The sequence below is a fragment of the Yoonia sp. genome, assembly GCF_036007805.1.
Lineage (GTDB): Bacteria > Pseudomonadota > Alphaproteobacteria > Rhodobacterales > Rhodobacteraceae > Yoonia.
Window position 1 is genome coordinate 1 of the sequence record NZ_DASYOK010000160.1, and the last position, 56,760, is coordinate 56,760.

The window sequence follows — 56,760 nt, forward strand, 5'->3', positions numbered from 1 at the left end:
AGGTTCATGGTCCGACCATGATTTGACGTCATCCTGCGTGAAACCGATGATATCCATCAGGCGGCGGAAACGGTATTGCGGGTGATCCTCGGCGGTCATGTCATCGTCCATCGCGTCCCAGACATGGGCGGGCAGATCGAAATCAAAACCGGGCAGGATGATCGCGCCTTGTGGCAGTTTCGCGACGGCCTGCATGAACAGCGCCGTCGCGCCGCGCGATCCGGTCGAGCCCGCGATGATGACCGGATGATCGGGTGGCGTGTCTTGCCAGCGGGCGGCCAGCGTTTCGATGACCATGCGTTGGCGTGCCTCTTTGTCGGGCGCTTGGTCCTGGTCGTCAAAATAGCGGGTGATGATTTTGACGAATTTGAGGGCGCGTTCCCAATGGCCGGATTCGTCGGCGACTTCGAGATTGGCGATCGTGTCGGGGTTGACGCCCTCGCCCTGCATTTCGTCCATCAGTTTCGCAAGGCTGTCGGAAAGATCGTAGAGCGCTGCCCGCGGTGCAAGATCGGGCTGTTGTTCCAGCAATTTGGCCACGAATTGGGACAATTCCAACCGCCTGTGCAGCGGTGATACCGCTGGCGGCAAGGCAAGCGAAACCGGATCATTGGCAAGGTCTGTGATCAGCCTGATGCGGGGAAGCAACCTTGCGGGGCCTGCGTCAAAGACGGCCCTGATCCGGCGCTGCATCCGTGTTGTGTTGACGTAGATTTCGACTCTTGCCAGATCATTGGGCGCCATCCCAGCTGTGCGGTTCAAGAGTCCTGCAACCAACCCGTCAGCGAAATCCACGCCGGGGGGACTTGCAAAGATGCGAGGGGTTTTGCCGGGGTCAAACATGCAGCATATCCTCGGCCAGCGGGATGCTTTCAGGCTGGCCGACATCGCACCATTTGCCTAGAAAACGTGTGCCAAAAAGCCCGCCGCGTGCTGCAATTCTATCCCATGCGGCGTTCATGGAAAACGCGGTGTCCGTGATCTCGCCCAGCACATCGGTCCGGATAATCTGGAGACCCGTGTAGATATCTTCCGGCGCGCGTTTCAGCCGTCCGTCCTTGTCGATCTCGAAATCACCTTTGCCCAGATGGCCCGCCACATCTTTCTTTTCGACCAGCAGCATCAGCGCCTCCATCTCGGGGCGCCAAGCATTGAGGATATGTGTGATCGGGTTTGGCCCCTGCCACACCGCATCTGTGTTCATCGTCAGGACCGGACTGGCGTCCAACAGTGGCAAGGCTTTCTTGAGGCCGCCGCCTGTTTCCAGAAGCTGTGCGCTCTCGTCAGAAAAGGTGATTTCCTGGCCTGCCAGATGCTGCCTGATCATGTCACCATGGTAGTGCAGGTTCACGACTTTTCGACCGACGGTGGCCGCGTTTGCGATATCCAGCGCGTAGTCGATCAGTGCTTTGCCAGCCACGTTGATCAGGGGTTTTGGCCGGTCTTTGGTCAGCGCGCCCATGCGTGTGCCACGCCCAGCGGCGAAAAAGAGGATGGGCAGTGTCATGTCGCGCGCCCCGCAAGCCGTGTTGCGGTGGGTTCGGGCACCTGATCCATCACCGCCTGTCGCAGTGTTGCCAGCGCGGGATCTTGCAAGTCTGCCGTGATGTGTGCCCATACGCGGGGCATGAAAGCGGCGTAGCGTGGTTTGTTGAGCGTGCTAACCAAGCGGGCGAAAACGCCCAAAATGCGCAGGTTACGCTGCACACCAAGGCAGGCAAGCGATGTGCGGAATGGTGTTGTTGCTTTGGTATGTGCCCCGAAATAAGTGATCATCTCCTCAACGACCGAAGGGCTGACATCGCGCCGCGCGTCCCGCAAAAGCGACGCAAGATCATAGCCGGGCGGGGCGACGAAAGCGTCCTGAAAATCAAGCAAACCGACCTGAGCTATGCCCGTTTTCTCTGCCCGCCAGATCAGGTTCTCGGCGTGATAGTCGCGCAAGGCCAGCACCGTTGGTTCGGGTGCGAACTCTTCGAGCGATTTTTTGACCTCGGAACAAAGGTCTGTAACAGGTGTGTGGGTATAATGAGTGCCGACAATCTCGATCATCTGTGCACCAACGGGAGGGGTGAGATGTGTGAGGTGCGGCGGTGGGGTGAGCTCTTCCAGCTTCAGCAGCACAGTCGTGGCGGATTGATAAAGCGTCCCCTCATCTGTCGGGGTTTGGCGCAACCATTGCGCATAGTCGGTCGTCCCAAGGTCACTCAGCAAGAGCAGGCCATTTTTTGCATCATGCAGCAGCACATCAGGGGCAGCAAAGCCCGCCTTGCGCAACAGCGTTGCGATTTCGACGAAGGGGACGGTGTCTTCGCCGTTCTCGGGCGGTGCATCCATCAGGATCGCCGATTGGCCGTGTGATGATAACCGATGATAACGTCGGGCAGAGGCATCACCGGCCAAGGGCGTGCGCATCCAGTCCTGCCATGCGGTATCAGTCAGAAAATTACGGATGAGAGCGGTGCGGTCAGACATGCAGGCCCTCAAGACGTTCGGACCACGGGTCTGGTCCATTGATCGTGACGTGATGCGCATGGGTGTTTGCGACAAAGGATAGGGTGAGCGCAGAGGCAGGGGCTGCATCGCCCAGTCTGTCAGGCCATTCGATCAGACAGATGGCGGTCTCAAACGCCTCGTCCAACCCCAACTCGAGCGCTTCGTCAGGGTGGGTCAACCGGTAAAGATCACAGTGCCAGATATCGCCACTGGCGTCCTCATAGGTTTGGACCAGCGTAAAAGTGGGTGATGGCACGTCCTCCATCCGGCCAAGTCGGGCGCGGATGACGCCGCGCGCAAAAGCGGATTTTCCAGCCCCGATCTCACCCTCCAGCAAAAGCGTATCGCCAGGCAAAAGCCGTGCTGCAATTTGCGAGGCCAATGCGCCGGTTGCGCCTTCATCGGCGAGGGAAAACTCAAACAGGGTGCGGGCCATGCACCGACATTATGGGGTTGCGCGGTGCCTGCAAGCAGAAATCAGCGCTTCATCAACTGTATCGCAGGATCAGCAGCCATCAGCTTTGTAAACTCGGGCCGTTTCGGGCGTGCGACCGAGAAACGCAGCATCGTCATGCCGCCTGCGATCGGGGTGGCGTGGCAGGACAGTTGCCGCCCATCATCCAGTAATACATCATCGTCCCACGGTTGCCGCGCACCAAGCTGCTGAATGAAATCACGCAGATTGTTCCAAATGGGCGATGGAATGCACTGGTTTTTCCAGATGCGCATTTCAGACTGCAGAACACGGTGTTCGAGAATGTGGTCTGTGTTGCTGGCCCAGAGATCGGCATAGGCCTGATTGGACATCACCAAAGTACCCGCCGAAGAAAACACCGCAATCGCGTCTGTAAGCGTATCAAGTACCGCTTGCCCTGTTTCGATATCCAACCGGAACCGCCGCGTTAGCGAGACCTCGGCGCTGATATCTTCGAACAGAAGTGCAAAAGCGCCATCAGGATAGGGCCGTCCGGTTACGCGGTATGTCTGCCCGTCGGGAAGAGACCAGTTCTTGCTGTAGGTGCCTTCCTTGGCGGCCGTTTCGACGGCCGTGAATTGTTCACGCCACGACACATAGTTTTTGGGTTCGGGCATCATGCGCATTTCGCGCAATCGGTCGAGTACCGTGTCGATTGTCGGGCTCACGCTGAGAAAATCAACCGGAAGGTTCGTCATGTCGAGCAGTGCCGGGTTGAACATGGTCAACTGCCTGTTGTTATCAAAGATGGCGATGCCGATGGACAATTCCGCAAAGGTTTTGCCAAGCGTTTTGACGAATTCGGTGCGTGCCGTGTCGGCCCGCACGACAGGGGTAGCGTCATTGGCAAAGTGCAGATAGCCGTCCGCGTGCTTGGCAGTGGAAATATCAAACCAGCGCTCTCTGCGGTCACCGGTCAGTTTGACGGCTACCCTGCGATCATGGGTTTCGACACCGCCTTTTTCTGGCTGAAACAGCGACATCTGCGTATGGCGTTTCAGCAGGTTTGCATAAGCATTATTCGCCCAAAGCAAATGCCCCTTGCTGTCTTCTTGCCAGATCAGTTGCGGTGAATTGGTAGCGATGCATTGCATCAGCGCGGCCTGTTTGTCGCGCGCCACATGGTGGAGCCGGTCGGTGGCTGCCTCATACGCGGGGGTTTCATCACCCTGGAGCGAGACACGCAGTTGTTGCTTGATGCGCCGGATCGCCACAAAAACAGACCGATCGCTTTCGCTACGGATTTGGAATTGCACTGCATTCAAGTCTGACAGCCGTTCCCTGAGCGTAGGAAACTCGACCTCTAGTACCAAAAGCATCGCATCCATATCGGTCAGGTTTCGGGGGCTATTATTGATCAGCGCCCAAGCCTGTGTTGTTGCATCGACGAGCTCGGTATCGTGAAAAAGAAAAACAGCGCCCTCGTCAGGGTGGGACTGGATATTGGAGCGCGGTGCTGTTCTGATTGCCCCGCTGGCCCGCAAAAGATACATGATCGCCATAGCGCCAACGACAGCCGCAGCCACGATGGCGCTAAACTCGACCAGGTTGATTACCATTTTTCGTCCGATCCTGCTCTACTCGGTGAAAGCATCCGTCAGGAAAGTTAATGTCGTGTTAATTATGGAAACAATGTCATGGCCAACTCGGGATTGGTTGGTTTTTGCCCAAGGGGGTGTCATTGGCCTGTCCGCGCAACAGCAGCGCATCGCTGGGCCAGCTGACCTCGACCACCGCGCCGCCTGTGGGGTGGCCTGTCCAACTCGCGTGACCGGGGCGGCGGCTGTTGGAAAATGAAAGCGTGGCGCCCGACCGTTCCAGCAGCGTTTTGGCGATAAACAGTCCCAGGCCCATCCCTTCATAGCCGGGTCTGCGTGCGCCATCTTCGGAAAAACGCCGCCGCCGGACGTAAGGGTCGCCGATACGCCCGATGACTGACTGTGGAAATCCACGGCCATCGTCAGAGATCTTGATATTGATCAGTGCTTCCGACCACGTCACATCGATCGTGACTTGAGTTTCTGAAAAATCGACAGCGTTCTGGATCAGGTTGCGCAAACCATGGATGATTTCAGGGCGCCTTTGGATATTGGGTTGTGTCAGGTTCGCGCCATCAAGCGGGAAGATATTGAATTCAACGTCTTTCCCGCGGTTCCGGTGCGGTTCGGCGGCTTCTCTGACAACAATTTCGATGGGTGCATTGCGCAGATGTAGATCGTCTTTTCCGACCCGCCCCATTGAGCGCAGAATATCGCGGCACCGGTCGGCCTGAGAGCTGATAAGTTCGGCATCATCCAGCAAATCAGGCCGGTCGGCCAGTTCTTCTTTCAACTCGCTGCTGACAAGTTTGATTGTCGCAAGCGGGGTACCCAATTCATGTGCGGTTGCCGCGACAACACCGCCAAGGTCGGTGAGCTTTTGTTCGCGCGACAAGGCCAGTTGGGTTGCGAGCAAGGCCTCGTTCATCGCGTTCATTTCGGATGTGACCTGCCGTGCATAGAAGGCCAAAAACACCAGACTGATCAGAAGTGCGACCCAAAATCCGAACTGGAACAGGACAGGAAGCACCAAAACCACGCCATCTGAGGTGATTAGCGGAAGATTATAGCTACTAATGACCGTGATGATCGTGATTGCAGCCAGCCCCAAGAAGATCGTGCTGCGCAGGTGAAGCACGGTGGCGGAAATCGTCACAGGCGCCAGCACAAGCATAGCAAAAGGGTTGTTCAAGCCACCCGTCAGATAGAGCAAAAGGCTCAATTGGATCAGGTCGAAGATAAGCCAGAGCGTTGCCTCAAAATCTGAAAGGCGCTTGTTTGAGGGGTAGGCGAACAACGAGACGAGGTTCGCAATGACTGCTGCGGTAACGACGAGGGCCGCCTGACCGACGGCGATTTCGATATTGTAAATGCGCACGGCCACAAGAATTGCGATGGCTTGTCCCACAACGGCAAACCAGCGCAGGGTCACAAGCGTCCGAAGGCGCACCCAGTCGGTGCGCTCTTGTCCTGTGATCAGCAAATTCCCTGTGGCCGACATAATCTGAGATCCAGTTCTACAATAACATGGTGAGGATAAGCCGTTTGCACACAGCTTCAATGTGCTCTGCGTTGTCGCCTGTGATTTGTCTTTGCAGGCTCTTGCGCAATTAACGCACAGGATAATCGCCAGCAATTTGACGACGGTCTGTTCTAGCCTATCTCACTTACAGAACTATGCATAGGGAAGCGCATGAACACCGTGGCCTTGGATTTGGGTGAAGACAAAAGCCTGCTGTTGGTAGATGACGACGAAGCATTTCTGCGTCGTCTTGCCAAAGCAATGGAAAAACGTGGTTTTAATGTCGAGATGGCAGGTTCTGTTGCGGCAGGAAAGGCGATATCGACAGCGCGGCCGCCAGCCTATGCAGTTGTTGATTTGCGGTTGGAAGATGGCAACGGTCTTGATGTGGTAGAGACATTGCGCGCCCGCCGTCCGGACGCACGGATTGTGGTTTTGACAGGGTACGGTGCAATTGCGACAGCGGTCGCTGCGGTCAAGATCGGGGCGACGGACTATCTTTCAAAGCCTGCGGATGCGACTGACGTGACAAATGCTTTGCTTGCTTTGAAGGATGAGTTGCCGCCACCGCCAGAAAACCCGATGAGCGCAGATCGTGTGCGGTGGGAGCATATTCAGCGGGTTTATGAGCTGTGTGATCGCAATGTTTCCGAAACCGCGCGTCGTTTGTCGATGCACCGGCGGACGCTGCAACGTATTCTGGCCAAGCGCAGCCCGCGCTAGTCTTCGGCTTCGCCGTCGCGGCTAAGTAGGCCGAATTTGCGTAATTTCACGTAAAGTGACTGGCGCGAAAGACCCAGCATCTCGGCGGCGGCGACGCGGTTGTTCATCGTCAACTCAACCGCTGTTTCGATACACATTTTTTCCACGACATTGGTTGTTTCCGACACAATGTCTTTCAGTGTCGCACTGCCAACAAGTTCGGCCACGGAGCGCATGCTTTCGTCGCTGCTGGGGTGCGGGCGCGATTGTGTTGTGTCACTGCGGCTTGCATCGCGCAGCACAAAGGCAAAAATCGTCTGCTGACCGGCCAGTAACCGCGTTACAGAAATATCCATCGCACGCGGGCTGCCATATTCGCCGGCAAGCTTTGTCGCATAGTTCCGCATCCGCCCGGCGCGCTGTGCGTTCTCAGCCATCACTTTGAAATCAACGCTGCCACGTTGCAGATAATCGGCAAGGCTCCTGCCACGCACGTTGATATCATGGGCCACATCAATGAGATCGAGGAATGCGTCATTGGCAGACAGCACGTCACCGTTTTCGGCGGTAAAGACGATCGCCTCGGGTCCGTCCGCATAGAGTGCGTGGAGATTATGGTTCAAATCATCGGCGAGCGCGCTGCCCTCACCTTCTGGGACGAGGCGGCAGAGCAGAATGCGTTCACCTGCGGCGCGGAAGAGCGTTGGAAAAACTTGTACCGACGATCCGTTACCGCGCAAATCGGCAAGAAAGACATTCTTCACACCCGAGATTGCCTGCGACGCCAGAGTATCAACCATATCACCGCGTTTGCGTCCCTCAAAACAACCCGAAAGCTGGTTACCGATGAGGTTTTCAAGCGGGCGGTCAAGTAATGCCACTGCTGCCGAGTTTGCTTCGGTGATTTCGCCGGTGGAAACGGATACAAAAACAATCGCTTCCGAGGTGCTCTCCATCAGAACGCGAAAGCGGGTGTCATATTCGCGCTGGGTTTCGTAGTCGCGCTCGAGCGAAAGCTGTGCTTCGACCAATTGCTGCTGCATTTCCGCGATCGGGCGCAAATCGCGACCCAAAAGCAGGATTGCGCCATCAGGCCCGATGCGATGGAAACTGTATTTGACGGGTGATTCCCACCGTTTATTACTATCGGTATGGTTCAGCTCGACTGGCCGAACCCGTGTCTTGCCATCCAGAAACTCTGACAAACGGCTGTCGAATTTCGAGACGCTTTCGATTGTCAGTGTTGTGCGAATGTCTTTGTTTTCCCAATTTTCCAATTGGCGGAAGACATCATTGGAAGGGTTTACAAGAACAGAAAGGATGGTGCCGTTTCCCGAAATGACTACGCCCACATCTGCCACTTCGGCGATGATGTCGCCAAGTATCTCGGGGGCAATCAAAGGGATTGCGCCGCTGTTCCAGTATTTGGTTCCGCGGGACGTCATTGATGACGCCTGTAACTGAGGACCTTCTTCATGGCTTAGGTCCCGCCCTTGGCGTGCGCTTTGTTCTGCTCGGTTTGTTGTAGGCCGCAAAGTCTTAGGGCCTCATCTGGTCTTTTTGTGGCATAGTTAGCCCCTGTCAGCGCCGTTACGTCATCAGTCTTCTCAACATCAAGAATGGAGCCGCCGACCACAATAGGACAAGGATCCTTGTACGAAGTTCTAATAACATCAATGATATGGCGCAACGATTCAAGCGTTTCGCCAGCGGATGAAGATATAAATACAGCGTCAAACTTAGTATGTGACAGCCGATTGGCAATATCTTCCGGTTTGCCGCCTAAAACAAGCTTCACAGAAAAACCCTTGCGCCGCAGCTGGCTGCTTAGGACGATCGCGCCAAGCGTGTGATACACCTCTTGCGGTACAATCAACAGAATTGACGCGTTCTCATTTTCCGTCGCGCTATCGCTGGCCCAATTGGGACCCAATGCACGCATCATGGCCTGCAAACGTGATACACCTATTGTCACCCCTGCAAAACCGAGCTGATCCACGCACCACATGTCACCCATATCACGCGCAAGGGCCGGGATATAAAAGTCAGCGAGGTCTTCTGGGCGTATCCCATCAGCAAGTGCCGCCTTGATCGCACGTCGGCTGGCTTCGGGGTTCTGGCTGAGTGCTGCGTCTTTCAAATCCTCAAAGAGGACGGGATCAAGATGTCGCGAAATATCTTCGGTCACTGCTTCAGCGACACGACGCCCGACAACGCCCCGTGGCACCTGAGGCACTACCGGCTCTTTCTTGACGCCAAACTTATGACGATCGGCCATTCGCTTGTCCTTTGGCTGAAGTACTGCGCGGAGGCGTTCTATACAGCAATTGCGTTATTGTCAGGTGTGATGCACTGAATGTCAAAGTAAATTGACATATTTGATAGCGACAGCGGGCAGATATTTGAAAAACTCCATATAAAATTATAACTTAAGTCTGATTTTGGCGTCAAGTTAGTGCACAGCTACATTCGGTCACAGTGTGTAAGTTAAAGTTGACACATGGGGTAAATGACACTTATTCTTGACACAAGACACTGTCAGGGAAGCTTAACATGGCCATTGCCAACACGAATACAGCAGGTGTGCAAACACTCGGCAGGCGGCTATACTCTGATGCAGAACGGGCGCGCCGCGACGCGACTAAATGGACCCTTGTTCAGGGCGTCTTGGCCCCTCTTCAGTTCCTCGTTTTTCTTGTCTCGCTCGCACTGGTGATACGCTACCTGATCACCGGGGCAGGCTATGACGTTGCGACTGTGTCGATCGTCATCAAAACCGCCGTTTTGCTATTGATCATGGTGACCGGTGCGATCTGGGAAAAAGTGGTCTTTGGACAGTACTTGTTTGCACCCGCGTTCTTCTGGGAAGATGTTTTCAGCTTTGCGGTTATCGCATTGCATTTGCTTTATATTTTTGCGCTCTATGCGAACACGCTATCGCCAAGCGGTCTGATGTATCTGGCGCTTGTGGCTTATGCGGCCTACGTCATCAACGCAGCCCAATTCGTATGGAAACTGCGCCTCGCGCGTTTGGATGCGGAGGCGCGGGCATGAACGTCCCTCTCCCCCCGACAAACGGCGGTTGCCGGACAGCGCCGATCCTCAAGGAACGTGGCCAGCGCGAGGTGTTCTGCGGGCTGACCGGGATCATCTGGTTGCATCGCAAAATGCAGGACGCGTTCTTTCTGGTTGTCGGGTCACGGACCTGCGCCCATCTGCTGCAATCGGCGGCGGGCGTGATGATTTTCGCCGAACCACGATTCGGCACAGCGATTCTCGAAGAGCAGGATCTGGCCGGTATGGCCGATGCCCATGTCGAGCTGGACCGCGAGGTCGAAAAGCTTTTGGCGCGTCGTCCTGACATCCGTCAGCTGTTTTTGGTCGGGTCTTGCCCGTCCGAAGTGATCAAGATTGATCTGGCGCGCGCGGCAGAACGTCTCAGCCAGGTGCATGCGCCTCATGTGCGGGTGCTGAATTATTCCGGCTCTGGCATCGAGACGACTTTTACTGAAGGTGAAGATGCCTGCCTCGCGTCGATGGTGCCTGTTCTGAAGGACACCAACGCGCGCGAACTGCTTGTTGTTGGTGCGCTGCCTGATGTTGTCGAAGATCAGATGGTGTCGCTCCTCACTGATATGGGTATCGGCCCGATCCGCCTGCTCCCAGCGCGCCGGATTGATGACACGACTGCGGTCGGCGAAAACACGGTGTTTGCGCTGACCCAGCCGTTCCTTGGTGATACGCATGCCGCACTTGAACGTCGTGGCGCGCGCCATCTGGCGGCGCCTTTTCCCTTTGGCGATGAAGGCACGACCGCGTGGTTGCGCACGATTGCGACAGAGTTTGGCGTCAGCGCCGAAACCTTTGAAGCCGTCACTGCCGCCCCGCGCGCCCGTGCGCGCAAAGCGATTGCGCAAGCAGCCGAGGCGCTGCGCGGCAAATCGGTGTTCTTCTTTCCCGACAGCCAGCTTGAAATCCCGCTAGCACGGTTTCTGACCCGCGAATGCGGTATGACTGCGATCGAAGTGGGCAGCCCCTATATTCACGACGCGCTGCATGGCCCCGATCTTGATCTGCTGCCAGCAGGCCCGCAGATTTCCGAAGGACAGGATGTGGATAAACAACTGGCCCGCGCCCGTGCTGCGCGCCCTGACCTGACGGTGTGCGGCCTTGGTCTTGCCAACCCGCTTGAGGCGGAGGGGCTGTCGACCAAATGGGCGATCGAACTGGTCTTTACACCTGTGCATTTCTACGAACAGGCGGGTGATTTGGCTGGTCTCTTCTCGCGTCCGTTGCGGCGCAAAGCCGTTCTCCAAATGGAGGCCGCCGAATGAAACTGACCGTCTGGACATACGAAGGCCCGCCCCACGTAGGTGCAATGCGCGTCGCCACGGCGATGAAAGGCCTGCACTATGTGCTGCATGCCCCGCAGGGCGATACCTATGCCGATCTGTTGTTCACGATGATCGAGCGGCGCAATCATCGCCCGCCGGTCAGCTATACCACATTCCAGGCACGTGATCTGGGTGCCGATACCGCGACCTTGTTCAAAGCATCCTGTCAGGATGCCGTTGATAGGTTCCAGCCCGAGGCGATTATCGTGGGTGCGTCCTGCACTGCGGAATTGATTCAGGATGATCCGGCGGGTCTGGCCGAAACAATGGGTCTGTCGATCCCCGTCATTCCGCTGGAATTGCCAAGCTATAGTCGCAAGGAAAACTTTGGCGCGGATGAGACGTTTTACCAGATCGTCAAAGCACTGGCCCAACCACAAGAGCGTACGGCGCGTGTGACCTGCAACATTTTGGGACCAACAGCGCTGGGCTTTCGTGCCCGCGATGATGTGGAAGAACTCACCGGGCTTTTGTCTGAAATGGGGATCAACGTGAATGTCGTTGCCCCTTTGAACGCAACACCTTCTGATATTGCACGCCTCCCTGCTGCGCATTTCAATGTGTTGTTGTCGCCCGAAACCGGTGAGGCGGCGGCGCGGTTCTTGGAAAAGAACCATGACCAGCCGTTCACCAAGGTTGTACCGATTGGTGTTGGCGCGACACGCGACTTTATCAAGGAAGTGGTTGCAATCACTGGCAAAACCGTTGCAGTCGACGAAAGCCGCCTGCGGATGCCGTGGTGGTCGCGCTCGGTCGATAGTACCTATCTGACTGGCAAGCGCGTCTTTATCTTCGGGGATGGTACCCACGTGGCCGCCCATGCGCGGATCGCCCGCGACGAGATGGGTTTCGAAGTTGTTGGCATGGGTTGTTACAACCGCGAAATGGCGCGTCCTATTCGGGCGCTGGCCAAGGAATACGGCGTCGACGCCCTCATTACTGATGACTATCTGGAAGTCGAAGCCGCGATTGAAGCGCTCAGCCCTGAAATGATCCTTGGCACCCAGATGGAGCGCCATATCGGCAAGCGTCTGGGCATTCCCTGTGCTGTCATTTCCGCGCCCGTCCATGTGCAGGATTTCCCCGCCCGCTATTCCCCGCAGGTGGGTTTCGAAGGCGCGAATGTGATCTTTGATACGCTGATCCATCCGCTGGTGATGGGTCTGGAAGAGCATCTTTTGACAATGTTCCGCGATGATTTTGAATTCCACGATGACGCCGGCGCAAGCCACCACGGCGGCAAGGCGAAAGCCAAGGTCGAAGAAACCGTGGATGCGCCGACAGTGCCGCAGGGCGACAACGTAATCTGGCTGTCGGATGCGGAACGCGAACTGAAGAAGATCCCGTTCTTTGTGCGCGGCAAGGCACGCCGCAACACCGAAACCTTCGCTTTGGAAAAGGGCCTTCACGAAATCAGCCTTGATACGCTCTATGAGGCAAAGGCACATTATGCGCGATGAAGTGATGCATAAGCCCTACCGCGTGGTGATTGTCACGCTGGATGCCCACGCAGCGGGACCGGCCTTGCGTGTGTCCGCGCGTTTGGCACCGGATTTCCCGGGGCTGGATGTGCAGGTGTTTTCAGCCGCCGAGTGGTCTGAATCACCAGATGCACTGACCCGCGCACGCGAAGCTGTCGCGCAAGGCGATATCATCATCGCGAACCTTCTGTTTCTCGAAGAACACGTGCAGGCCATTTTGCCCGCGATGCAGGCCCGTCGCGCGGATTGCGATGCGTTGCTGGGTGTCATTGCTGATGGCGAGATCGTCAAACTGACCCGTATGGGTGACTTGGACATGTCCAAGCCTGCCAGCGGTGCCATGGCGCTCTTGAAGAAGTTACGCGGCGCGTCCAAGCCGACCGCCGATAGCGGTGCCAAGCAGATGAAGACGCTGCGCCGCCTGCCGAAGATACTGAAACTGATCCCCGGCAAGGCGCAGGATCTCCGCGCTTGGTTCCTGGCGATGCAGTATTGGCTTGGTGGCTCTGACGATAATGTCGAGCAGATGATCCGCTTCCTGATTGGCCGCTATGCGAACCGTGCCGACTGGCGTGGCGCACCTGCTGCGTTGCCGATCGAGTACCCTGATGTGGGTCTCTACCACCCGGATCTGCCGGATCATAAGATTGTCACTGATCTTGCCGATTTGCCGCGGCCTGCGACCCCTGTTGCAACAGTCGGTTTGCTGATGCTGCGCTCCTACATCCTTGCCTCTGACTGCGCTCACTACGATGCCGTTATTCGCGCGTTCGAGGCCAAAGGTGTCCGTGTCATCCCTGCCTTCGCAGGTGGTCTTGACGGGCGTCCGGCGATTGAAAACTATTTTCAGGGCAACATTGACGCGCTGGTGTCACTCACCGGTTTCTCGCTGATTGGTGGGCCTGCCTATAACGACAGTGACACAGCCGTTGCTGTGCTGGGTGCGTTGAACGTGCCCTATATTGCCGCCCAACCGCTGGAATTCCAGACGCTTGGGCAGTGGGCGCAAAGCGGTCAGGGTCTTGGCCCGATTGAAACGACAATGCTGGTCGCCCTGCCCGAGATTGACGGCGCGACAAACCCGACTGTTTTTGCCGGTCGTCATGGTGTCGGTGGCTGTAACGGATGTTCGGTCAACTGTGCCGTGCAATCAGATTGCAAGGCAATGGCGCCCTGCCACGAGCGGATTGCAAGCCTTGTTGAAAAGACGCGGCGCCTGGCGGTCCTGCGGCGCAAGGAAAATGCCGACAAGAAAGTTGGCATTGTTATTTTTGGTTTCCCGCCGAATGCCGGTGCCGTTGGCACGGCGGCCTATCTGGGCGTGTTTGAAAGCCTGTTCAACACGCTGAACAAGATGAAAACTGACGGCTATCGCGTTGATGTGCCCGCCACGGTTGACGATCTGCGCGCCATGATTTTGCAGGGCAATAGCGCCCAATACGGCCAGCAGGCCAATGTTGCCGCCCATATTGATGCCGACACAATCGTGCGCACCAGCCCGCATCTGGCCGAGGTTGAGACGGTCTGGGGTCCGGCACCGGGGAAAATCCAGTCCGACGGACGCGGCGTTTATGTGCTGGGCCATCATTTCGGGAATGTTTTTGTCGGCGTGCAGCCTGCCTTCGGGTATGAGGGCGATCCCATGCGCCTGCTCTTTGAGCGTGGCTTTGCCCCGACGCACGCTTTTGTCACCTTCTATCTGTGGCTGCGCAATACGTTCAAAGCCGATGCCTTGCTGCATTTCGGGATGCATGGCGCGCTTGAATTCATGCCGGGCAAGCAGGCGGGTCTGGGGGCTGATGACTGGCCGGACCGTTTGATCGGCGAGATGCCGAATATCTACCTTTATGCCGCCAATAACCCGTCAGAGGCGACACTGGCCAAGCGCCGGTCCAATGCGATTATTGTCACGCATTTGACACCACCTTTGACCACGGCGGGTTTGTACAAAGGCCTGGCTGATCTCAAGGACAGCCTGACCCGTTGGCGTGAAATGCCAGCCGAGGACCACCAGCGCGCCGATCTGGAACAACTGATCCGTGATCAGGCCCATGCCGTTGATATGAAGGCAGGCGATATTGATGGTCTGTGGCTCAAGCTCTTGGAAACCGAAGGGTCGCTGATTACCGAAGGCCTGCATGTTGTGGGCAAGCCGTTGTCCGATGCCGCGCGCGCCGAAATGGTCGCGATGATGCCCGCGGGTGAGGCGGCAGATCGTGCGGCGGAACTGCTGAAAGAAGATCACGAACTGCCTGCGCTGATGCGCGCACTCTCGGGCCATTTTATTGCGCCTGTGCCCGGTGGTGATCTGATCCGTTCGCCCCAGATTGTGCCCACCGGCCGGAATATCCATGCATTCGATCCGTTCCGCATGCCCACCGCATTCGCGATGGCCGAGGGTGCCAAGCAGGCCGATTTACTTCTCGCAACCCATGCCAGCGTGCCCGGAACCGTTGCTTTGGTGCTTTGGGGCTCGGATAACATCAAATCCGATGGCGGACCGATTGCGCAGGCGTTGTCGCTGATGGGTGCTGTGCCACGGTTTGACAATTTTGGCCGTCTTGCCGGCGCCGATCTGATCCCGCTCGCCACCTTGGGACGTCCGCGCATTGACGTGGTGATGACGCTCTCGGGCATCTTCCGCGATCTGCTACCTTTGCAGACCAAGATGCTGGCCGAAGCGGCACTGAAATGCGCCCAAGCCGATGAACCGCTGGCACAGAATTTCATTCGCGCCCATGCGCTCGCTTATGCCGAAGAGATGGGATCCGATCTTGAAACCGCGGCTTTGCGTGTCTTCAGCAATGCAGAAGGCGCCTATGGGTCCAACGTGAACCAGTTGGTGGACAGCTCTGCCTTTGGGGATGAGGATGAATTGGCCGATGCTTATGAGGCGCGCAAATCCTTTGCCTATGGCGTGAACGGCAAGGCCGCCCAGAACCCCGCTTTGCTGCAAAAAGCGCTGAAAGACGTGGATCTGGCCTATCAGAACCTTGAATCGGTCGAACTGGGTGTCACCACCGTTGACCATTATTTCGACACGCTGGGCGGCATTTCCCGTGCCGTGAAACGCGCCAAAGGTGGGCAAAGCGCCCCTGTCTATATCGGCGATCAGACCAAAGGTGCCGCCAAGGTACGGACCTTGCAGGATCAGGTAGCCCTTGAAACACGCAGCCGCAGCTTGAACCCCAAATTCTATGAGGCCCTGCTGAACCACGGCCATGAGGGTGTTCGCCAGATCGAGGCGCATGTGACCAACACGATGGGCTGGTCCGCGACCACAGGCGAGGTTGAGCCTTGGGTGTACCAGCGCCTTTCCGAGACGTTCGTTCTGGACGAAGCCATGCGCAACCGTTTGGCGGCGCTGAACCCGCAAGCCTCGATGCGGATGGCAAACCGCCTGCTTGAGGCATCCGACCGCGCCTATTGGTCACCCGACGAAGACACATTGGCCGCCCTGCAGGATGCAGCGGACGCCCTTGAAGATCGCATGGAAGGGGTCGCAGCAGAATGACCGCTTTCACAATGAATAAAATGGAAAGGACTCTGATATGAGCCCGAGAGATGAAGTACCAAACCTGCGCGGCCAAGATGGCGAAGGGTCCGTTCAAGTGCATCAGCCTGAAGATGCCAAGATCGAAGGCGCAAAAGTGTTTGCGGTCTACGGCAAGGGCGGGATCGGTAAATCGACCACCTCTTCCAACCTGTCGGCGGCGTTTTCCATGCATGGCAAGCGCGTGTTGCAGATTGGCTGTGATCCCAAGCATGACAGTACGTTCACGCTGACAGGGACGCTTGTCCCGACGGTGATTGACATCCTCAAGGACGTCGATTTCCATTCTGAGGAACTGCGCCCCGAGGATTTCATCTTTGAGGGTTTCAACGGCGTCAAATGCGTCGAGGCCGGTGGCCCCCCTGCAGGGACAGGCTGTGGTGGTTATGTTGTTGGCCAGACCGTGAAATTGCTGAAGCAACACCACCTGCTGGAAGATACCGATGTCGTGATTTTTGACGTGTTGGGCGACGTGGTGTGTGGTGGCTTTGCCGCCCCGCTGCAACACGCCGATCGTGCCTTGATCGTGACCGCGAACGACTTTGACAGCATCTATGCAATGAACCGGATTATCGCGGCGGTGCAGGCGAAATCATCCAACTACAAGGTCCGTCTGGCGGGTTGCGTCGCAAACCGCAGCAAGGACACCGATGAGGTGGACCGCTATTGCAAGACCGTTGGGTTTAACCGCCTTGCGCATATGCCCGATCTTGATGCGATCCGTCGCAGCCGTCTGAAGAAGAAGACCCTGTTCGAGATGCCCGACGACGAAGACGTCGTGCAGGTGCGCAAGGAATATATGCGGCTTGCCGAAACGCTGTGGAACGGGACGTTGCCGATGGCACCTGAATGCCTGCCTGATCGTGAAATCTTTGAATTGTTGGGTTTTGACTAATGGCCAATTACGCCACCACACGTGACAGGGTCGAACACTATTTCGACCGCACGGCCACCAAGGTCTGGGAGCAGCTGACATCAGATGCGCCCGTATCCGGTGTGCGTGCGACCGTGCGTGCGGGGCGTGACCAGATGCGTGCCCTGATGCTGGCGCAACTGCCTGAAGACCTGCGCGGTGCGCGGGTTCTGGATGCAGGGTGTGGCACGGGTACGATGGCGGTCGAGCTGGCCCAGCGGGGCGCAGATGTTGTGGCCGTTGATATCTCGCCTGCTTTGGTGGGGATCGCGGAACAGCGGATGCCGGCCAGTCTGGGTGGCAATATTACCTGGGTTGCTGGCGACATGCTCGACAGCACGACGGGCGTGTTTGACTACATCCTCGCGATGGATTCGATGATCTACTACAGCGCGCCGGACATCGCCGGACTGCTTGCCAAGGCCAGCCCGCGTCTGGAGGGCAGGTTTGTCTTTACCATCGCCCCGCGCACCCCGGCCCTGATGGCCATGTGGCGTGTCGGCAAGATGTTCCCGCGCGCGGACCGCAGCCCTGTGATGGTGCCGCAAACCGTGATCGGCGTTGCAGATGCCTTGCGCACATCCGGCGTAAAGGGGCGCCTGAAAGAGATCGAGCGGGTCAAATCAGGCTTCTATATTTCAATGGCATTGTCATTCGAGGGTCCAAAGTCATGATCTTCAAGGCATCATCCCTCAAGAAGATCTCGGTTGATCTTTTGCCGTTCAGCGATGCGGTGAGCGATGATCTGCCGCTGGGCCAGTTGCTGCGCCTGTCTTTGTTCCAGGTGTCGGTCGGTATGGCGGCGGTGATGCTTTTGGGCACGTTGAACCGTGTGATGATTGTGGAACTGGGGATTGGCGCAACGCTGGTGGCCGCAATGATCGCGATCCCTGTGCTGGTGGCGCCGTTCCGTGCGCTCGTTGGGCATAAATCGGATAACTATAAATCCGCCATCGGGTGGAAGCGTATTCCCTATCTGTGGTTCGGCACGATGTGGCAGTTCGGTGGTCTTGCGATCATGCCGATGGCCTTGCTTGTGCTGTCCGGCGACCGCACGCTTGATTTCCCGATTGCGGGCTATGTGGGTGCAGGTCTGGCGTTCTTGTTGACCGGCATCGGGATGCATATGACGCAGACCGCCGGTCTGGCGCTGGCCGCTGACCGCGCGACGGAAGAAACGCGGCCCAAGGTCGTTGCGCTGCTTTATGTGATGAACCTGCTGGGCATGGCGTTTTCTGCCATTCTGATTGGTGCGCTATTGCGCGATTATTCCGCGCTGCGCTTGGTGCAGGTGGTGCAGGGCACAGCGGTTCTGACCCTGCTGTTGAACCTGATTGCCCTGTGGAGGCAGGAAAAGGTCAAGCCGATGACCAGAGCACAGCGCGAAGAGGCAAGCCCGACATTCCGCGATGCGTGGAATGATCTGGCCGCCGGTGGTGATGCGGGCCGTCTGCTTGCAGTCGTCTTTATTGGGACGATGGCCTTTAACATGCAGGACGTGCTGCTTGAGCCTTATGGCGGTGAGATCCTCGGGCTGTCCGTGTCCGCCACAACCTTGCTGACAGCCGTGTGGGCGCTGGGCGCGCTGGTCGGTTTCGGGTTTGCTGCGCGCTGGCTGGCAAAGGGTGTTGACCCTTACCGGATGTGCGCGCGTGGTATCCTTGCGGGTATTGTGGCGTTTTGCGCTGTTATCTTTTCGGCCCCTATCGGGTCGCCTGTCCTGTTTTATCTCGGCGCGGCCCTGATCGGGTTCGGAGGCGGCCTTTTCGGCGTCTCGACCCTGACCGCTGCCATGACAATGCCCGCGATCGGCAAAGCCGGTCGTGGTTTGGCCCTTGGCGCATGGGGGGCTGCACAAGCCACCGGCGCGGGGCTGTCCATCTTTATCGGGGGCACTATGCGTGACCTTGTGAACCATGCCGCTGGGAACGGCACCTTGGGAGAGGCGCTCGCCACGCCTGCCACCGGCTATTCGGTCGTTTATCACACCGAAATTGGCCTCTTATTCCTAACCCTGATTGTGCTGGGGCCGCTTGTGCGGTTGCGGCCCATAACCACCGGGGGGTCTGCCAAGCTGGGATTGGCAGATTTCCCGACCTAACCACCGAAAGGAAAAACCAATGGTTGGTGTAGAATTTTTTGGAAACTTCGATCTGGCGAGCGCAGCAATATGGCTCTTCTGGATCTTCTTTGCGGGGCTTGTCTATTACCTGCAAACTGAAAACATGCGTGAAGGCTATCCTTTGCGCGACGACGCCGATGGCGTGCCTGCCAACGAGAGCCTGTTTCCTTTGCCAAAGGAAAAGACCTTCAAACTGCGCGATGGCCGCGGTGAACTGACAGTGCCTTCGCGCGCATTCGAAGACAGCAAAATGCGGACTGATCTTGCCCTGGTGCAGTCGTCTGCTTCGACAGGTTCGCCGTGGATTCCAACCGGTGATCCGATGGTTGATGGTGTTGGTCCTGCTGCCTGGGCGCCGCGCCGCGATGCGCCGGAACTGGACGCGCATGGCCACATCAAGATCAAGCCGATGTCGATGCTGCCGGACTTCAAGGTCTCTGCCGGTCGTGATCCGCGTGGCAAGGTTGTTGTCGGTGGAGATGGTGAAGTTGTCGGGCGTGTCACCGACATGTGGGTCGACGTGCCCGAGCAGTTGGTCCGCTTTCTGACGGTTGATCTGAACCCCGAAGGCACAGGCAAAACACGCCTGATCCCCATGAACCTTGCCAAGATTGGAACTGACCGTGTGACGGTCAAATCCCTTTACGCAAGCAACTGGGACAATGTGCCAGCGACCAAAAGCATGGAGCAGGTCACCCTGCTCGAGGAAGACAAGATCATGGCGTATTACGCCGGCGGCACGATGTACGCCTCCTGATCCGGTCTGATGAAAACACGTTGCGTTCCCGGTTCGCCACCGGGGCCGCCCTGGCTACGAAAGGGAACCTACCATGAGCCACGACGACTTTAACTTTGAACCCATCAGGGGCCTGCCAGAGCAGCTGCCCGAAGGGGAACATATCTTGTGGCAGGGTGCCCCTGATCCGCGGCTCTTGGCGCGCGAAGCGCTGGGTGTGCGCTGGGTTGCAGCCTATTTTGCATTGCTTGCCTTTTGGCGGGTGGGTGTTTCAGCAGCGGACGTGCCGTTCGGAATTGCACTTATGCACGGTGTACCCTTTGTAATTTCGGGTTTGATCGCCTGCGGTATCCTTTACGGGATTGCCTATGTGCAGGCGCGTTCCACAGTTTACACGCTGACGAACAAGCGCGTAGCGATGCGGATTGGCGCGGCTCTGACGATGACGCTGAACCTGCCCTACACATGGATCGGGACCGCCAAGCTGGACCTGAAACCATCGGGCCACGGCACATTGGCGTTTGAGTTGATTGGCGAGACCCGCATTTCCTATCTGATGTCATGGCCGCACGTCCGCCCTTGGCGGATGGCGCGCACGCAACCTGCGCTGCGCTGCATCCCTGACGCGCAGAATGTCGCCCGGATCTTTGCCGAAGCGGCCGAGACCCGGATTTCCGAGCCACGCATCGAACGCGTGTCAAAACAAGACGGCAGCGCCGTCGCAGCGGAGTAAGTCATATGTCACAACTTGAACAACAAATGCGCCACCGCGACCGTGATATGGTTCCACGTTTTCTGGTGCAGGCCATGTTTGGTCTGATGGCGGCAGCCCTTGCCTTGGTGGCCTATGCGCAATGGTTTGACGTGCCGAACCGTGGTGTGCTGATAGAGGCACCCGTCGTCCAGTCGCTTGAGATTGTGATGGAGGGCAACCGTAGCGGGGTTTACGAAGTCAGAACGCCAGAGGGTGAATTGCTCGCCTCTTCTTCTGATCACAAAGGCGGTTTTCTGGGTGTGATTGGCCGCGTCGTGGAACGGTCGCGCTATGTGAATAACGCCTCGCAAACTGCGCCAATCACCGTCGTGCGCCGCGAAAACGGCAATATCGCCATCATTGATGATACCACCGACCTGCGGGTCGAGTTGATTGGTTATGGTAAAGATAACGTAGCAGCCTTCGCAAGACTGCTGGACTGAAACCAAACGCAGGTTAGCCCCCTGCGTTGAATGTGAAAGGGAACTCACATGGGACTATTTACAAGAGAGAAAGAGACTGCGCCCTGCACGGTCACGATCTCGCACCGGTTCGAGGAACTGTCGGCGCATGTGCGTCTGGATAATGGCGCCGTCATCTATCCGGGTGACACGGTGCAGGTGCAGGGACCAGAGATTATGGCCGCCTTTGGCGAGATGATCGAGGAAAAGCGCACTGCGGTCATTACCCGCGCCAGCAAACTCGAACAGCTTTGGACCCGCGCCACCGGCGATTTCGAGTTCATGGAGCTTTGCGAATTTTCCTTTAGCGAAGAGGTGATGTCATGAACATGCACTCATCCACAGCCGCCACCGCCGAAGAGGCGATTGCCGCACAAGAGGCCTTGCCGCCGCTGACCAATGAAGAAGCGACAAAGGTGGCGATGTCCAACACGCTGCTGACGCCGCGTTTCTACACCACCGATTTTGACGAGATGGATGCGATTGATGTGTCCTCGGTCCGCGAAGATTGGGACGTGTTGATTGGCCAGATGAAGGCTGACCCCAACAAGGGCCACTTCAAGAAGAACGAAGACTGGGACCATGTGGATTGGGACGGCATGGAGCCGAAACTGAAGGCCGAGTTCATCGACTTCCTGATCTCGTCCTGCACGGCCGAATTCTCGGGCTGTGTCCTGTATAAAGAAATGAAGCGCCGTGGTTCGAACCCCGATATCACCGAGTTGTTCCAACTCATGGCCCGCGATGAGGCCCGCCATGCCGGTTTCATCAATGATGCGTTGCGCGAAGCAGGGATTGCCGTGAACCTCGGGTTCCTGACGCAGGCCAAGAAGTACACGTACTTCCGCCCCAAGTTCATCTACTATGCGACTTATCTTTCCGAAAAGATCGGTTATGCGCGCTACATCACGATCTTCCGTCACCTTGAGGCGCACCCCGAGCACCGCTTCCACCCCATTTTCAAATGGTTCCGTGAATGGTGCAACGACGAGTTCTCCCATGGTGAGGCCTTTGCCCTGCTGCTGAAAACCGACCCCAAGCTGACGCAAAGCTGGGCGAACCGCATGTGGATCAAATTCTTCCTGACGGCTGTCTTCTCGACGATGTGGGTCCGCGACCACCAGCGCCCTGAATTCCACAAGGCGCTGGGCGTTGATCCCAAATGGTACGGCCAAGAGGTGTTCCGCAAGACCTCTGAAATCTCGACACAGGTCTTCCCGATGACCTTGGACATCGACCACCCCCGTTGGGAACCCACCCTGAACCGGATGCAGGATGCCAATGTGCAGATCGCTGCAGGCCGCAAGCAAGGCGGGATCGGCGGCTGGGTCAAGCGGATGGCCGGATCGGCCAAGGCCGGTTACGCCTTCGTCAGCCTGCTGACAATTCCGGTTCACAAGAACGCTGTCCCTGACAGCCCACGACTGGAGCCGGCATACTGATGACATCGCCCTGGATCGCATCGCTGATCGCTATTTTCGCCTGGTGGTTCGCCACCGGTGCGATTTTGGTGGCGGTGCGGCGGGCGGACCGTTTGGATCGCCATGGCATGACCACTTTTATGGGCTTGCCGTTGCTGGCGGTCGGTATCTGGGCCGTGGCGGTGTCTTTGCATGATGCCAGCGTCGTTGGAGTCTACATCGGCTTTGCAGGGGCCTTGGCAATCTGGGGCTGGATCGAACTTGCGTTTCTTGCGGGTGTGATCACTGGTCCCATGCGCGATGATTGCCCCCCCGGTCTTGCCGGGCGGGATAGGTTCTTTCGTGCATTCTCAACTGTGGCTTACCACGAACTGGCGCTGACACTTGGCCTTTGGGGTCTGGTGATCGCATCAGAAGGTGCCCCGAACCGGATCGCACTCGCAATCTATCTGGTGCTGTTCATTGCGCGTATTCTGGCAAAGCTGAACCTTTATTACGGTGTGCCGCGGATCAACACGGAATTCGTGCCGCTTAGGCTGAACCATCTGAAATCCTATTTCCGGCGCGGTCCGGTGACACTCGCGTTCCCAGCCGCGATCACCATTCTGACCGCGCTGCTGGCCATCTGTGCCGAGCGGCTCTGGTCCGCCGGATCAGAGGTGACTGTCGCAGGTTATGCCCTGCTTACTGCAATGGCAGGCCTCGCTCTGCTTGAACACTGGCTGATGGTGATTCCACTGCCTGATGCAAAACTCTGGCGCTGGATGCTTCCGGCGCAAAAAACGATGTCCAAAGAAGAAAGATAAGACCGATGGATTTTGACGCACTTTTCAATGCACAGCTGTCCCAACTCAAACAGGACGGCAACTATCGGTACTTTGCCGAACTTGAACGCCAATGCGGAAAATTTCCGCGTGCGGCCAACCACGATGAAGACGGCGTGCGTGATGTGACCGTCTGGTGTTCCAACGACTATCTGGGCATGGGTCAACACCCCAAGGTCATCAGCGCGATGTGTGAAGCGGTTGAGCGTACCGGCACCGGTGCAGGCGGGACGCGCAATATCTCGGGCACGAACCATGACCACCTTTTGCTGGAACGTGAGCTGGCCGATCTGCATGGCAAAGAGGCGGCACTGCTTTTCACCTCTGGCTACGTGTCGAACTGGGCCGCGCTGAGTACGTTGGGCAGCCGCTTGCAGGACTGCGTGATCCTGTCGGATGCGGGCAACCATGCGTCGATGATCGAAGGTATCCGCCATTCCCGCGCCAATAAGGTGATCTGGAAACACAACGACGTGCATGATCTGGAAATGAAGCTGCGCTGTCTGCCAGCCGATGTGCCCAAGATTGTTGCCTTTGAAAGCGTCTATTCCATGGATGGCGATATCGCCCCGATCAAGGAGATCGTCGAAGTCGCCGAAAAATACGGCGCGATGACCTATCTGGATGAGGTCCATGCCGTTGGCATGTACGGTCCGCGCGGTGGCGGTGTCAGCGAACGCGAAGGGCTTGCCGACCGGATCACCCTGATCGAAGGGACATTGGGCAAAGCCTACGGTGTTGTCGGTGGCTACATCACCGGCTCTGCGGCACTGTGCGATTTTATCCGTAGCTTTGCGTCGGGGTTCATCTTTACCACAGCGCTGCCGCCTGCGGTGGCTGCTGCTGCGCGTACTTCGATCGCGTATCTCAAGGAATCCGAGATTGAACGCGCCCAACAACGCCGCCAAGTGGCGCGTCTGCGTGCGGCGCTTGATCGTGAGGGGATCCCGCATATGCCAAACGACAGCCATATCGTGCCGGTGATGATCGGTGATCCTGTCAAGACGCGCATGTTGGCCGATTATCTGATGCGCGAATGGGATGTTTATGTGCAGCCGATCAACTATCCGACAGTTCCCAAAGGGACTGAGCGGCTCCGGTTCACGCCATCACCGCTGCATACGGATGCAGATATTGATCACCTTATCAATGCTTTACGGGTATTGTGGCGCCAATGCGCGCTCGCGCATGCGGTGGCATAACGCGTATCACGGATTCTTTTGCATGCAGGGGTGGACCCTTTGGTTTCCCGCGTTACATTAAGCGCCGACTGGGGCGAACGGTCACAGAACTAGATCGAAGAGGAATACGATCATGAAACGTTTTACTATCGCAGCAGCATTTGCTGTTCTTTCCGCACCCGCCTTTGCTGACGGCCACGCCGCGACGATCGGTGACGTTGCAGCTGGCGAAGAGCAATTTAACCGTCAGTGCGTTGCCTGCCACGTAGTTGCAGACGCATCCGGCGAGGTTCTTGCAGGGCGCAACGCGCGTACAGGCCCAAACCTTTATGGTATTGCTGGTCGCGCAATCGGAGCAGATGAAGACTTCCGCTACAGTGATGGGCTGATCGAACTGGGCGAAGCTGGATCGCTTTGGACAGAAGAAGCATTCGTCGGCTACGTTCAGGACCCGACAGGCTGGCTGCGTGAAACACTCGACAACCGTCGTGCACGCGGCAAGATGGCCTATCAGGTGCGCGACGAAGGTCAGGCATATGACCTTTACGCTTACCTCGCGACATTTGCGGCTGAAGAATAAGAGTCACAACGGGCAACCGTTCTTCTGAATGAAAAAAGGCTGTCGGGGAAACCCGGCAGCCTTTTACATGTCGGTAATCAAATTCGCGATTGTTGCGGGGTCTTCCTCATGTGCGAGGTGCCCAAGTCCGGGAACTTCGGTCAGCCTGCCCTGCGGAAGCCGCTTTACCGCGTCACGGCTGACATCGGGCGGTACGGCCTTATCGGCAAGCCCAGCGATAAGATGGACCGGCACGTCAATCTTGCCGAGCCTTGCCATCAGCCCATCCAAGGACCATTGCGCCATCATCGAAAGCGTTGCATCGACGTGGCCCTTGTCCGTGGCCAGCCGATAATAAAGATCAACACCCCTCTCATCGAGCGCCGAGCCGGTGCCTGCGATCAGTTGATGGACACTCCTTCGGGTCGTCGTTTTGCTAAAGAGGCTTGCCGCAAAAGGCGAAACAGCCAAGGCCTTGGCCATTACGGGAAAAAGCCAGCCAGCAACCCCTTTGAAGTTTCCAAGTGCGGCATTGATCCCCACAATCCCAGTGGCGGGCTGCAATCCCAGTTCCCACATACGCAGCGCAATGGCCGCACCAGCGGAATGGCCAACAACGATATCAGGCGCCCAGCCCTGATTGCGTACCAGTGCCAGCAGGTCTGTGGCCATCTGATCTAGCCCGCAGCGCTGTTGCGCGCCCATCTGCGTGAACCCCTGACCGGGCAAATCAACCGCCACGACATGGTGTGTGCGCGCAAGGATGGGAAACAGGCCACGGAAACTCTGCGTCGCCCCCCCTGCGCCATGGATCAGTAAAATCGTTGGCCCGACCCCATGTTCCTGAATATGCCAACGGTGCGGACGGTGCAGAACCTGCCGTGAATATGCTGTCAGAGGCCAGCCTTGGGCGTCCTCGGGCCAGCGCATCAATCGCCCAACACAGTGGCGACGGATTTCGACAGGCGCTGGGCATCTGCACGCGGCAACGGCAGATAGGCCGCATTCAGGGTTTGGGCAAGATTGCGCAACGCAGGTTCGGGCCTGTTGCCGGTGTCGATCACAATCGCATCAACGCCATTTGCGCGCAAAACGCGGGCGATTTGCTGGGCATCAATTGCTGCCTGTTTGCGGTCAGCGCGCCCATCAAGCGCGATATTTGCGCGCCCGTCGGTCAGGATCGCAATTGTAGGCGTCATGCCGCGGCGGGTGGCTTGGACGGCTTGTTCAAAAGCGGTGACCATACCTGCGGCAAGCGGCGTGCCGCCACCGCCAGGCAAGGCCGCCAGGCGCCGTTTGGTTTGCACCAGTGAACGGGTGGGTGGCAGCAAAAGCTCGGCTTCGGTGCCGCGAAAGGCGACAAGTGCGACGTGATCGCGCCGCGCATAGGCTTGGGCCAGCAGCAGTTCGACGGCACCCTTCGCCTCGGCCAGACGGGTAAGCGCGGAGGACCCAGAGGCATCAACCGTAAAGATCAACAGGCGGTCTGATTTTTCCTCGAATCGTTTGATCCGGATATCGGCGGGGCGGATGTGCAGACCGTCGCGGCCCGTCGCGTTCCGGCGGATCGTTTGCCAAGGGGCAGCGGCGCGCAACGTGCCGATAATATCAATCCGTGCGCCGTCACTGATATGCCCTGCCCGCGACGGCAAGGGGCGTCCGCGCCGGTTGCCTTTGCGTGCAGCACCAGTGCCATTGCCCCGCCCTGCGCGTGCCTTTTGCGCGGCGAGCTGTTCCAGCAGGTTATCGGGCAGCATGGCACGGACGGCCTCAAGCAAAAGCTCATCCGGCAGATCAAGGCTGTCTTCGGGGCCTTGGTTTTCGTTGTTCTGGTCGGGCGGCGGTGCAGGTGGCTCTTCCTCTTGCGTTTCAGGTTCCGGCACGCGTGTGGCACGATGGGCCAAGGTTAACGCGCAAGCGATTTCAACATCCTCGGACGTGATCTGTGCCCGCCCCATCAGGGCGGCATTGGCACGGGTGGCGCGCAGGGCGAAAAGTGGCGCACGCATGCTGTCGATCCCAAGGTCGCAGGCGATGCGCGTGACTTGCTCGCGCAAGTCGGTGGGCATGCTGACGTCACGCAACGCGATTGGCGTCGCGGGCGATGCGGCGATGATATCTTGCAGGGCGCAATCGGACAGATCGACATGAAAAGCCAGCCGCTCGGCCAGTTTGGGGTTCAGGCATTCGTCAGGTTCTGCGCCTTCATCCAGTGCAATAAGGGTGTGATCGGTGTTGCGATCCAGCGCCACTGCGAGCCGCGCCGCCAGCCCTGTTGTGGCGCGTTCAGCCATTGCAAGCACCAAGATGCACGGCGTTTCAAGCAGCCCTTTTTCGCGGATCATCTGGCCACTGGCCAAAGTCGCAGACAGGTCCAACCCGCCAAAGAGCGCCTCATCAGATATGGCGGGATGCAGGCGGCGGGCGTCAGGGGAAATCATTTCCATCAGGCGCGCACGAACGGGGCCAGAGCGCGCACGGATACAGATCCCTCCAAGGCCTGGATCAAGCGCGAGCAGTTGCAACGCGCGCGTTGCGTGATGCCAGCTTTCCTTAGCCAAGGACTTCTTCCACGGTGCGGGCGACGCGTGTGCCGCTGCCTGCTTCGTCCAGTGGGTCGCGGCGCAGGCGGTGGCGCAGGGCCATGGGCGCGACAGCCTTCACATGCGCGCGGGTCAATGCGGTGTCATCGCGCCACGCCGCATAAGCGCGGGCGGCCTTGAGCAGGGTCAACTCGCCGCGCAGACCGTCAGAGCCCAGCGCGAGGCAAAGTTCGGCCACGTCGACCAGCGTTTTCTCTGGCGTTTTGAGCTTCGCCAGCGCTTTGCGCGCGGTCAGGATACGTTCGCGGATCGCCGCGTCTTCGGCCTGCCAGCGCAGCATGAATGCGGCATTGTCGTTCTCGAATGCATCGCGCCGCTTGATGACATCAACGCGGGTGGCAACATCTTTGGGTGATGCGACCTCGACCGACAATCCGAACCGGTCCAAAAGCTGTGGACGCAATTCGCCCTCTTCGGGGTTGCCGGACCCGACCAGCACAAAGCGGGCAGGGTGGCGGATTGACAGGCCCTCGCGTTCGACAACGTTTTCACCTGATTGAGCGACGTCGAGCAGTAGATCGACGATATGATCCTCAAGCAGGTTCACCTCATCAATATAGAGATAGCCTCGGTTGGCGCGGGCCAGCAGGCCGGGTTGAAAGGCTTTTTCGCCTTTGGTCAGGGCCTTTTCGATATCAAGCGCACCGGTCACGCGGTCTTCTGTCGCGCCAAGCGGCAGGTCCACCACCGGCGTTGGCATTTCATGGGCGCGCTTTGTTTTCAGGCCGGCCCAGTCGGGCACGTCCTTGGCCGTGGCTGCATTGATCGGACAGCCCTTGATCGCCTTGATCGGCGGCAGCAGGGCGGCCAAGGCACGCACGGCGGTAGATTTACCTGTGCCACGATCACCAAAGACCAGCACCCCGCCAATGCTTGCATCAATCGCGGTCAGGATCATCGCCTGTTTCATCTCGTCCTGGCCGACGATGGCGGAAAAGGGGAATGGTTGCATTATGCGGCCTCGAGTTTGGCTAAAGGAGAGGTACCGTTCCATGTGCCGCGATCCGAATGGACGGCAAAACGGGCGTAGAGTTCTTCGCGAAACCAGCCTTCTTCGCGCACGGCGCGGATGGCGTCGGCGTGCGGGCCAGTACGGGCAAAGCCGGCCATCGCTTTTTCCGAAGGCCAGATCGAAAAGGTGACCTGGTGCAGCATCGGCACTTCGCCGATGCCGATCTTGAAGGCGACGTTGGGGTCTTTGCCGATCATTTCCGAAATATTCGGCACGCGGCCCCAAAATCTGGTCAGGATACTGGGTTTGATGGTTGCGCGCGTGAGTGCGGCAAGCGGGCCAGTGGTTTGTGCCATCGTCGGTTCAAAAGGTGATTGCCCCGCCCATGCGCCGCGCGATGTCTGCGTTTGCAGGAAGACGGTCCAATCCTCGGCGGCACGTTTCTGGTAAGTCGCGAAAATCCCTGACTGCGTGCGTGCCCGCGCAGTTTCCGCATCGGGCCAAGTGGCGAGTATTGCATAAACAGCGGTATTGGGGACGGGGGTAAACCCCTCGCCGGTGCCTGATCCGCAAAGCTTCCAGAAACCGATGTCAGGTGTGCGTGCCAGAGGAAGTCTTGCACCGCCCATCATTGTCAACGCCCAAGCGCGGGCAACGGGCCCACTGAAGCGGAAGAAGGACAGGCTAACGGTTTGCGTCACGGTGAAGACCTCTGATCGTGTCAACTAATCCTGACATATGTGGTCCGTTTTGGGAAGATGTTGACATAATAATTGTCAACTTGCGTTTACACTACTAGAGTTGAGCCATGATGATAGACCAACAGAGCGATTCAAACGCAGCAATTGTGATCGGCGCGGGCCTTGGTGGCCTTGCAGCGGCTATGCGCCTTGGGGCCAAAGGTTATGCAGTGACCGTGCTGGACCGGCTGGATAAGCCCGGCGGGCGGGGGTCGTCTGTTACGCAAGACGGGCACCGATTCGACCTTGGACCGACGATTATTACCGTACCGCAGGTGTATGAGGCGCTTTGGGCCGCCTGTGGGCGTGATTTTCACAAGGATGTGGACCTGCGACCGATGGACCCGTTTTACGAGGTGCGCTGGCAGGATGGTTCGACCTTTACTGCCCGTCAGGACACTGACGCGATGCTGGCCGAGGTCGCACGGCTCAGCCCACGTGACGTAAAAGGCTACAAGCGGTTCTTGAAGGATAGCGAGGCTTGCTACAAAGTGGGCTTTGAGGGGATGGTCGCCAAGCCGATGCACAGGCTTTGGGAAACCATCAAAGTGTTGCCGCTCTTTGCGGTACTGCGCGCAGACCGGTCGATCCTTGGACTGGCCAAAGCGCGCGTGAAAGACCCGCGTTTACGCATGGCCTTGTCGTTTCATCCGCTGTTTATCGGGGGTGATCCGCGTCATGTGACGTCGATGTATGCGCTGGTGGCCTATCTCGAAAAGGAATTCGGCGTGCATTACGCCATGGGCGGCGTGCAGGCGATTGCGCAGGCCATGGTCGGCGTGATCCGGTCGCAAGGCGGGCAAGTCCGCCAAGGGGCCGAAGTGGATGAAATCCTGATCAAAGACGGTGCCGCCAAAGGTGTGCGTTTGTCAGACGGTCAGGAAATCGCAGCCGATCTGGTAATCAGCAACGCCGATGCAGGCCACACCTATCAGCGCCTGATGCGCAACGCGCCGCGCAAACGCTGGACTGATCAGAAACTGAAATCGCGGCGCTGGTCTATGGGGCTTTTTGTTTGGTATTTCGGCACCAAAGGCACGGCAAAGATGTGGCCCGATGTGGGCCATCACACCATCACTAACGCTCCGCGTTATGAGGGGCTGCTGAAGGATATCTTTATCAAGGGCAAACTCGCCGACGATATGAGCCTGTATATCCACCGCCCGTCCAAGACCGACCCCAGCGTCGCCCCTGTGGGGGATGACACGTTTTATGTCCTCTCGCCCGTGCCGCATCTGGGCTTTGATGATCCTGTTGATTGGGCCAAAGAGGCCGAGATTTACAAAGCAAAGGTCATGGCCGAGGTGGAAAAAGCAATCCCCGGATTTGCAGATCACATCACCACCGAAATGGTGCTCACGCCCGAGGATTTCCGCGACCGCTATCTGTCGCCCAACGGGTCGGGTTTTTCCATTGAGCCGCGCATTTTACAGTCCGCGTGGTTCCGCCCCCATAACATCAGCGAAGAGGCCAAGGGCCTGTTCCTTGTCGGTGCAGGGACCCATCCGGGTGCTGGTGTGCCCGGCGTGATTTCCAGCGCCGAGGTGCTGGCGAAACTGGTGCCTGATGCGCCGGTTGTGCCCGAACTCAAGGTTGCTGCCGAATGATCCGCCCAGATGATCTTGAACATTGCCGCGAGGCAATCCGGCACGGATCACTGTCGTTTCATGCCGCGAGCAAGCTTTTACCGGCAAAGGTGCGTGACCCTGCGCTGGCACTTTATGCCTTTTGCCGTCTGGCCGATGATGAGGTGGACGAGGGCGACTATCAGGCGGGTGCCGTGTTCCGCCTTCAGGACCGTCTGGATGCGGCCTATGCCGGCAAACCCCACAATGCGCCCGAGGACCGCGCCTTTGCCGCGATTATCGAAGATTTCGAGATGCCGCGTGCTCTGCCCGAGGCCCTGTTGGAGGGTCTCGCATGGGACGCAGCCGAACGGCGCTATGACACCCTAAGCGGTGTGCGCGATTATTCGGCCCGCGTGGCCAGCGCCGTGGGTGCCATGATGTGCGTGCTGATGCGCGTGCGCGATCCCGATGCGCTGGCGCGGGCCTGTGATCTGGGCGTTGCGATGCAGCTGACGAATATTGCCCGCGATGTCGGCGAAGACGCGCGGATGGGGCGGATTTATCTGCCGCTTGACTGGCTGGCCAAGGCGGGCATTGATCCTGTGAACTTTACCCGCGAAACCCTGCCTACAAATGACGTGCGGCGTATGGTCAAACGTCTTCTAGCCGAGGCCGACAGGCTTTATCTGCGGTCCGAAGCGGGGATTGATGTGCTGCCTTTGCAGGCACGTACCGGTATCTGGGCGGCGCGACTGATTTACGCAGGCATTGGCAGGCAACTGCGCAGGCAGGGTTTTGACAGTATCTCGATGCGCGCAAGAACCTCGGGCGCGCAAAAGCTGGGGTGGCTGATGCAAGCCGGTGCGCGGACGAGCATTTCGCTGATCATGCCGAAATCGGCAGTGATCTATGCGAAACCCCTGCCGGAAGTGGCGTTTCTGGTTGATGCCGCCAGCCGCGCCAAGCCCGATCAAAAGCGGGCATCATCGGTGCTCGATATTTTGGCCGAGCTGAAAGCGCGCGAAGCAGGCATTGGAACTGACCGTCCGATGGCCTAAGTGTGTCGGGTACCTTGAAAGGGCCCCGTAATGGACATTCTGCTTTTTTGCCTCTTTTTGGCGGCGACCTTCGGCGCAGGCGCGACCGGCGCACTGTTCCCAACCGGTGAGTGGTACAAAAGCCTGAACAAACCGTCATGGACACCGCCCAACTGGGCCTTTCCGGTGATGTGGACCTCGATCTATTTGTTGATCGCTTTTGCTGGCGCGCGGGTGGCGGTGCTGGATGGCAATGCCTATGCGATGGCATTCTGGGCGATACAGATCGCGTTCAACGCGCTTTGGACACCGGTGTTTTTCGGGGCGCGGAACCTGAAGGGCTCTCTCCCGATTATGGTCTGTCTCTGGATCGCTGTTCTGGGGGCCACGATTACCCATATGCAGCTTGATTTCTGGGCGGGGCTGGCCTTTGTGCCGTATCTGGCGTGGGTCACTGTGGCGGCAGCGCTGAATATCGCGATGGTCCGCCTGAACCCAGATCAAAAACCGCTTCCGCTTCAGAACCTCTGATCCCTCTTGAACGTCCCCGAAATCGGTGAAACCATTGGGGATGGAAACGCATTTCAAATCATGGGCCGAGGTTGCCCCCCGTCTGGTGGCCGTCGCAGCAGGCCGCGATAAGGCCGATCTGGTCATTCGCGGTGGCAAGCTGGTCAATGTCCAAACCCGCGAAATTCTTGATGGCTGGCAGGTTGCTGTGGCTGAGGGGCGCTTTGCCTATGTCGGCCCCGATGCGTCGCATTGCATTGGTCCTGACACCCGCGTGATCGAGGCGGAAGGCCGTTATCTGATTCCCGGCCTCTGTGACGGACATATGCATATCGAAAGCGGGATGCTGACGCCGGCCGAATTTGCTGCGGCTGTCATCCCCCACGGCACGACGACCATGTTCACCGATCCCCATGAGATCGCCAATGTGCTGGGCCTGCGCGGTGTGCGCATGATGCACGACGAGGCGCTGATGCAGCCCGTAAATATCTACACCCAGATGCCGTCGTGCGCGCCTTCGGCACCGGGGCTGGAAACAACTGGTTTTGAGATTTCCGCCGCTGATGTGGCCGAGGCCATGGCTTGGCCCGGTATCATTGGCTTGGGCGAGATGATGAATTTCCCCGGTGTGATCAATGGTGACAGCCAGATGCTGGCGGAAATGGCGGCGACAATGAATGCGGGCAAGACTGTCGGCGGGCATTACGCCAGCCCTGACAAGGGGGTGGCGTTTTCCGCCTATGTTGCAGGTGGTGCCGCCGATGATCACGAAGGCACGGCCGAGGCTGACGCAATCGCCCGCGCGCGTAACGGGATGCGGTCGATGATGCGGCTGGGGTCGGCGTGGTATGATGTGGAAAGCCAGATTACCGCCGTCACCGAAAAGGGCCTTGATCCGCGGAACTTTATTCTCTGCACGGACGATTGCCACTCTGGCACGCTGGTGAATGACGGCCATATGAACCGTGTGGTGTGCCATGCCATTGCCTGTGGATGCGATCCGGTGATTGCGCTGCAAATGGCGACGATCAACACAGCCACTCACTTCGGGCTGGAACGCGAGCTTGGCTCGATCGCCCCCGGACGGCGGGCTGACATGATCCTGACCTCTGATCTGGTGACATTGCCGATTGAAGAGGTGATCGCGCGGGGCCAGACCGTTGCCAAAGACGGCAAGATTACCGTGACCTGTCCGCATTACGCTTGGCCGGAAGATGCACGCAAGACCGTGCATATGGGCAAAGTGCTTGAGGATGCAGACTTTGCCATCCATGCGCCTGAGGGCAAGAACAAGGTCAAAGCCAAGGTCATCGGCGTGGTGGAAAACCAGGCACCGACACAAGCATTGACCGCTGAACTGCCCGTTGTTGACGGGTTGGTTGAGGGTGAAGGCGACACCTATCAGATCGCCTTGGTCGAACGGCACCAAGGCACCGGAAAGGTCGTGAACGGCTTTGTGTCAGGGTTCGGGTACACGGGCAAAATGGCCATGGCCTCGACCGTGGCACATGACAGTCACCATATGATTGTTGTGGGCACGGACCGCGCGATGATGGCCGCTGCGGCAAACCGGCTGGGCGCAGTCGGCGGCGGTGTAACCGTCTGGAAAGATGGTGAGGAGTTGGCGCTGGTGGAACTGCCGATCGCAGGCCTGATGTCTGACAGCCCCGCTGCCGAAGTTGCCGCCAAGGCCGACCGGATGGTCGCTGCGATGGCCGCTTGTGGATGCACATTGAACAACGCCTATATGCAGCATTCGCTGCTGGCGCTTGTTGTCATTCCGTCGTTACGGATCTCTGATCTGGGTCTGGTGGATGTCGATAAGTTTGAAATTACAGATATATTTGAGGAAAACGCATGAACGTTGCACAAGAGGTGTCAATCCGGACACCTGAAGTCCCCGCGCCCGAGGCATTTACCGATCCGAAACTTGCCGTTGTCAGGCTGCAAGAGCTTTATGACACGGCGGTGAAATTCCTGTCCGAGAATTTCGCAACCGCTTTGTTGCATGGCCAGCCTGACACGCGGGTGCGGGCTTACTACCCTGAAATCCGCCTGACGACGACAACCCACGCCAAGATGGATTCGCGCCTGTCCTTCGGGCACGTGGCCGAACCGGGGGTTTACGCCACGACGGTCACCCGCCCTGACCTCTTTGCATCATATCTGGAACAACAAATCGGGCTTTTGCTGGCCAGTCACGGTGTGCCTGTGATTATCGGCGCATCCGGCACTGAAATGCCGGTGCATTTCGCTGCGGCAAACGATCCGGGACTGACGGTGCCCCATGACGGGTCGATGGAATTCAATCTGCGCGATGCGTTTGATGTACCGGACCTGAGCACCACGCATGATAGCATCGTGAACGGCTCGGGTTTTCAGTACCCTGACGGGGCGCACCCTTTGGCGCCATTCACGGCGCAGCGCGTTGATTACTCACTGGCGCGTCTGGCGCATTACACCGCGACTGCACCCGAGCATTTCCAGAACCACGTGCTCTTTACGAACTACCAGTTCTACGTTGAGGAGTTTGAATCCTTTGCGCGCCAGATGCTGGCTGATCCCGACAGCGGTTACACCAGCTTTGTGAGCACCGGGAATGTCGAGATATTCGATGCCGATGCGCCTGTTCCTATGCCCGCGAAATTGCCGCAAATGCCGACCTATCACCTCAAGCGCAATAACGGTGCGGGGATCACATTGGTCAATATCGGTGTTGGTCCGTCGAACGCGAAAACCGCGACCGATCATATCGCCGTATTGCGCCCCCATGCATGGCTGATGGTCGGGCATTGTGCGGGTTTGCGGAATTCCCAGCGCTTGGGTGATTTTGTACTGGCCCATGCGTACCTGCGCGAAGATCACGTGCTTGATGATGATCTGCCAGTCTGGGTCCCGATCCCTGCCTTGGCGGAAATCCAGATTGCGCTGGAAACGGCTGTGGCGGATGTGACCAAGCTTGAAGGGTATGAGTTGAAGCGGATCATGCGCACCGGCACTGTGGCCACCATCGACAACCGGAACTGGGAATTGCGCGAACAGGCTGGCCCCGTGCAACGGCTTTCCCAATCACGTGCGATTGCGCTGGATATGGAAAGTGCAACGATTGCCGCCAACGGGTTCCGGTTTCGCGTCCCCTACGGCACGCTGCTTTGTGTCAGTGACAAACCGCTGCATGGTGAGTTGAAACTGCCCGGCATGGCGTCGGAGTTCTATAAAACCCAAGTTGCAGCCCATCTGATGATCGGTATTCGTGCGATGGAACGGTTGCGCGAAATGCCGCTTGAGCGCATCCACAGCCGCAAATTGCGCAGTTTTGAAGAGACAGCTTTCCTCTAAACAGCCAAAAAGTGCGGAAACCTGCTCTTTTTCACTTGTAATGGGATACTAATCATTGTGGTGTCCCACAACATACCGTTAAATGTGCGGGTAATAGGCCCCACTGCTGGGGCGAACGAGGGAGACCAGTAAAATGGCGACAAAACCAATGACAAAGGCGCAGCTGGTTGCTGCACTTGCAGAAGAAACAGGCATGGACAAAAAAGCAGCCGGTGCTGCGCTTGATGCTGTGACAGACATCATCACCAAAGAAGTTTCCGGCGGCGGTGCTGTGACACTTCCAGGTGTTGGCAAAATCTATTGCCGCGAGCGCCCAGAGCGTATGGTCCGCAACCCTGCCACGGGTGAGCAGATCAAGAAAGAAGCCGACAAGGTTGTCAAAATGACAATCGCCAAAGCGCTGAAAGACAGCGTGAACGGCTAAGCCATCGCGGGCCCTCGGGCCGGATGCAGAGTTTGGGAAAGGTCGCCGGTAAAGGCGGCCTTTTTCGTTTCAGGACGCGCAGTGTGGCGCGAGGACAGTCGAGCCTTGCAATCAGCCGCGCGCTTGGCATAACTCGGCATCAAAGGGGATCACATGGACATCAAAGCAATCGCGATGGGGTTGGCGTTCGCGCTGATGTGGTCGTCGGCATTCACCTCTGCCCGCGTGATCGTGGACTATGCACCGCCTCTCAGTGCGCTTGCGCTGCGGTTCCTGATCTCGGGTCTGCTTGGTGTCGGTATCGCCTGGCTGTTGGGCCAATCCGCGCGGTTGACCCGCCGCCAATGGCAGGGCGTGGTGATTTTTGGCGTTTGCCAGAACGCGCTTTATCTTGGTTTGAATTTTGTCGCGATGCAGACCATCCCCGCGTCGCTGGCTGCGATTATCGCATCCACGATGCCGCTCTTGGTGGCGTTGTCGGGGTGGTTGGTTTTTGGCAACACCGTGCGGCCGTTGGGCATTGCGGGGCTGATCGCGGGTGTGGTTGGCGTGGTGCTGATTATGGGCGCACGGCTGCAAGGCGGTGTTGATGTCTTCGGGATCGTGCTGTGCGTGATCGGGGTGGTGTCCTTGACGGTTGCCACTTTGGCCGTTGCCGGTGCGTCCTCGGGCGGCAATGTGTTGATGATTGTGGGATTGCAGATGCTGGTTGGCAGCGCGATGCTCTGGGTCCCTGCCCTGACGATCGAGGTTTGGGATGTCACCTGGAACTGGCAACTGGTTGTTGCCTTTGTCTATACAACCATTGTGCCCGGATTGTTGGCGACGGTCGTTTGGTTCCTGCTGGTGGGGCGGATCGGGGCTGTCAGGGCCTCGACCTTTCACTTTCTGAACCCGTTTTTGGGGGTTGCGACCGCCGCGATCATTCTGGGCGAAAAGATCGGCGTGCTGGATATCGTGGGTGTTGCGATTATCGCAGGCGGGATTTTGGCGGTGCAACTGTCGAAACAGTAAGGTGGATTGAAATCCACCTTACCCGATTTTCCCGCGCGCCCCACCTGTTTGCCCACGATCCAGCAGCAGGTGATCAAGGATCACGCAAGCCATCATCGCTTCACCAACAGGGACTGCTCGGATACCCACACAGGGGTCATGCCGTCCCTTCGTGACCACCTCGGTCGGGGCGCCATCCATGCGGATTGATTTGCGTGGCGACAGGATCGAAGACGTTGGTTTCACCGCAAAGCGTACAACAATATCCTGACCCGTACTGATCCCGCCCAGAATACCGCCGGCATGATTGGAGGAATATTCCGGTCCGTTCGGCCCCATGAAAATCTCGTCTGCGTTGTCGCGTCCGGTTAGCGCCGCTGCCGCCATCCCTTCGCCAATTTCGACGCCCTTCACGGCATTGATCGACATCATCGCGGCGGCCAGATCAGTGTCTAACTTGGCGTAAACAGGCGCGCCTATGCCCGCAGGCACGCCACGCGCGACAACCTCGATAATCGCGCCGACCGAGTTGTGATCGTCCTTGCGCAACCATGCCAGATACTCGTTCCACTCGGCGGCTGCTTCGGCGTCGGGACAGAAGAAATCATTCTGGTCGATCTGATCCCAGTCGACCTTGCTGCGATCAATCTGCTTGGTCCCCATCTGGGTCATATAGCCCTTGATCTGTACGTTCGGCGCAATCGCCTTGATCGCCTCGCGCGCAACACCGCCCGCAGCCACACGCGACGCGGTTTCACGCGCCGAAGACCGCCCGCCACCGCGCGGATCGCGCAGCCCGTATTTCTGGTGATAGGTGATATCCGCATGACCGGGACGGAAGGTGTTCAGAATATCGCCATAGTCTTTTGACCGCTGGTCGGTGTTTTCGATCATCAGTTGGATCGGCGTGCCGGTTGTCTTGCCCTCATAGACGCCTGACAGGATTTTCACAGCATCGGGTTCATTTCGCTGGGTCGTGTTCTTGTTCAGGCCAGGGCGGCGTTTATCCATCCACTGCTGGATCATTGGCGCCTCAAGCGGCACGCCGGGCGGGCAGCCGTCAACCGTGGCACCCAAGGCGGGTCCATGGCTTTCACCCCAAGTGGTGAAACGAAACAAATGACCGAAGCTGTTGATCGACATGGGCATCTCCCTTTGCTCATGGGGTCTAGCGGGGGTGACAATCAGGCTCAAGAGGTTTCCCTTGTCCTTTGCCCTATTCCGCAATACCAAAGGCGTACCTCGGGGGGCCAATCATGGCTGAGATGCGTATCACGCGGACCCGTTGAACCTGAACCGGTTAAGACCGGCGGAGGGAAGGTATGGCAATCCCGCTATCCCCCAATCCGCCCGTCGCATTTGGAGGATACGATGAAGAACACCACATATCTGCCAGTTGTCGCGGGACTTGCCCTTTGTGCCACAGGCGCAGTGGCTGACACACCTGTGTTGCAAGTCATGACTTACGACAGCTTTACCAGCGAATGGGGCCCCGGCCCTGCGATTGAAGCCGCTTTCGAGGCGGAATGTGCCTGTGATCTGCAATTTGTGGGCGCTGGTGACGGGGCATCCCTGCTGGCCCGTCTGCAACTGGAAGGGCCACGCACAGAGGCCGATATCGTCTTGGGGCTGGATACGAACCTGACAGCCGCTGCGCGCGAGACAGGATTATTCGCGCCCCATGGCGTCGTGGCGGAGCTTGATCTGCCTGTCGCATGGGATGATGCGGATTTCCTGCCGTTCGACTGGGGTTATTTCGCCTTTGTCGGAAATGCAGGTGCGGATGCGCCGACATCCCTGCGCGCTTTGGCTGACAGTGACATCCAGATTGTCATTCAGGACCCCCGCTCATCCACGCCCGGTCTGGGCCTCTTGATGTGGGTGAAGGCCGCTTACGGCGATGAAGCTGCAACGCTATGGGCCGATCTGGCCGATAATATCATAACCGTGACGCCGGGTTGGTCCGAAGCTTACGGCATGTTCCTTGACGGTCAGGCAGACGCGGTTTTGTCCTACACCACCTCGCCTGCCTACCACCTGATTGCCGAGGAAGACGACAGCAAGGTCGCATGGGCCTTTGATGAAGGGCACTACATGCAGGTCGAAGTTGCGGGCAAAGTCGCAGGGACCGACCAGCCGGAACTGGCGGACCAGTTCCTGGCTTTCATGGTGTCGGATGCATTCCAAAGCGTGATCCCCACAACAAACTGGATGTATCCGGCCGTAATCCCGGCAGCGGGCCTGCCTGACGGGTTCGAGACTTTGATGACACCTGAAACATCACTCTTGTTGTCACCGGAAGAGGCAGCCGCCGCACGTGACGCGGCCTTGGACGAATGGCGCACAGCCTTGTCCCAGTAACGCCGCGCTGGCCTGGTGCCGCAGCTGCGGCGCTGGTCCTTGTGCTCACAGTTGGCACGCTGGGCGCTGTTGCCTGGCGTGCCGAATGGGTGGGTGGTCTGGCCCCTGCTGACTGGGCCGCGGTCCGGTTCACGCTTGTGCAGGCGTTGCTGTCTGCGCTGCTGAGTGTCCTGCTTGCCATTCCTGTGGCCCGTGCCTTGGCAAGGCGTAGTTTTTACGGGCGGGATTTGCTGATTACCCTGCTGGGGGCACCATTCCTTCTGCCCGTCATCGTTGCCGTTCTTGGCATTTTGGCGATCTTTGGCCGTGGCGGTCTTTTGAACGATGGCTTGGTCTGGCTGGGGTTTCAGCCTGTTTCGATCTTCGGTTTACACGGTGTGGTACTGGCCCACGTGTTTTTTAACATGCCGTTGGCGGTGCGGTTTATTCTGCAAGGCTGGCTCTCGATCCCAGCCGAGCGGTTTCGCCTTGTGGCATCACTGAATGCGCCGGTTGGCAGGTTGCTCGAATGGCCGATGCTTCGTTCTGTCGTGCCAAGTACGTTTCTGGTTATCTTTCTGATTTGTCTGACCAGTTTTGCGGTTGCCCTGACGATGGGTGGCGGTCCGCGGGCAACGACAGTTGAACTGGCGATCTATCAGGCGGTTCGGTTTGATTTCGATCTGGGGCGGGCAGCGTTGCTGGCCTGCATCCAGTTCGGGCTTTGTGTGGTGGCTGCCGCTCTGGCTTGGGGGCTGACAGGGAATGATCCGATGGGTGTGGGCATGGACCGTGTTGTGCAGCGTTGGGATTTGCCGCGGCCTGTTATGGACTATGCTGTGATCACAATGGCTGCACTTTTTCTGCTGCTGCCCTTGGGGATGATCGTGGTCCGCGGGCTGCCCGCATTCACCGACATGCCTGTGACGGTCTGGGCTGCGGCATTGCGGTCGCTCTGTGTCGCCATCGGCTCGGCGGCGCTTTGTGTCTTGATGGCTCTTGCGTTGGCTTTACGTGGCGGCGCGATGGTGTCTGTGGTTGGGGTGATGCCGCTCGCGGCGTCTGGATTGGTCGTTGGGACGGGTGCATTCCTGATCGTGTTTCCCTTTGTCCGTCCGGCTGATGTTGCGTTGCTGGTGACCATGCTGGTGAACGCGACACTCGCTTTGCCTTTCGCGCTCCGCGCCATTGCCCCGACTGTTGACCAGATCAACCAGAGCTACGGTCGTTTGGGGTTGGCGTTGGACATGCGCGGATGGACTTGGCTACGATGGGTTGTTCTGCCCCGCTTGCGGCGCCCGCTGGGGTTTGCGGCGGGTTTGGCGGCGGCTTTGTCGATGGGTGATCTTGGGGTGATCGCCTTGTTCGCAGGACAGGGGCAAGAAACCTTGCCGTTGGCGATGTATCGTTTGATGGGTGCGTACCGGATGGAGACAGCGGCAAGTGCCGCACTGTTGCTTGTGGTGCTGAGTTTTGCGCTGTTCTGGATCTGTGACCGATGGGGGCGTGGGCGTGTTGAGATGTGAAAATCTGGTTCTGCAGCAGGGCGCGTTTTCCTTGCGCGCGGATGTTGTGTTTCCGCGTGGCGAAGCGGTGGCTTTGATCGGGCCGTCCGGTGCGGGCAAGTCAACGCTTTTGGCGGGTCTGGCGGGGTTTCTTGCGCCTGTGTCCGGTCGCGTGATCTTTGACGATGTTGATGTGACGGATGCAGAGCCCGGTAAGCGGCCTATCAGCATGCTGTTTCAGGATAATAATCTGTTTCCACATTTGTCCGCGGCCCAGAATGTCGGTTTAGGGCTGCGGCCGGACTTGCGGTTGACCGTCGAACAGCGAGAACAGGTGACTGTAGCCCTCGCTGAGGTCGGGCTTGCGGGTTTGGATGATCGCAGACCTGCTGCATTGTCAGGCGGACAGCAAAGCCGCGTGGCACTGGCGCGCGTACTTGTGGCGGATCGGCCTGTCGTTTTGCTGGACGAGCCCTTTTCTGCGCTTGGACCTGCACTCAAGGATGAAATGCTGGATTTGGTGAAATCCAAACTGGTTGCGGCAGGAAAGACCGTGGTGATGGTGACCCATGATCCGGCTGATGCACGGCGCATTGCGGATATGGTTGCGCTGGTGGACGCGGGCGAGGTGCATGCGCCGGTTGCGACAGATGTGTTGTTCAACAATCCCCCGGCCGCGCTCAGGGCCTATTTGGGGTAAGGTGGATCAAGATCCACCTTACGGAATGCAAAAGGCCCGCCAATTTGGCGGGCCTTTATTTTTATCGTGCTGGCTGACTTAGTCTTTGTGCTTATGCGGTGCCCAAAGACGCTTGTTTGTCAGATATAGAAGCACTGACAGAACCGTCAGGAACAACACACCAGTCAGACCGGCTTGTTTGCGTGCAACCAGCTTGGGTTCAGCAGTCCACATCAGGAATGCGGCAACATCTTTTGAAACAGATTCAAGATCGGTTGGCGCGCCATCGGCGTATTCCACGTCATCACCCCAAAGCGGCTGTGACATTGAGATCCATGAGCCCGGCACTTTGTGCTTGCCGTTTTCGTCCTTACAGCTATCGGGAAAACCGCCTGCTGCGAAGGCTGCATTGTAGAAGCCGTCCATTGGCTCGCCTTCCAGTGCGCACTCAGGCTCTTCGTGATAGCCGGTCATGAGGGACGCGATATATTCCGCGCCGCCCATGCCGTTTACGAACTGGCTGATACCTGTGCCGTATGGACCGCTAAAGCCTGCACGTGATTTTGCCATCAGGCTCAGGTCAGGTGCCGTGGAAAGGTTCGATCCTGGAAACTTATCCGCTGGTGTTGCAGGACGGAAATCGCCCTCACCATCGAACAGGGACTGGTCGAAAATTTCGTAGAACTCGGCATAGGCCCGCATCTGGTCTTCGGGCATGCCGGGGCCACCTTCGTCAGACAGGTTGCGGAATGCAACGAACTCCAGACCGTGACATGCAGCGCAGATCTCTGTGTAGACCTGAAGTCCACGCTGAAGCTGCATTTGGTCATAGCTACCGAAGGGGCCTTCGAAAGAGAAATCATAGTCGATGACTTCAATTTCAACCTCTGCGGCGGTGGCCTGCCCTGCGGTGAGGGCAAGCGCCATTGCTGCGGTGAGTGATAGTTTACGGAACATTATTATTCGTCCTTTCTCACTCGGCCGGGCTGGCGACGGGTGTGGCGCCGTCACCTTTCGGCGCGTAGTGCGCATTGAAGTCGTCTTCGATGGTTGCTGGTGGTGTGTTCGGCTTTTCGATCACGCCCAAGAGCGGCAGGATCACCAGGAAGTATGCAAACCAATATGTCGACCCGATCAGCGAAATGTAAGGATAGATACCCTCAGCTGGACGCGCACCGACCCACATCAGCAGTACGAAGTTTACGGCAAAGAGCCAGAACCACCACTTGAACATCGGACGGTAACGGCCAGAGCGCACCGAGGATGTATCCAGCCATGGGGCCAAAGCCATCACTACGATCGCACCGAACATCGCGATCACACCAAAGAACTTGGCGTCGATGATGCCGAATGTGATCCAGTTTACTGCAATCACCAGCCACACGTCCTGGTCGAACGCACGCAGCACGGCATAGAACGGCAGGAAGTACCATTCAGGCACGATGTGCGACGGTGTCGCCAGCGGGTTCGCCGGAATGTAGTTATCCGGGTGGCCAAGGTAGTTTGGCATAAAGCCGACAACGGCCATGAACACGGCGAGAATGATCGCCAGGGCGAACAGGTCCTTGATCACGAAGTACGGCCAGAATGGCAGTGTATCCTTGGCCGCGTCTTCTTTTGATGTACGACGCACCTCAACACCGGTCGGGTTGTTGTTGCCCGTTGTGTGGAATGCCCAGATGTGCACGATTGTGAGACCCAACAGGATGAAGGGCAGCAGATAGTGCAGCGAGAAGAAGCGGTTCAGCGCGGGCTGCGCAATCGCCCCGTTTGGTGTACCCAAGAGCCAGATCTGGATGCTTTCACCGATGAACGGGATAGCGCCGAAGAGGCCTGTGATAACAGCGGTACCGTGGAACGACATCTGGCCCCATGGCAACACGTAACCCATAAAGGCCGTGCCCATCATCAGAACATACATCAGCATACCGATGATCCACGTCACTTCACGAGGAGATTTGTACGACCCGTAGTAAAGTGACCGGAAGATGTGTGCGTAAACAGCCACAAAAAACAGCGACGCACCATTCTGGTGGAAATAGCGGATCATGTGACCGCCATTGACGTCACGCATGATGTGCTCGACTGAGGCAAAAGCCATATCAACATGTGGCACATAGTGCATCACCAGCACGATACCGGTGACGATCTGCAGCACCAGTGTAAATACAAGAACAATACCCCAGATCCACATCCAGTTCAGGTTCTTGGGTGTGGGGAGCATCAGGGTATCGTACATCAGGCCGACAATCGGCAAGCGGTTGTGAAGCCACTTTTCGCCGCCGGACTTTGGTTCGTAATGGTCGTGGGGAATTCCGCCCATGGGTTTCTCTCCTTAACCGAGTTGAATAGTTGTTTCGTCCACGAAGGACGCAATGGGAACAGGCAGATTGGTTGGCGCTGGGCCACGGCGAATCCGCCCAGAAGTATCATAGTGTGACCCGTGACAAGGGCAGAACCATCCGCCAAAATCACCTGCGTTACCCAAAGGCACACAGCCAAGGTGTGTACAAACACCCATCTGGACCAGCCAAACACCATCTTCGGTCAGCGCACGGTTTTCATCCGTGGCAGGGCCGCCCTGTGGCAGGTTTTCGTTGGCCGAGTCAGGGTCCGGCAGATCGGCGACGTCCACGGCGCGCGCTGCTGCAATTTCTTGTTCGGTACGGGACCGGATAAAGACCGGTTTACCTTGCCAAAGCACTGTGATCTGGGTGCCCGGGGCAACTCCGCTGACATCAACGCGGATTGAGGCAAGCGCCAAAACATCGGCGGAAGGGTTCATCTGGTTTACCAGCGGCCACACTGCGGCGCCCGTTACGACAACACCCGCCCCAGCGGTTGCGTAGTAAAGAAAGTCGCGGCGTGTGCCCTGATGATCATCTACATGTGACACTGATGCATCTCCGATTCTTTTGATGGGCACTCTGCCCGCACGAGAAAATAGACCGACAGGTCGGTCGGTCAATTTGTGGGCTGTTTAACTATCAAACCTTTCAAGGTCCAGCGGACAATCGGGCGCAGGCCCACAAGCCGGATCTGTTATGCGCTAACAGCGAAGACTTCGTTAAGTACGCAGGAAGAATCACTTTTGTGCCACTCAGGTAAAGCGCGCGCAATTTTGCGTCGAAAATTTTGAGAATGACTCAACAGTGGTCATTATGTGGTGGGATTTTCCAATAGAATACGGATATTTGTGTCAGTGAGGACACATGCAGTCAGCAACACGCCTCTGGGCGTTAGTGTTTGATTGTCAGCTTTGTGGCAGGTCTGTAGGCCAGATACTTGCCACTCACTTCGGACAAGCTGCTATGCACCGTGCCTTCACATACTGCCTTTGTGCCATCATTGCGCCTGCCTTTGCGACAGCGGATGTGCAGTTGAGCTTCTATGGCGGCGCGCAATCGGCACCAGCGTCCGATATTTCGATTCGTGATCCGCTTATTGGTGCGGACGATTTCTCTCAGGATTGGGAAGGACGGTCGTCCGAGGCACCGATATATTACGGGGTCCGCGCGACACGCTGGCAGTCGCCCACATTCGGCTATGGTTTGGATTTCGCGCACAACAAGGTTTATCCTGCCAATGGCATCGCGGCGCCCGGCTATGAGGTGCTGGAATTTACAGACGGTCTGAATACCCTGACGTTTAATGCCTATCGGCGCTGGGTTGACGTGCTTGGCGATGTGTCGCCCTATGTTGGCGGTGGCATCGGTTTGGCCGTACCGCATGTCGAAGTGGTCAACGGCAGTTCCCAGACAAGTGGTTACCAACTGACAGGCCCTGCCGCGACGCTGCTTGCCGGTGCCGCTATGCCGATCAACGACCAATGGTCCGTTTTCGGCGAATATAAGGGCACCTTTTCATCAAACCGCGCTGATCTTGATAGCGGCGGTACGCTCGAAACGGATATTTTCACCAATGCCGTCAACTTTGGTGTCAGCTTCGACTTCTAGCGGCTACTCGGGTTTTGTCGCAACCATGCTTTCGCGTGTGCTGAATTCCGCATACCAATTCGCCAGCGCCTCGTTTCCGTTACGCCAGCCACGGACATCATGCCGCAGATCAATATAGGACAGTGCGCAAGCAACCGCGATCTGCCCGATATTGAGCGGACCAGTCAGGTGACTCATCCAGCGGCTATTGATTGCGGCGATGCCACGGGCGGCTTTGGCCCATTGCGCCTCGATCCAGTCAGGCGATTGTTGGTCCGCGGGGCGTAGCCGTGTTTCATAGGCCATGGAAACAGTCGCATCCATGATGGCATCTGCCGTGGCCTCAAGCGTGAGAATCTCCCAGATGCTGCTTTGCGGATAAAGGTTTGCACCGGCCAGATCATTCAGAAAGCGGGTAATGACACGGCTGTCATAAATCGCCGGACCATCGGCGCGGATCAGTGCGGGGATTTTCCCCATCGGATTAGCAGCAATCACCTCGGGCGCCGAGTTAAAAGCAGAGGTCGAAACGACCACCTCTTCCACGGTATCCATCAGCCCCGCTTCACGGATCAGAACACGCGCTTTGCGTACAAAGGGGGATGCGGGAGAGATCAACAATTGCATAGGGCTGGTCCTTATCTGGGTCAGGGAAACAAGACCTGATCCTGCCCCTCTTGCCAAGGCGGATATTTCGTCATGATCGCGCGAAACCGTTCGGATGCCAGAAAATCGTCAAGCCAGGCGGTCAAAGGCCCAAGCCCCTGCGCGTCGAACCATGCGCGGTCTGTGTTCGCGAACTGCCGCACGAAGGGCAGGATTGCCATGTCGGCCAGTGTGCGCCTGTCGCCCATCACGAATGCGGACTGCGCAAGGCGGTCGTTCAGGTCGGTCAGGAACGTCATCGCCTTGGCGCGCTCGTCGTCCTCGCAGCGGTCAGGAAAGCGGACGGCGTATTTGGTGTGATCCAAGGCGCTTTTGAACGGACCATCGTTCAGGTCGATCAGGGCGTGGCCCTCGCGCGGCATATCAAGCCAGCCCTCGGGGTCATTGCGGCCCAATGCCCAGAGCATGACATCGCGGCTTTCCTCGATCACGCGGTCCCCGTCCTGCACCACAGGCACCGTGCCTTTGGGTGAGGCAGCCAGAAAAGGCGGGGGCTTCTCTCGTAGCAGGATTTCCTGTAGCGCCACCTGACACCCGCTGGACTGGATCGCAAGGCGGGCGCGCATCGCGTAGGGGCAGCGCCGAAAGCTCCAAAGGATCGGCAGCGTTGTCATGCGGTCAGCTGCGTGCCTGCAAATCCGGTGATCTGCGCCTGCACGATCTGGCTTTCGGGCTGGTCGGTGTCGAACACCACTTCAGTGAATTGCGCGGTGCGACCCATCCGCGCATTCTCCATCAGCACCTGATGGGTCTTACCCTGCTGGGCGCGCAAATGCCGCGTGACTTGCGCCTCACCTGCCGCGCGCAAGGCGGCAGCGCGGGTTTTGATCAGCTTGCCATTCACCTGCGGCATCCTCGCAGCAGGCGTGCCTGGGCGCGGGGAGTAGGGAAACACATGCAGCCATGTCAGGTCGCAGTCTGCGACAAGCGCCAGAGAATTGGCAAACATCGCCTCCGTCTCGGTCGGGAAGCCTGCGATGATATCGGCGCCATAGGTCATGTCGGGGCGCAGTTTGCGCGCCTCTTGGCAAAAAGCGATAGCATCGTCGCGCAGGTGGCGGCGTTTCATCCGTTTCAGGATCAAGTCGTCGCCATGCTGCAAGGACAGATGCAAATGCGGCATCAGGCGCGGCTCGGTGGCGATGGCCTGCATGAGGTTGTCATCCACCTCGATACTGTCGATCGAGCTGATCCGCAGACGCGGCAGATCCGGCACCAGTTTGAGGATCCGCATGACCAGATCGCCCAGTTTCGGCGTGGCAGGCAGATCGGCGCCCCAACTGGTCAGATCGACGCCTGTCAACACGACTTCGTTATAGCCTGTATCGACCAGCCGCTTGATCTGATCCACCACAACGCCAGCGGGGACCGAGCGGGAATTGCCGCGGCCATAAGGAATGATGCAGAACGTGCAGCGATGGTCACACCCGTTCTGGACCTGCACATAGGCACGGCTGCGGGTGCCGAAGCCGTCAATCAGGTGGCCCGCGGTTTCTGTGACCGACATGATGTCGTCAACCTGCACAGGTTCGGTCTGCCCGATAAGATCGGGGGCCATGCCTGCCCATGTGGCCGGGTCCATCTTTTCGGTATTTCCGATAACGACATCGACCTCTGCCATATTGGCGAAAGTGTCGGGTTCTGTCTGGGCGGCACATCCTGTGACAATCAGCTTGGCATCAGGGTGATCGCGGCGGAGTTTGCGGATGTCCTGACGTGCTTTGCGCACGGCCTCTGCCGTCACGGCGCAGGTATTCACCACTATGGCGTTATCCACGCCGGCCGCTGTCGCAAGTTCCTTCATCGCCTCGGTCTCATAGGCGTTCAGGCGGCAACCGTGGTTAGAGAATATCGGCGCTGTTTTCACCATCAAAGCCGCCAGACGCCGTCAAAGACATGTGCAGTCGGCCCTGTCATCCAGACACCATCATCACGCCAGTCGACATGCAGGGTGCCGCCATCCAGATCAATCCTGACGGACCGCCCTGTCAGCCCGCGCCGCGCGGCAGCGACAGCTGTGGCACAAGAGGAAGAGCCAGAGGCCAGCGTCACACCGACGCCGCGTTCCCAAACGCGCATCCGCAGGTGATCGGGGCCGATAACGCTGGCAAATTGCACGTTGGTACGTTGCGGGTAGAGCGGGTGGTGTTCGATTGCGGCCCCTTGGGTGGCCAGATCAACGGCCTCGGCATCCGCGACAAAGAAGGTGCAATGCGGGTTCCCCATGCCGGTTGCTGTTGGCGCGCCGTCAATCGGCAGTTCAAGCGTGTCCATTGCGCGCGCCAGCGGCACATCCTGCCAGTCAAGCTGGGGATGCCCCATGTTCACCGACGTCTGGCCATTGCCTGCATCCAGTGCCTGCAAGATACCGCGCTCGGTTTGCAGGGTCAGCGCATCTGTGCCGCTCTGATCCATCAGATACCGTGCTATACAGCGCGTGGCGTTGCCGCAGGCCCCTGCCAACGATCCGTCGCTGTTCCAGAATGTCAGCCGCACATCGGCCTCGGGCGTATGCGACAGGACGGCAAGTTGGTCAAACCCGACCCCGCGATGGCGGTCTGCGATGGCAATGGCCACGTCTGCATCCACGCGCGGGGTGATTCCCCGTTCGTCCACGACAACAAAGTCGTTTCCCAGCCCGTGCATCTTCATAAAGGGCAAATATGATGAGTCGTTTGCGGTCATGGCGGCGATATATGCCAAGGCAGACAAGTTATCCAGCAGTCAGGGGAATTTGGGGGTTGACCGCACCCCCGTGGCTTTCTAGATACCGCCCTCAGTGGGCCGTTAGCTCAGTTGGTAGAGCAACTGACTTTTAATCAGTAGGTCGATGGTTCGAACCCATCACGGCTCACCACTTATCCTCTGATAGATGCGGATTTATGCCAAGCCCACGCCTGGGTGTTTCCGCGCGTACGCCATACTTATTGCACAAGAAAACGGTGGCTGAGCGGCAGGCTTGCTGCGCCAAGAACGCGGGCATCGGGGCCACGCGTGCCTGTTGCGATATCGGGTCTGTCCATGCCGGTCATATCCAAAGTCGCAAGATGCGCTTTCGTCTGTGCGGTCACCTCCGCGCAGAGAGCGCGGGGCATCCATCCATCAATCATGACCAGTTCAAGATCGACAATCGCCTGCGTTGATTGGATTGCCTGTGCAATTGCGTGCGCACATTGCGCGGTCCATTCGGCGACAATGTCTTCGGGGAAATCCCAGTTTTCAGGGTCGACCCACATCTGTTGGGCGTCGACACCGTTTTTGACAAGCGCCTCTTCCAGTGTGGCCAAAGAGGCAAGCTCGATCATCGGGCGTGATACGCCATTGCGGTCGGGGATATTCAGGGGCCCGAAACTTGCGGCATTGCCGGTTGATCCTGTGTAAAGCGTGTTGCGCAGTACCAGACCGCCGCCAATGAAGAACGCGATAAAGAAGCAGAGCGTATTCGCAGGCAACGGATTTTCCCCGAACACCATCTCGGCGCTACAGGCCGCTGTTCCGTCGTTCTGCAAGAAGACAGGCATCCCGAGCGCTTCGGCAATCTCTGTCTGTAAATCGCGGTATTCCCAGTTGGCCATGCGTTCCGCGTCCACGCCGATATGCTCGGGCCAGCTCCAGAGAAAGAAGGGCATTGCAATGCCCAGGCCCGCGATCCGCGATCTCAGGCGTGCAGGAAGCCGGGCGCGTAGTGATTTTGAAGACGTTTTGGCAAATTGCAGAACCTTATCGAAATCAGGGTAGTCATAGATCTGTTTTTCGCGGTCGATGATTTGACCGAGGAAATCAATGGCGACCATCTCGACAGAGCGACGCCCCACTTTCATTCCCAGAAAAACGACACCCGAGGGGTTCAGCGAAAGGGGCACAGACGGTTGTCCGATTCGGCCACGTGAAGGCGTGCCGCGCAGAATAAGGCCATCGTCCTCAAGTGATCCGATCAGGCGGGCAACGGTTTGGGCTGACAAACCTGTGCGGCGCGCAATATCGGCTTTCGCCATGTCGGAGTTTCGGCGCAAGAGGCTGAGGACAACGCGCTCGTTTCGTTCGCGCATGCCGCCTTGATTGGTGCCGCGCTCAAATGTCGCGTCGTCCGATTCGTCCCTGTCCGGTTCCTGAATTCTGTCCATCGCACCCAACTATTCTTTGGCTTCACCACGCAATAACATATTAAATAACTCTCTGGAAGTTAGTTATTGACAGTCTGCCGGAAAAGCTTCAGTTTCTCGTCTCACGGGAACGACTACAAAGGTCATGGGAGGACCATTATGTTTAAATCCACAAAGACAGCCCTTTTGGGCGGTGCAATTGCTATTGCGAGCAGTGGCGCAGCATTTGCTGACGCACACGGACCATCCGCTTGCTTGATTACAAAGACAGACACCAACCCTTTCTTCGTAAAGATGCGCGAAGGTGCCGAGGCTGCTGCCGCAGCTGCGGGCATGACGCTGAGCTCTTTCGCAGGGCGTATTGACGGTGACCACGAAACACAGGTTGCTGCGATCGAGACCTGCATCGCAAACGGCGCATCCGGTATTCTGCTGACAGCGTCCGACACATCATCCATCGTTGGTGCTGTGACCCAGGCCCGTGAAGCAGGCCTGTTAGTCATCGCGCTCGATACACCGCTTGATCCGATTGATGCCGCCGACGCGACATTCGCGACCGACAACTTCCTTGCGGGTGAGTTGATCGGCCAGTGGGCTGCAGCGACACTTGGTGATGAAGCCGCAAACGCGAAAATCGCGATGCTTGACCTTGCTGTCAGCCAGCCAACTGTCGGCGTGCTGCGCGACCAAGGCTTCTTGCAGGGCTTTGGTATTGATCTCGGCGACCCGAACAGATGGGGCGATGAAACTGATCCGCGCATCGTTGGCAACGACGTCACCGCAGGTAACGAAGAAGGCGGCCGTCGTGCGATGGAAAACCTTCTCGCTGTCGATCCGATGATCAACGTGGTCTACACGATCAACGAACCGGCCGCTGCCGGTGCCTATGAAGCGCTGCGTTCTATCGGTCGCGAAAACGACGTGTTGATCGTGTCTGTCGATGGTGGCTGCCCGGGTGTGCAGAACGTCGCTGACGGTGTGATCGGTGCGACATCGCAGCAGTATCCACTGTTGATGGCGTCCAAAGGGATCGAAGCGATTGCGGCATATGCAGCAGACGGTACATTGCCTGAAAACACACCGGGCAAGAACTTCTTTGACACCGGCGTTGCTCTGGTCACCGACCAGCCAGCAGAAGGCGTTGACAGCATCTCTGTTGCCGAAGGCATGGAGCTTTGCTGGGGTTAAGACCCTGACTCATTCTTGTTAAACTTTGAAAAGGGCAACGTGTTTGCCCTTTTCTTTAGGAAGCTGAATTTGCCGTTCACGCCGTTGCAACGTTGGGGAGCATGATGCCAAACGATTCCGATAACTATGAATCTGTTGTCAAAACGGAGCGCGCTGAAACAGTCGCTGCGTTTGTGGATAACCGCAAAGGGTTCATACACAATTTACAGCACTTGCTGCACGTCAATCCCGCGCTTGTGCCGTTGTTTGTGCTTGTCGCTTCGATTGCCGTGTTCGGACTACTTTTAGGGTCCACTTTCTTTTCGCCCTTCGCGCTGACACTTATCCTGCAACAGGTGCAGATCGTCGGTATCGTTGCGGCTGCGCAATCTTTGATCATCCTGACGGCAGGTATCGACCTTAGCGTCGGCGCAATCGCCGTTTTGTCGAGCGTGATCATGGGGCAGTTCACCTTTCGATACGGTGTTCCGGTCGAGGCTGCGATTGTCATCGGCCTTGCCTTTGGCACCCTGATCGGCACGATCAACGGATGGCTTGTTGCGGTGATGAAGCTACCGCCCTTTATTGTAACGTTGGGGATGTGGCAGATCGTCTTGGCAGCCAACTTCCTCTACTCTGCGAACGAGACAATCCGCAGTCAGGATATTGAGGCTGAAGCACCCTTGCTCCAGTTCCTTGGCACGACTTTCAAAGTCGGCGCGGATGCGAATGGCAGCGGCGGCGCCACGTTTACCTACGGCGTGATCGCCATGATCCTTATTTTTGCTGTGCTGACTTACGTGCTCAGCCAAACGGCATGGGGCCGACATGTCTATGCCGTGGGCGATGACCCCGAGGCGGCACAGCTTTCTGGTGTGAACGTGCGTTACACGCTGATTTCGGTCTATGCTGTCACCGGTTTCATCTGTGCGATTGCAGGCTGGGCGCTGATCGGGCGGATCGGTTCTGTTAGCCCGACATCGGGGCAACTTTTGAATATTGAGAGCATTACGGCCGTTGTGATCGGTGGCATCTCGCTCTTCGGGGGGCGCGGGTCGATCCTTGGGCCGCTCTTTGGTGCGCTGATTGTGGGTGTCTTTACGCTTGGCCTGCGCCTTGCGGGGGCGGACGCACAGTGGACTTATCTCTTGATCGGCGTTCTCATCATCGGCGCTGTTTCCGTGGACCAATGGATCAGAAGGGTATCGGCATAATGGAACCGGTTTTGAAAGGACGCGGGCTTGTCAAACGCTATGGCAAGGTCACCGCATTGGATCATTGCGATTTCGATCTCTACCCCGGTGAAATCCTTGCAGTGATCGGCGATAACGGTGCGGGGAAATCATCGCTGATCAAATCCGTATCGGGTGCGGTGGTCCCTGATGAGGGCGAAGTGTTCCTGGATGGCCGGAAGGTGCAGTTCAATTCACCCACAGAAGCGCGCGAAGAAGGTGTTGAGACCGTCTATCAGACGCTTGCGATGTCACCTGCCCTTTCCATTGCGGACAATATGTTCATGGGGCGCGAATTGCGCAAACCGGGGTTCATGGGCAAATGGCTGCGCCAGCTTGACCGCCCCCGGATGGAGAAAATCGCCCGCGAAAAGCTGTCGGAGCTGGGCTTGATGACGATCCAGAACATCAATCAGGCGGTTGAAACACTGTCTGGCGGCCAGCGCCAGGGTGTAGCCGTGGCGCGCGCTGCTGCGTTTGGATCAAAGGTCATCATTCTGGATGAACCGACGGCTGCCTTGGGCGTGAAAGAAAGCCGCAAGGTGCTTGAGCTGATCAAGGACGTGAAGGCGCGCGGCATTCCGATCATCCTGATCAGCCACAACATGCCGCATGTGTTCGAGGTCGCGGACCGCATCCATATCCACCGTCTTGGCAAACGCCTGTGTGTGGTCAAGCCGTCCGAAGTTACAATGTCCGATGCTGTCGCGCTGATGACCGGAGCAATGACACCCGATGAAATTGCCGCCTGAGACACTTGCAAAACAGGCGCTAGAACATGTTTTGCATTTGCCGGACGGGCGCAAACTGATTGCGATTGCAGGCCCACCCGGTTCGGGGAAGTCCACCGTGGCCGAGGCCCTGCACCATCTCTTGGGTGAGCAAGGCAAAACATCTGCGGTGGTTCCGATGGACGGGTTTCATCTGGATAACGCGGTCTTGGATGCGCGCGGTCTGCGGGCGCGAAAAGGTGCCCCCGAAACCTTTGATGGTGCGGGTTTCTGTAATCTGGTGAAGCGGATTGCACATGACGACACGGACATTGTGTATCCTGTCTTTGACCGGTCTCAGGATATCGCGATTGCTGGCGCGGCAGTCCTGTCAAAAGACGTGGAATACGTGCTCTTTGAGGGCAACTACCTGATGCTTGAGGGTGATCCTTGGGGTAAGTTGGCGCATTTCTGGACAAGCTCTATCTGGATTGACGCACCAATTGCGGAACTCGAACGCCGGTTGATGCAACGCTGGCTCGACGAAGGATTCTCTGAGGCGGAGGCGCGTTTCAAGGTCGGTGAAAACGATCTGCTCAATGCGAAACACGTGCAATCTAACAGCCGCGCTTGCGATTTGGCGCTCTAGTGCGGGCCGAGCGTATTGGACGCAGGGTCACATACCGCTGAACCGCTGCTTTTGCTTCACAAAATCGCAGGACCGGATAATCTCTCCCGAATGCTTTTGGGAGGAAGCCAGTGACAGACCAGACACGCCCATGGACGGCCTTTTACGGCCCGTCCGTACGCAAGACGATCGACGCGCCCGAATTCCGCACAATCGGTGATTTCATCAGTGCGACTGCCGCTCTTTACGGTGACCGCCCTGCGTTTACGACCTGCCTGCCCAACGGCATGAATGGGACATTAAGCTATCGCCAAGCGGATGAAATGTCCGATGCGCTGGCTGTATATCTGCGCGAGATCGCAGGGTTGAACACCGGCGACCGCGTGGCCATTCAGGTGCCCAACTGCCTTGCTTATCCGATTGCGGCTATGGCGGTGTTCAAGGCCGGGTGTATCCTGGTCAACGTGAACCCACTCTACACGCCCGAGGAAATGGCAAAACAGTTCGCCGATGCCGAACCGTCAGCCATCATTGTGGTCGATATGTTCGCCGACAAGCTGGTCGAGGCGATGCAGGGCCACCCGATCCCGAATGTCATCGTCACCCGTGTTGCCGAATATTTTCCGGCAATGCCCCGTGGAATCGTGGGTCTCGTCCAGAAATACTGGGACAAGACAATCACCCCGATCACGATCCCCCACATCCGGCTGCCGGAGGCCGTTAAGGCGGGCCGCGCAAAACATGCGCAGACGCACAATGCGCTGGAAAGCTATCGCCAGACAATCGACCCCGATGATGTGGCCTGCCTGCAGTACACGGGTGGCACCACCGGTGTGTCCAAGGGGGCGATGCTGACCCACAGCAATATTCTGATGAATATGGAACAGACGATGGAGCTGATCGAGCAGTTCGAGAAGGGGCGCGAAGTCGCCTTGACTGCACTGCCGCTTTATCACGTCTTTGCCTTTACCGTGAATTTCCTGGGCATGTTTTCGCAAGGTGCGCACAATATTCTGATCCCGAACCCCCGCCCGCTCAGCAACCTCAAGCGTGCGTTCGAAAATTATAAGATCACATGGATGAGCGGTGTAAATACGCTGTTCAATGGCCTGAATGGTGAAATCTGGTTTCAGGATACGCCGCCCAAGCACCTGAAGTTCGCCTCTGCTGGCGGCATGGCTTTGCAGGGTGCGGTCGCCGAACGCTGGGAAAAGGTAACAGGTAAGCCGGTGCTGGAAGGCTATGGTTTGACGGAATCCTCGCCTGTTCTGACATTCAATCCGTTTGGTAAAACGCGCCTGAATTCGATTGGTGTGCCAGTGCCTTCGACGGAGTTGAAATGCGTGGATGAGGACGGCGTTGATGTGCCCCAAGGTGAGCCGGGTGAATTGATTGCCCGCGGGCCGCAGATCATGAAGGGCTATTGGAAAAAGCCCGAAGAGACCGCCAAGACAGTCCAGAACGGCTGGCTGCTGACCGGCGATATCGGCGTGATGGAAGAAGACGGTTATTTCCGCATCGTTGACCGCAAGAAGGACATGATCCTTGTCTCGGGCTTCAATGTTTATCCAAACGAGATCGAGGATACGCTGGCCAACCATCCGGGCATCGAAGAAGTCGCGGTGATCGGCGTGCCTGATGGTGCCTCGGGTGAAGCTGTGAAGGCCTTTGTCGTCAAGCGTGATGCGACGTTAAGCAAAGACGCCGTGCGTGCCTACTGCAAGGAACATCTGACGGGGTACAAGGTACCCAAAGCGGTCGAGTTCCGCGAAGAACTGCCAAAATCGAACGTCGGAAAGATCCTGCGCAAGGACCTGCGCGCCGAAGAACAAGCCAAAGTGGAGAACGCATAATGGTTGGACCACTTGAACAAGCCATTCTGGCGCTGATGATTTTCGTGATCATGCTGGGGATGGGCGCATCGCTGACCCCGCGTGACTTTACGCTGGCGTTGAAGCGGCCATACGGATTGATGATCGGTGTTGTGTCGCAATACGGGTTCATGCCGCTAATCGGCTTTATCCTTGCGACAACCTTGCCTGTGTCGGACACGATCAAGATTGGTATCCTGATCATGGCTTGTATGCCGGGCGGGACGACCTCGAACATCTTTACCTACTTCTCGAAGGGTAATCTGGCACTTTCGGTGCTGATGACAGTAACATCAACGGTCTTTGGTGTTCTGCTGATCCCGCTGGTGCTGGTTCTTTATGCTGGCGCGCTTGATCTGGATATTCCGCGCGAAAACATCATTGCGACACTGGTCCTTCTTCTGGTGCCTGTCGCCATCGGGATGGTCCTGCGCAAGTTGAACGCCAACGTGGGCGCTGTGACCGAATTTATGGGCTCGATGCTGGCGATCTTCTTCATTCTTTTCCTGATCGTATCGTGGATTCCCCGCAACTGGGAGTTCCTGCTCACGACGACATGGGCCACCTATTTCGGGTCCATCGTGCTGGGTCTGTTTGGTTTTGCGCTGGGCTACGGGTTCTCGATC

At 57.7% G+C, this 56,760-nt stretch carries 53 protein-coding genes, 1 tRNA gene, 1 pseudogene and 1 riboswitch; of the genes and pseudogenes, 34 read left to right on the forward strand and 21 right to left on the reverse strand.

What is annotated here, in order from left to right; all coding sequences use genetic code 11:
* The 6 genes and pseudogenes from VGP75_RS09345 to regB all read right to left on the reverse strand — a co-directional run.
* Positions 1-843: pseudogene (locus tag VGP75_RS09345) on the reverse strand (double-strand break repair protein AddB); the annotation flags it as partial.
* Positions 836-1,507 carry a nucleotidyltransferase family protein gene (locus VGP75_RS09350; protein WP_327543402.1) on the reverse strand — a complete coding sequence of 224 codons (672 nt, stop codon included), beginning with the start codon at positions 1,505-1,507 and terminating at the stop codon, positions 836-838. The gene VGP75_RS09350 and the pseudogene VGP75_RS09345, both read right to left, overlap by 8 nt.
* The gene (locus VGP75_RS09355) at positions 1,504-2,475 is read right to left on the reverse strand and encodes an aminoglycoside phosphotransferase family protein (protein ID WP_327543403.1); all 972 of its coding nucleotides are present in this window, start codon (positions 2,473-2,475) and stop codon (positions 1,504-1,506) included. The genes VGP75_RS09350 and VGP75_RS09355 overlap by 4 nt, the downstream gene beginning before the upstream one ends.
* Positions 2,468-2,932, reverse strand: a complete 465-nt coding sequence (tsaE, locus tag VGP75_RS09360) for a tRNA (adenosine(37)-N6)-threonylcarbamoyltransferase complex ATPase subunit type 1 TsaE (RefSeq protein WP_327543404.1) — start codon at positions 2,930-2,932, stop codon at positions 2,468-2,470. Before tsaE ends, VGP75_RS09355 begins: the two co-directional genes overlap by 8 nt.
* A gap of 41 nt (positions 2,933-2,973) precedes the next feature.
* On the reverse strand, positions 2,974-4,530 hold the full coding sequence (locus VGP75_RS09365; RefSeq protein ID WP_327543405.1) for a PAS-domain containing protein: 1,557 nt from the start codon (positions 4,528-4,530) through the stop codon (positions 2,974-2,976).
* Positions 4,531-4,606: 76 nt separating this feature from the next.
* A complete protein-coding gene (regB, locus tag VGP75_RS09370; protein WP_327543406.1) occupies positions 4,607-6,010 on the reverse strand; it encodes a sensor histidine kinase RegB in 1,404 nt (467 codons plus the stop codon).
* Between the two features lie 192 nt (positions 6,011-6,202).
* Here regB and VGP75_RS09375 point away from each other — a divergent pair, with 192 nt between their 5' ends.
* A complete protein-coding gene (locus tag VGP75_RS09375) occupies positions 6,203-6,754 on the forward strand; it encodes an ActR/PrrA/RegA family redox response regulator transcription factor (RefSeq protein WP_327543407.1) in 552 nt (183 codons plus the stop codon).
* Here the strand turns inward: VGP75_RS09375 and ppsR are convergent.
* Both ppsR and VGP75_RS09385 read right to left on the reverse strand, forming a co-directional pair.
* Positions 6,751-8,178, reverse strand: coding sequence for a transcriptional regulator PpsR (gene ppsR / locus VGP75_RS09380; RefSeq protein ID WP_327543408.1), 1,428 nt, complete (start codon positions 8,176-8,178; stop codon positions 6,751-6,753). The two genes, VGP75_RS09375 and ppsR, sit on opposite strands and share 4 nt — an antisense overlap.
* Positions 8,179-8,213: 35 nt before the next feature.
* Positions 8,214-9,011, reverse strand: a complete 798-nt coding sequence (locus tag VGP75_RS09385) for a cobalamin B12-binding domain-containing protein (protein ID WP_327543409.1) — start codon at positions 9,009-9,011, stop codon at positions 8,214-8,216.
* Positions 9,012-9,286: 275 nt separating this feature from the next.
* Between VGP75_RS09385 and bchF the strand changes: the two genes are divergently transcribed.
* The 15 genes from bchF (at position 9,287) to VGP75_RS09460 (ending at position 25,153) form a co-directional block, all read left to right on the forward strand.
* Complete coding sequence (gene bchF, locus VGP75_RS09390; RefSeq protein WP_327543410.1) at positions 9,287-9,787, forward strand: 2-vinyl bacteriochlorophyllide hydratase; 501 nt, start codon at positions 9,287-9,289, stop codon at positions 9,785-9,787.
* Complete coding sequence (locus VGP75_RS09395) at positions 9,784-11,067, forward strand: ferredoxin:protochlorophyllide reductase (ATP-dependent) subunit N (RefSeq protein WP_327543411.1); 1,284 nt, start codon at positions 9,784-9,786, stop codon at positions 11,065-11,067. The genes bchF and VGP75_RS09395 overlap by 4 nt, the downstream gene beginning before the upstream one ends.
* Entirely contained in the window at positions 11,064-12,587 is a 1,524-nt protein-coding gene (bchB, locus tag VGP75_RS09400; RefSeq protein ID WP_327543412.1) for a ferredoxin:protochlorophyllide reductase (ATP-dependent) subunit B, read from the forward strand. The genes VGP75_RS09395 and bchB overlap by 4 nt, the downstream gene beginning before the upstream one ends.
* Entirely contained in the window at positions 12,577-16,122 is a 3,546-nt protein-coding gene (locus VGP75_RS09405) for a magnesium chelatase subunit H (RefSeq protein WP_327543413.1), read from the forward strand. The genes bchB and VGP75_RS09405 overlap by 11 nt, the downstream gene beginning before the upstream one ends.
* Positions 16,123-16,159: 37 nt before the next feature.
* A complete protein-coding gene (gene bchL / locus VGP75_RS09410) occupies positions 16,160-17,056 on the forward strand; it encodes a ferredoxin:protochlorophyllide reductase (ATP-dependent) iron-sulfur ATP-binding protein (protein ID WP_327543414.1) in 897 nt (298 codons plus the stop codon).
* On the forward strand, positions 17,056-17,748 hold the full coding sequence (gene bchM, locus VGP75_RS09415; protein WP_327543415.1) for a magnesium protoporphyrin IX methyltransferase: 693 nt from the start codon (positions 17,056-17,058) through the stop codon (positions 17,746-17,748). The genes bchL and bchM overlap by 1 nt, the downstream gene beginning before the upstream one ends.
* Complete coding sequence (locus tag VGP75_RS09420) at positions 17,745-19,175, forward strand: PucC family protein (RefSeq protein WP_327543416.1); 1,431 nt, start codon at positions 17,745-17,747, stop codon at positions 19,173-19,175. The genes bchM and VGP75_RS09420 overlap by 4 nt, the downstream gene beginning before the upstream one ends.
* 19 nt (positions 19,176-19,194) lie before the next feature.
* Positions 19,195-19,953 (forward strand): photosynthetic reaction center subunit H, encoded by a 759-nt coding sequence (gene puhA, locus VGP75_RS09425; protein ID WP_327543417.1) that lies wholly within the window; start codon positions 19,195-19,197, stop codon positions 19,951-19,953.
* A gap of 73 nt (positions 19,954-20,026) precedes the next feature.
* Complete coding sequence (gene puhB / locus VGP75_RS09430; RefSeq protein ID WP_327543418.1) at positions 20,027-20,665, forward strand: photosynthetic complex putative assembly protein PuhB; 639 nt, start codon at positions 20,027-20,029, stop codon at positions 20,663-20,665.
* 5 nt (positions 20,666-20,670) lie between these two features.
* Positions 20,671-21,129 carry a photosynthetic complex assembly protein PuhC gene (gene puhC / locus VGP75_RS09435; RefSeq protein WP_327543419.1) on the forward strand — a complete coding sequence of 153 codons (459 nt, stop codon included), beginning with the start codon at positions 20,671-20,673 and terminating at the stop codon, positions 21,127-21,129.
* 48 nt (positions 21,130-21,177) lie between these two features.
* Positions 21,178-21,474: an O2-dependent cyclase accessory protein gene (locus VGP75_RS09440; RefSeq protein WP_110277794.1), complete on the forward strand. Its 297-nt coding sequence runs from the start codon at positions 21,178-21,180 to the stop codon at positions 21,472-21,474.
* Positions 21,471-22,589 carry a magnesium-protoporphyrin IX monomethyl ester (oxidative) cyclase gene (gene acsF, locus VGP75_RS09445; RefSeq protein ID WP_327543420.1) on the forward strand — a complete coding sequence of 373 codons (1,119 nt, stop codon included), beginning with the start codon at positions 21,471-21,473 and terminating at the stop codon, positions 22,587-22,589. The genes VGP75_RS09440 and acsF overlap by 4 nt, the downstream gene beginning before the upstream one ends.
* Positions 22,589-23,374, forward strand: coding sequence for a putative photosynthetic complex assembly protein PuhE (gene puhE, locus VGP75_RS09450; RefSeq protein ID WP_327543421.1), 786 nt, complete (start codon positions 22,589-22,591; stop codon positions 23,372-23,374). The genes acsF and puhE overlap by 1 nt, the downstream gene beginning before the upstream one ends.
* Positions 23,375-23,379: 5 nt before the next feature.
* Positions 23,380-24,594 carry a 5-aminolevulinate synthase gene (gene hemA, locus VGP75_RS09455; protein ID WP_327543422.1) on the forward strand — a complete coding sequence of 405 codons (1,215 nt, stop codon included), beginning with the start codon at positions 23,380-23,382 and terminating at the stop codon, positions 24,592-24,594.
* Between the two features lie 112 nt (positions 24,595-24,706).
* On the forward strand, positions 24,707-25,153 hold the full coding sequence (locus tag VGP75_RS09460; RefSeq protein ID WP_327543423.1) for a c-type cytochrome: 447 nt from the start codon (positions 24,707-24,709) through the stop codon (positions 25,151-25,153).
* A gap of 63 nt (positions 25,154-25,216) precedes the next feature.
* On the opposite strand, the gene bchO is transcribed toward VGP75_RS09460, so the two are convergent.
* The 4 genes from bchO to crtA are packed head-to-tail and all read right to left on the reverse strand — an operon-like array spanning position 25,217 to position 29,388.
* Positions 25,217-26,062, reverse strand: coding sequence for an alpha/beta fold hydrolase BchO (bchO, locus tag VGP75_RS09465; protein ID WP_327543424.1), 846 nt, complete (start codon positions 26,060-26,062; stop codon positions 25,217-25,219).
* The gene (locus tag VGP75_RS09470) at positions 26,062-27,693 is read right to left on the reverse strand and encodes a magnesium chelatase subunit D (protein WP_327543425.1); all 1,632 of its coding nucleotides are present in this window, start codon (positions 27,691-27,693) and stop codon (positions 26,062-26,064) included. Before VGP75_RS09470 ends, bchO begins: the two co-directional genes overlap by 1 nt.
* Positions 27,686-28,690, reverse strand: a complete 1,005-nt coding sequence (bchI, locus tag VGP75_RS09475) for a magnesium chelatase ATPase subunit I (protein ID WP_110549960.1) — start codon at positions 28,688-28,690, stop codon at positions 27,686-27,688. Before bchI ends, VGP75_RS09470 begins: the two co-directional genes overlap by 8 nt.
* A complete protein-coding gene (gene crtA / locus VGP75_RS09480; RefSeq protein WP_327543426.1) occupies positions 28,687-29,388 on the reverse strand; it encodes a spheroidene monooxygenase in 702 nt (233 codons plus the stop codon). Before crtA ends, bchI begins: the two co-directional genes overlap by 4 nt.
* Before the next feature lie 107 nt (positions 29,389-29,495).
* On the opposite strand from crtA, the gene VGP75_RS09485 reads away from it, so the two are divergent.
* The 7 genes from VGP75_RS09485 to VGP75_RS09515 all read left to right on the forward strand — a co-directional run bounded on the left by VGP75_RS09485 (position 29,496) and on the right by VGP75_RS09515 (position 37,319).
* Entirely contained in the window at positions 29,496-31,034 is a 1,539-nt protein-coding gene (locus tag VGP75_RS09485; protein WP_327543427.1) for a phytoene desaturase, read from the forward strand.
* Positions 31,031-32,053 (forward strand): 15-cis-phytoene synthase, encoded by a 1,023-nt coding sequence (gene crtB / locus VGP75_RS09490; RefSeq protein ID WP_327543428.1) that lies wholly within the window; start codon positions 31,031-31,033, stop codon positions 32,051-32,053. The genes VGP75_RS09485 and crtB overlap by 4 nt, the downstream gene beginning before the upstream one ends.
* Before the next feature lie 30 nt (positions 32,054-32,083).
* On the forward strand, positions 32,084-32,563 hold the full coding sequence (gene tspO / locus VGP75_RS09495) for a tryptophan-rich sensory protein TspO (protein WP_327543429.1): 480 nt from the start codon (positions 32,084-32,086) through the stop codon (positions 32,561-32,563).
* 40 nt (positions 32,564-32,603) lie between these two features.
* Positions 32,604-34,403: an adenine deaminase gene (gene ade, locus VGP75_RS09500; protein ID WP_327543430.1), complete on the forward strand. Its 1,800-nt coding sequence runs from the start codon at positions 32,604-32,606 to the stop codon at positions 34,401-34,403.
* Positions 34,400-35,881 (forward strand): AMP nucleosidase, encoded by a 1,482-nt coding sequence (locus VGP75_RS09505; RefSeq protein WP_327543431.1) that lies wholly within the window; start codon positions 34,400-34,402, stop codon positions 35,879-35,881. Before ade ends, VGP75_RS09505 begins: the two co-directional genes overlap by 4 nt.
* A gap of 133 nt (positions 35,882-36,014) precedes the next feature.
* A complete protein-coding gene (locus VGP75_RS09510; protein ID WP_055295176.1) occupies positions 36,015-36,305 on the forward strand; it encodes an HU family DNA-binding protein in 291 nt (96 codons plus the stop codon).
* A 153-nt stretch (positions 36,306-36,458) separates the two neighbouring features.
* Positions 36,459-37,319, forward strand: a complete 861-nt coding sequence (locus VGP75_RS09515) for a DMT family transporter (protein ID WP_327543432.1) — start codon at positions 36,459-36,461, stop codon at positions 37,317-37,319.
* Between the two features lie 18 nt (positions 37,320-37,337).
* Here the strand turns inward: VGP75_RS09515 and aroC are convergent, their stop codons facing one another.
* A complete protein-coding gene (gene aroC / locus VGP75_RS09520) occupies positions 37,338-38,441 on the reverse strand; it encodes a chorismate synthase (RefSeq protein ID WP_327543433.1) in 1,104 nt (367 codons plus the stop codon).
* A gap of 90 nt (positions 38,442-38,531) precedes the next feature.
* Positions 38,532-38,633, forward strand: a riboswitch (TPP riboswitch).
* Between the two features lie 36 nt (positions 38,634-38,669).
* Between aroC and thiB the strand changes: the two genes are divergently transcribed.
* Genes thiB through VGP75_RS09535 form a run of 3 tightly spaced genes read left to right on the forward strand, consistent with a single transcriptional unit; the run spans position 38,670 to position 41,843 of the window.
* Positions 38,670-39,659, forward strand: coding sequence for a thiamine ABC transporter substrate binding subunit (thiB, locus tag VGP75_RS09525; RefSeq protein WP_327543434.1), 990 nt, complete (start codon positions 38,670-38,672; stop codon positions 39,657-39,659).
* Positions 39,635-41,164 carry a thiamine/thiamine pyrophosphate ABC transporter permease ThiP gene (locus tag VGP75_RS09530; RefSeq protein ID WP_327543435.1) on the forward strand — a complete coding sequence of 510 codons (1,530 nt, stop codon included), beginning with the start codon at positions 39,635-39,637 and terminating at the stop codon, positions 41,162-41,164. The genes thiB and VGP75_RS09530 overlap by 25 nt, the downstream gene beginning before the upstream one ends.
* Entirely contained in the window at positions 41,151-41,843 is a 693-nt protein-coding gene (locus VGP75_RS09535; RefSeq protein WP_327543436.1) for a thiamine ABC transporter ATP-binding protein, read from the forward strand. The genes VGP75_RS09530 and VGP75_RS09535 overlap by 14 nt, the downstream gene beginning before the upstream one ends.
* Positions 41,844-41,921: 78 nt before the next feature.
* Here VGP75_RS09535 and VGP75_RS09540 read toward each other — a convergent pair whose 3' ends face one another.
* Genes VGP75_RS09540 through petA form a run of 3 tightly spaced genes read right to left on the reverse strand, consistent with a single transcriptional unit; the run spans position 41,922 to position 44,718 of the window.
* Positions 41,922-42,779 carry a cytochrome c1 gene (locus VGP75_RS09540; RefSeq protein WP_327543437.1) on the reverse strand — a complete coding sequence of 286 codons (858 nt, stop codon included), beginning with the start codon at positions 42,777-42,779 and terminating at the stop codon, positions 41,922-41,924.
* Positions 42,780-42,795: 16 nt separating this feature from the next.
* Positions 42,796-44,145 (reverse strand): cytochrome b, encoded by a 1,350-nt coding sequence (locus tag VGP75_RS09545; protein WP_327543438.1) that lies wholly within the window; start codon positions 44,143-44,145, stop codon positions 42,796-42,798.
* Between the two features lie 12 nt (positions 44,146-44,157).
* Positions 44,158-44,718: a ubiquinol-cytochrome c reductase iron-sulfur subunit gene (petA, locus tag VGP75_RS09550; RefSeq protein WP_327543439.1), complete on the reverse strand. Its 561-nt coding sequence runs from the start codon at positions 44,716-44,718 to the stop codon at positions 44,158-44,160.
* Between the two features lie 415 nt (positions 44,719-45,133).
* Here petA and VGP75_RS09555 point away from each other — a divergent pair, with 415 nt between their 5' ends.
* Positions 45,134-45,778: an outer membrane protein gene (locus VGP75_RS09555; RefSeq protein ID WP_327543440.1), complete on the forward strand. Its 645-nt coding sequence runs from the start codon at positions 45,134-45,136 to the stop codon at positions 45,776-45,778.
* A gap of 3 nt (positions 45,779-45,781) precedes the next feature.
* Here VGP75_RS09555 and VGP75_RS09560 read toward each other — a convergent pair whose 3' ends face one another.
* Genes VGP75_RS09560 through dapF form a run of 4 tightly spaced genes read right to left on the reverse strand, consistent with a single transcriptional unit; the run spans position 45,782 to position 49,108 of the window.
* Positions 45,782-46,384 carry a glutathione S-transferase gene (locus tag VGP75_RS09560; protein ID WP_327543441.1) on the reverse strand — a complete coding sequence of 201 codons (603 nt, stop codon included), beginning with the start codon at positions 46,382-46,384 and terminating at the stop codon, positions 45,782-45,784.
* 20 nt (positions 46,385-46,404) lie between these two features.
* Entirely contained in the window at positions 46,405-47,037 is a 633-nt protein-coding gene (locus VGP75_RS09565) for a glutathione S-transferase (RefSeq protein ID WP_327543442.1), read from the reverse strand.
* A complete protein-coding gene (mtaB, locus tag VGP75_RS09570) occupies positions 47,034-48,293 on the reverse strand; it encodes a tRNA (N(6)-L-threonylcarbamoyladenosine(37)-C(2))-methylthiotransferase MtaB (RefSeq protein WP_327543443.1) in 1,260 nt (419 codons plus the stop codon). Before mtaB ends, VGP75_RS09565 begins: the two co-directional genes overlap by 4 nt.
* Positions 48,293-49,108: a diaminopimelate epimerase gene (gene dapF, locus VGP75_RS09575; RefSeq protein WP_327543451.1), complete on the reverse strand. Its 816-nt coding sequence runs from the start codon at positions 49,106-49,108 to the stop codon at positions 48,293-48,295. The genes mtaB and dapF overlap by 1 nt, the downstream gene beginning before the upstream one ends.
* Positions 49,109-49,204: 96 nt before the next feature.
* Here dapF and VGP75_RS09580 point away from each other — a divergent pair.
* Positions 49,205-49,280 (forward strand) — tRNA-Lys (locus VGP75_RS09580).
* Positions 49,281-49,347: 67 nt separating this feature from the next.
* Here the strand turns inward: VGP75_RS09580 and VGP75_RS09585 are convergent.
* Positions 49,348-50,547, reverse strand: coding sequence for an ROK family transcriptional regulator (locus tag VGP75_RS09585; RefSeq protein ID WP_327543444.1), 1,200 nt, complete (start codon positions 50,545-50,547; stop codon positions 49,348-49,350).
* 138 nt (positions 50,548-50,685) lie between these two features.
* On the opposite strand from VGP75_RS09585, the gene VGP75_RS09590 reads away from it, so the two are divergent.
* The 6 genes from VGP75_RS09590 to VGP75_RS09615 all read left to right on the forward strand — a co-directional run.
* Positions 50,686-51,714 (forward strand): sugar ABC transporter substrate-binding protein, encoded by a 1,029-nt coding sequence (locus VGP75_RS09590; protein WP_327543445.1) that lies wholly within the window; start codon positions 50,686-50,688, stop codon positions 51,712-51,714.
* A 104-nt stretch (positions 51,715-51,818) separates the two neighbouring features.
* Positions 51,819-52,907 (forward strand): ABC transporter permease, encoded by a 1,089-nt coding sequence (locus tag VGP75_RS09595; RefSeq protein WP_327543446.1) that lies wholly within the window; start codon positions 51,819-51,821, stop codon positions 52,905-52,907.
* Positions 52,907-53,677 carry an ATP-binding cassette domain-containing protein gene (locus tag VGP75_RS09600; RefSeq protein ID WP_327543447.1) on the forward strand — a complete coding sequence of 257 codons (771 nt, stop codon included), beginning with the start codon at positions 52,907-52,909 and terminating at the stop codon, positions 53,675-53,677. The genes VGP75_RS09595 and VGP75_RS09600 overlap by 1 nt, the downstream gene beginning before the upstream one ends.
* Entirely contained in the window at positions 53,661-54,284 is a 624-nt protein-coding gene (locus VGP75_RS09605; RefSeq protein ID WP_327543448.1) for a nucleoside/nucleotide kinase family protein, read from the forward strand. The genes VGP75_RS09600 and VGP75_RS09605 overlap by 17 nt, the downstream gene beginning before the upstream one ends.
* A gap of 110 nt (positions 54,285-54,394) precedes the next feature.
* On the forward strand, positions 54,395-56,116 hold the full coding sequence (locus VGP75_RS09610) for an AMP-binding protein (protein WP_327543449.1): 1,722 nt from the start codon (positions 54,395-54,397) through the stop codon (positions 56,114-56,116).
* Positions 56,116-56,760: bile acid:sodium symporter family protein (locus VGP75_RS09615; RefSeq protein WP_327543450.1), on the forward strand; the 645-nt coding region annotated here is incomplete at its 3' end. The genes VGP75_RS09610 and VGP75_RS09615, both read left to right, overlap by 1 nt.

Excerpts from the sequence above, each read along its gene's own strand:
- VGP75_RS09350 (WP_327543402.1), bottom strand. The coding sequence starts at position 1,507 with ATGACACTGCCCATCCTCTTTTTCGCCGCTGGGCGTGGCACACGCATG.
- VGP75_RS09355 (WP_327543403.1), bottom strand. The coding sequence starts at position 2,475 with ATGTCTGACCGCACCGCTCTCATCCGTAATTTTCTGACTGATACCGCA.
- tsaE (WP_327543404.1), bottom strand. The coding sequence starts at position 2,932 with ATGGCCCGCACCCTGTTTGAGTTTTCCCTCGCCGATGAAGGCGCAACC.
- VGP75_RS09365 (WP_327543405.1), bottom strand. The coding sequence starts at position 4,530 with ATGGTAATCAACCTGGTCGAGTTTAGCGCCATCGTGGCTGCGGCTGTC.
- regB (WP_327543406.1), bottom strand. The coding sequence starts at position 6,010 with ATGTCGGCCACAGGGAATTTGCTGATCACAGGACAAGAGCGCACCGAC.
- VGP75_RS09375 (WP_327543407.1), top strand. The coding sequence starts at position 6,203 with ATGAACACCGTGGCCTTGGATTTGGGTGAAGACAAAAGCCTGCTGTTG.
- ppsR (WP_327543408.1), bottom strand. The coding sequence starts at position 8,178 with ATGACGTCCCGCGGAACCAAATACTGGAACAGCGGCGCAATCCCTTTG.
- VGP75_RS09385 (WP_327543409.1), bottom strand. The coding sequence starts at position 9,011 with ATGGCCGATCGTCATAAGTTTGGCGTCAAGAAAGAGCCGGTAGTGCCT.
- bchF (WP_327543410.1), top strand. The coding sequence starts at position 9,287 with ATGGCCATTGCCAACACGAATACAGCAGGTGTGCAAACACTCGGCAGG.
- VGP75_RS09395 (WP_327543411.1), top strand. The coding sequence starts at position 9,784 with ATGAACGTCCCTCTCCCCCCGACAAACGGCGGTTGCCGGACAGCGCCG.
- bchB (WP_327543412.1), top strand. The coding sequence starts at position 11,064 with ATGAAACTGACCGTCTGGACATACGAAGGCCCGCCCCACGTAGGTGCA.
- VGP75_RS09405 (WP_327543413.1), top strand. The coding sequence starts at position 12,577 with ATGCGCGATGAAGTGATGCATAAGCCCTACCGCGTGGTGATTGTCACG.
- bchL (WP_327543414.1), top strand. The coding sequence starts at position 16,160 with ATGAGCCCGAGAGATGAAGTACCAAACCTGCGCGGCCAAGATGGCGAA.
- bchM (WP_327543415.1), top strand. The coding sequence starts at position 17,056 with ATGGCCAATTACGCCACCACACGTGACAGGGTCGAACACTATTTCGAC.
- VGP75_RS09420 (WP_327543416.1), top strand. The coding sequence starts at position 17,745 with ATGATCTTCAAGGCATCATCCCTCAAGAAGATCTCGGTTGATCTTTTG.
- puhA (WP_327543417.1), top strand. The coding sequence starts at position 19,195 with ATGGTTGGTGTAGAATTTTTTGGAAACTTCGATCTGGCGAGCGCAGCA.
- puhB (WP_327543418.1), top strand. The coding sequence starts at position 20,027 with ATGAGCCACGACGACTTTAACTTTGAACCCATCAGGGGCCTGCCAGAG.
- puhC (WP_327543419.1), top strand. The coding sequence starts at position 20,671 with ATGTCACAACTTGAACAACAAATGCGCCACCGCGACCGTGATATGGTT.
- VGP75_RS09440 (WP_110277794.1), top strand. The coding sequence starts at position 21,178 with ATGGGACTATTTACAAGAGAGAAAGAGACTGCGCCCTGCACGGTCACG.
- acsF (WP_327543420.1), top strand. The coding sequence starts at position 21,471 with ATGAACATGCACTCATCCACAGCCGCCACCGCCGAAGAGGCGATTGCC.
- puhE (WP_327543421.1), top strand. The coding sequence starts at position 22,589 with ATGACATCGCCCTGGATCGCATCGCTGATCGCTATTTTCGCCTGGTGG.
- hemA (WP_327543422.1), top strand. The coding sequence starts at position 23,380 with ATGGATTTTGACGCACTTTTCAATGCACAGCTGTCCCAACTCAAACAG.
- VGP75_RS09460 (WP_327543423.1), top strand. The coding sequence starts at position 24,707 with ATGAAACGTTTTACTATCGCAGCAGCATTTGCTGTTCTTTCCGCACCC.
- bchO (WP_327543424.1), bottom strand. The coding sequence starts at position 26,062 with ATGCGCTGGCCCGAGGACGCCCAAGGCTGGCCTCTGACAGCATATTCA.
- VGP75_RS09485 (WP_327543427.1), top strand. The coding sequence starts at position 29,496 with ATGATGATAGACCAACAGAGCGATTCAAACGCAGCAATTGTGATCGGC.
- crtB (WP_327543428.1), top strand. The coding sequence starts at position 31,031 with ATGATCCGCCCAGATGATCTTGAACATTGCCGCGAGGCAATCCGGCAC.
- tspO (WP_327543429.1), top strand. The coding sequence starts at position 32,084 with ATGGACATTCTGCTTTTTTGCCTCTTTTTGGCGGCGACCTTCGGCGCA.
- ade (WP_327543430.1), top strand. The coding sequence starts at position 32,604 with ATGGAAACGCATTTCAAATCATGGGCCGAGGTTGCCCCCCGTCTGGTG.
- VGP75_RS09505 (WP_327543431.1), top strand. The coding sequence starts at position 34,400 with ATGAACGTTGCACAAGAGGTGTCAATCCGGACACCTGAAGTCCCCGCG.
- VGP75_RS09510 (WP_055295176.1), top strand. The coding sequence starts at position 36,015 with ATGGCGACAAAACCAATGACAAAGGCGCAGCTGGTTGCTGCACTTGCA.
- VGP75_RS09515 (WP_327543432.1), top strand. The coding sequence starts at position 36,459 with ATGGACATCAAAGCAATCGCGATGGGGTTGGCGTTCGCGCTGATGTGG.
- aroC (WP_327543433.1), bottom strand. The coding sequence starts at position 38,441 with ATGTCGATCAACAGCTTCGGTCATTTGTTTCGTTTCACCACTTGGGGT.
- thiB (WP_327543434.1), top strand. The coding sequence starts at position 38,670 with ATGAAGAACACCACATATCTGCCAGTTGTCGCGGGACTTGCCCTTTGT.
- VGP75_RS09530 (WP_327543435.1), top strand. The coding sequence starts at position 39,635 with ATGGCGCACAGCCTTGTCCCAGTAACGCCGCGCTGGCCTGGTGCCGCA.
- VGP75_RS09540 (WP_327543437.1), bottom strand. The coding sequence starts at position 42,779 with ATGTTCCGTAAACTATCACTCACCGCAGCAATGGCGCTTGCCCTCACC.
- VGP75_RS09545 (WP_327543438.1), bottom strand. The coding sequence starts at position 44,145 with ATGGGCGGAATTCCCCACGACCATTACGAACCAAAGTCCGGCGGCGAA.
- VGP75_RS09555 (WP_327543440.1), top strand. The coding sequence starts at position 45,134 with ATGCACCGTGCCTTCACATACTGCCTTTGTGCCATCATTGCGCCTGCC.
- VGP75_RS09560 (WP_327543441.1), bottom strand. The coding sequence starts at position 46,384 with ATGCAATTGTTGATCTCTCCCGCATCCCCCTTTGTACGCAAAGCGCGT.
- VGP75_RS09565 (WP_327543442.1), bottom strand. The coding sequence starts at position 47,037 with ATGACAACGCTGCCGATCCTTTGGAGCTTTCGGCGCTGCCCCTACGCG.
- mtaB (WP_327543443.1), bottom strand. The coding sequence starts at position 48,293 with ATGGTGAAAACAGCGCCGATATTCTCTAACCACGGTTGCCGCCTGAAC.
- dapF (WP_327543451.1), bottom strand. The coding sequence starts at position 49,108 with ATGACCGCAAACGACTCATCATATTTGCCCTTTATGAAGATGCACGGG.
- VGP75_RS09585 (WP_327543444.1), bottom strand. The coding sequence starts at position 50,547 with ATGGACAGAATTCAGGAACCGGACAGGGACGAATCGGACGACGCGACA.
- VGP75_RS09590 (WP_327543445.1), top strand. The coding sequence starts at position 50,686 with ATGTTTAAATCCACAAAGACAGCCCTTTTGGGCGGTGCAATTGCTATT.
- VGP75_RS09595 (WP_327543446.1), top strand. The coding sequence starts at position 51,819 with ATGCCAAACGATTCCGATAACTATGAATCTGTTGTCAAAACGGAGCGC.
- VGP75_RS09600 (WP_327543447.1), top strand. The coding sequence starts at position 52,907 with ATGGAACCGGTTTTGAAAGGACGCGGGCTTGTCAAACGCTATGGCAAG.
- VGP75_RS09605 (WP_327543448.1), top strand. The coding sequence starts at position 53,661 with ATGAAATTGCCGCCTGAGACACTTGCAAAACAGGCGCTAGAACATGTT.